This is a genomic window from Roseateles rivi (assembly GCF_043555845.1).
GTDB classification, from domain to species: Bacteria; Pseudomonadota; Gammaproteobacteria; order Burkholderiales; family Burkholderiaceae_C; genus Roseateles; species Roseateles rivi.
Genome location: NZ_JBIGHZ010000006.1, coordinates 57672 through 115012, shown reverse-complemented (window position 1 = coordinate 115012; position 57341 = coordinate 57672). Strand labels below are relative to the sequence as shown.

Sequence of the window (57341 nt, the reverse complement as noted above, 5' to 3'; positions counted from 1 at the left end):
TCCACGCGCGTGGGCCGCAAGATGCTGGAGTACGCGGGCCAATCCAATCTCAAGCGCGTCTACAACGAACTCGGTGGCAAGAGCGCTTTTGTCGTCTTCCCCGACTTCAAAGACCTGGGGCTGGCCGCGCGCACCGTGGCCGCCAGCATGTTCTTCAATCAGGGCCAGAGCTGCAATGCCCCCTCGCGCGTGCTGGTGCACGAGAGCATTGCCGAAGACTTCGCCCGCGCCGTGGCCGCTGAGGCGCCCAAATACCCCTGTGCCGACCCGCTGCACCCCAGCACCGTGATGGGGGCCGTGGTGGACCAGCAGCAGCTCAGCACCGTGCTGCGCTACATCGATGCAGGCAAAAGTGACGGCGCGCAGCTGCTGTGCGGCGGGGCACAGGCCCGCGCAGACAGCGGCGGCTGCTATGTCGAGCCCACGGTGTTTGCTGGCGTCAGCAACGGCATGCGCATTGCGCGCGAAGAAATCTTCGGCCCCGTGCTCTCGCTGCTGCGCTTCGAGGACGAAGCCCAAGCCCTGCAAATCGCCAACGACAGCAGCTATGGCCTGGCCGCCAGCGTCTGGAGCTCAGACCTGGACCGCGCCCACCGTGTGGCGCGCCAGCTGCGCGCGGGCACCGTGCATGTGAACCAGTACGACGAGGACGACATCACCGTGCCCTTTGGCGGCTTCAAGCAATCGGGCAACGGGCGCGACAAATCCCTGCACGCGCTGGATAAATACAGCGAGCTCAAAACCACCTGGATCAAGATCCGCCCGAACTGAGGCGCGCCCCGCACCCGTCGTCAACCCGCACCAAGCCCGGCTGCAGCCTCGTGCCCACAGCCGGGCACTGCAGCGGCTGCGACAATGCGCGGCTATGTTCAAGAACCTCATCGTCTACCGCATTGCGCCCACGTGGCAGCCCGACCCCAAAGCCCTTGAAGAAGCCCTGCTGGCCGAGTGTTTCGTGCCCTGCAGCGCCACGCAGGAAAGTGCCTTGGGCTGGGTGGCTCCGCGCGGCGAAGACGGCGCCCCGCTGCTGGAACAAGTCGACCACCACTGGCTGCTGTGCCTGCGCCACGAGCGCCGCGTGCTGCCCGGCGCCGTGCTGCGCCGCCATGTCGAAGACATGGCCCAGCGCATCGAGCAAGAAAGCGGCCGCAAACCCGGCAAAAAACAGCTGCGCGACCTCAAAGAGCAAGCCCAGCACGAGCTGCTGCCACGCTGCTTCACCACTCAAGGCCACCAACGCGTGTGGATTGCCCCGCGCCTGGGCCTGCTGATGGTGGATGCGGGCTCGATTTCCAAGGCCGACGGCGTCATCTCGCTCTTGACCAAGGCCGACAGCACCCTGCAGCTGCACCTGGTGCAGTCCGCCGAGTCACCCGCCAGCTGCATGGCCGCGTGGCTGATGGACGGCGTGCCGCCCGAGCACTTCACCATCGACCGCGAATGCGAACTCAAGGCCAGCGACGAGATGAAGGCCACGGTGCGCTACGCCCGCCACAACCTGGACATCGACGAAGTCCGCACCCATCTCACCAGCGGCAAGCTGCCCACCCGCTTGGCGCTGACCTGGCGCGAACGCGTCAGCCTCACGCTCACGGACACGCTGCAGATCAAAAAAATCAGCTTCCTGGACGTGGTCTTCGAGGGTCGTGACAAGCCCGCCAAAGACGAGGCCTTCGACGTTGACGCCGCCCTGGCTACCGGAGAGCTGGCCCGCCTCATCCCCGACCTCATCCAAGGTCTGGGCGGCGAGCTGGACTTTGCCCAAGCTGCCCTGGAAGGCACCCACCCCGCCCTGCCCCAGGCGACACCACCGGCAGCGACAACGGCAAGCACTGCCAGCGCTGCGGCAGGCAACGAGCCCCCGCCCTGGGAGTGAGCTGTTGCGCTCAGCCCGGTGGCAACTGGGCTTGGCGCCGGGCGTCGGTTTCCTGCTGGCGCCGCACCTGCTCCAGCCGCGCCGCCAGGGCCTGCTGGGCCACCTCAGCCGGAGGTAGTGTTTTGAGCTGGTGGTCGCTCCACACCTGGCGCCACCGGCGCGCACCGGGCAAGCCGTTGTAGAGCCCCAGCGCATGGCGCATGGCCTGCGGCCAGCTGTGGCCCGCCGCACAGTGGCGCTCCAGATAGGCCAGCCACTGGGCCTCCAGAGCCTCGCGGCTGACAGCAGGACCCACCTGGCCGAAAAAGCGCTCGTCCCACAGCGCCATTTGCCAAGGCTCGTGGTAGGCCTGACGACCCACCATCACACCGTCCACGTGTTGCAGCTGCTCGGCAATCTGCTCATCGGTCTGAATGCCGCCGTTGATGACGATGGTCAGCTGCGGGAATTCGCGCTTGAGCCGGTGCACCAGCTCGTAGCGCAGCGGCGGGATGTCGCGGTTTTCTTTCGGGCTCAAGCCCTGCAACCAGGCGTTGCGGGCATGCACGATAAAGACCTCGCAGCCGGCCTCAGCCACCCGTCCGACAAAATCGCGCACAAAGTCGTAGCTCTCGATTTTGTCGATGCCAATGCGGTGCTTGACGGTCACGTCGATGTCCACCGCATCACGCATGGCTTTCACGCCATCGGCCACCAGCTGCGGCTCAGCCATCAGGCAAGCGCCAAAAGCGCCGCGCTGCACACGCTCGCTCGGGCAGCCGCAGTTGAGGTTCACCTCGTCGTAGCCCCAGCGCTGAGCCAGGCGTGCGCAGGCAGCCAGGTCTGCGGGCTCGCTGCCGCCGAGCTGCAGCGCCACGGGGTGCTCTTCGGGGTTGAAGTCAAGGTGCCGGGCTTGGTCGCCATGCAAGAGCGCACCGGTGGTCACCATCTCGGTGTAGAGCCGTGTGTGGCGCGTCAGCAGACGGTGGAAATAGCGGCAGTGCCGATCCGTCCAGTCCAGCATGGGCGCCACAGACAGGCGCCAAGGGTTGGCGGGCTGGGCACTGGCGTGCTGCACCGCGCTGTGTTCAACATCCATTCAAAGCGCTCGTTGCCACTGCAGCGGCCAGCGCCCCTGGCGCCAGCGGTCCAGCCACAGCAGGCCAATCAGGGTCTTGGCGTCGGTGAGTTCGCCGCGCTGGGCCATGTCGTTGAGCTCAGGCTCGCTGTGCTCGACCAACTCCAAAAACTCACCCTCGTCCAGTTGTTGCCGCCCACGCGTGAGGCCACGGGCGAAGAAGATGTGAATGCCTTCGTCCGAGTAGGCAATGGCGTTGTGCAGCACACCGGCATAGGCCCACTCTGCAGCGCTGTAGCCGGTCTCTTCGAGCAGCTCGCGCTGAGCGCAGCTCAGCGGGCTTTCATGGGGGTCAAGCTTGCCGGCCGGAAACTCCAGCATGACGCGGTCCATGGGGTAGCGGAACTGGCGTTCCATCACCAAACGGCCGTCGTCCAGCATGGGCAGCACCATCACGGCGCCGGGGTGGCGTACAAACTCGCGCGTGGCGGTCTTGCCGTCGGGCAGGCGCACTGTGTCGCGGTCTACCTTCAGAAAGTGGCCGCCAAACACCCGCTCGCTTTGCAGCTGGGTCTCACGCAAGTGGGCGTCTTCGTGCTGGGGATTGTTCATCTCAGTGCTTCTTGGTCTCACCACTTGGGCTGGACCGCGCGGGTTCCCCAAATCCCAGCCCAGCTTCTCAAACGCCTTCGGCTTGTTGATCCGGACCGGATGCACCACGGCGCAGATAGCGCCACACAAAGCCGGGGAAGCCCAAGGTCAGAAAGAGACAAAGAGCCGCGACGTAAAACTCCCAACCCTGCTCATGGCGCTGCCCCTGGGAGGCTTCCAAGACCCAGCCCAAGACCAGAGTCGCCAGGGCCAGCAGCAGCAGCTCAGCCACCACCACCCAGCCTGACTTGGGGCTGCGACGCGGCCCCACGAGAAAGAGGCGAGAACTCAGGTAAGGCGCATTCGCCGCAGCCAGCGCGAGCGCCAGCACCAACCAAACCGACAGTTCCACGCCTCGTCCCTCTTCAGTTACGCAGCAAGGTTTGCATCACGGCCTGCTTGCACAAGTCGAGCAAACCACCGGGCAGCAAGCCCAGAGCCACGACCGCGATACCGTTGATCGACATCACCACCTTGGCGTCCAGCGCAATGACTGGGGCGTTGCTGTCAGTCGCATCGTCAAAGAACATCACCTTGACCACGCGCAGGTAGTAGAAAGCGCCCACCAGGGACAGCAGGACGGCCACCACCGCCAAGCCAATGTAGAAGGACGAACCCGTACCCACCATGGCTTGCAGAATGGCCAGCTTGCCGTAGAAACCCACCGTCGGCGGAATACCTGCCAGCGAGAACATGAACATGGCCATCACCAGCGCAAACCAGGGGCTGCGCTTGAACAGGCCGGACAGATCGCTGATTTGCTCAGACTCGAAGCCTTGGCGCGCCAGCAGCATGATCAGGCCGAAGGTACCCAGCGTCGTGAGCACATAGGTCACGGCGTAGAACATGGCCGAGCTGTAGGCGTTCAGCGCAGGGGCAGTGCTGTTGTTGATCACGCCAGAGGCCAGACCCAGCAACATGAAACCCATTTGCGCAATGGCCGAGTAAGCCAGCATGCGCTTCAGATTGGTCTGCGCAATCGCCGCCACGTTGCCCACCACCAGCGAGGCCACGGCCAGCACGATCAGCATCTGCTGCCAATCCACCGCCAAGCCCAGCATGCCTTCCACCAGCAGGCGAATGGTCATGCCAAAAGCTGCGAGCTTAGGCGCACCGCCGATGAGCAGGGTCGCCGCCGTAGGCGCGCCGTGGTAGACGTCTGGCACCCACATATGAAATGGCGCCGCGCCTAGCTTGAACGCCAGCCCCGCCACCACAAACACCGTGCCCAGAATCAGCACGCCCTTGTTGGCTTGGCCCTGCATGACCACTTCAAAGACCTGTGCGATATCCAAGGAGCCCGTGGCGCCATACATCATGGACAAGCCATAGAGCAGGAAGCCGCTGGCCAAGGCGCCCAGCACAAAGTACTTCATGGCCGCCTCGGTGGCCAACGCATGGTCCCGGCGCAGTGCCACGAGGGCGTACAGCGACAGGCTCATCAGCTCCAGGCCGAGGTAAATCATGAGGAAGTTGGCCGACGCGATCATCACCGCCACGCCCAGCAGCATGAAGAGGCTCAGCGTGAACAACTCGCCCTTGAGCAGGTCACGCGTGCCCGCATAAGGGCGCGCATAGACCAGCGTCACTGCCAGTGCGATGGCCGCGAAGGCCACCAGCAGGTGCCCCATGGGGTCTGACACCAGCATGCCTTGCATGGTGAGTTCAACTTTGCCCTCACCAAAGGCACAGAAGTGCATGGCGGCAAAAACACCCAGCGTCAGCTGCGTCAACCAATAGGTTGGCGTGCGGCGAGGATCAGTCACAAACAGATCGACCAGCGCGATCACGCAGGCCATGCCCAACAGGAAGATTTCTGGCAGGACCGCGACCCAGTTCATCTCATTCATGGCATCGAGCCCTTATTGAATCTGCGGAATCTTGGTAACAGCAATGTGCTGCAACAACTCGGTGACGGACTGGTGCATCACGTCGGTAAACGGCTTGGGATAGAGGCCCATCCACAACACGGCCACAGCCATGACACCCAACATGAGGAACTCACGCGTGTTCAGGTCGGCCAGCTCACGCACGTTGTCATTGGCCGGTGCGCCGAAGTAGACACGCTTGACCATCCAGAGGCTGTAGGCCGCGCCGAAGATCAGCGAAGTGGCTGCCAAGGCGCCCACCCAGAAGTCGAACTTGACGGCGCCCAGGATGACCATCCACTCGCCAACAAAACCTGCCGTGGCCGGCAAGCCGCAGTTGGCCATGGCGAACAACACCGCAAAAGCTGCAAACTTGGGCATGGTGTTGACCACCCCACCATATGCCGCAATCTCGCGTGAATGCACGCGGTCGTAGAGCACACCAATGCACAGGAACATGGCGCCCGAGACAAAGCCGTGGGCAATCATCTGCACCAGACCGCCGGACACGCCCAACTCATTGAAGAGGAAGAAGCCCAGCGTCACAAAGCCCATGTGCGCCACCGACGAGTAGGCCACCAGCTTTTTCATGTCGTTCTGAACCAGCGCCACCACACCGATGTAGAGCACCGCGATCAGCGACAGCACGATGATGAACCATGCGTACTCACGCGCCGCATCGGGAGCGATGGGCATGGAAAAACGCAGGAAGCCATAGGCACCGAGCTTCAGCATGATGGCCGCCAGCACCACCGAGCCTCCCGTAGGGGCCTCCACGTGTGCATCGGGCAACCACGTGTGCACCGGCCACATCGGCACCTTCACCGCAAACGCTGCGAAGAAGGCAAAGAACAGCAGGGTCTGCGGGTTCAAAGCCAGCGGCAGGTGGTGCCAGGTTTGGATGTCAAAGCTGCCACCGGACTTCACGTACAGGTACAGCAGTGCAATCAGCATCAACAGCGAGCCTGCCAGCGTGTATAGGAAGAACTTGAAGGCCGCATACACGCGACGGGGTCCGCCCCAGACGCCGATGATGATGTACATCGGGATCAGCGTGGCCTCGAAGAACACATAGAACAGCATGCCGTCCAGCGCCGAGAACACGCCAATCATCATGCCCGACAAGATCAGGAACGCACCCATGTACTGGTGCACGCGGTTCTCAATCACCTCCCAGGCGGACACCACCACGATGATGGTGATGAAGGCCGTGAGGGGCACAAACCACATCGAAATCCCATCCACGCCCAGGTGGTAGTGGATGTTGAAGCGTTCGATCCAGACCAGCTTCTCCACGAACTGCATGGCTGCAGTCGCGGTATTGAACTCGGTGATCAGTGGCAGCGTGACCAACAACCCGAGCACAGCCCCCAGCAGGGCGAACCAGCGCGCCATGCGCGCGTTGTCGTCGCGTCCAAACGCCAGGAGCAAACCGCCCCAGACGATGGGCAACCAAATGGCAAGACTAAGCAACATTCTTGTTCTCCGCCCCCGTGATCAGCCCAGCAGGGCTTGGAATTGAGGGCCCAGGTAAGGCCACAGCTGCCAGGTCATCAGACCCACGACGCCCAAAATCATGGCCAGCGCATACCAGTAGAGGTGACCGGTTTGCACGCGTCGGATCAGTCCGGCAAAGCTACCGATGGCCTGTGCCGACCCGTTGATCATCACGCCATCAATAATCGCCTGATCACCCACTTTCCAGAAGCCGCGGCCCAATGCACGGGCGCCAGCGGCCAGGACGTGTTCGTTGAACCAGTCCATGAAGTACTTGTTCTCCAGCACCACCACCAGCGGGCGCAGCACGCGAGCCAGCGTCGCGGGAATTTGCGGAGCCACCATGTAGAACACATAGGCCGTGGCCACGCCGGCCACCGCCAGCCAGAACGGCAGGGTCACGAAGGCATGCATGCCCATGGCCACAGCACCGTGATGCACATGCTCCAGCACGTTGTCGATGCCAGCGTGCAAGGCCGTGTTGATATGGATGGCGTCCTTGAAGAAGTCACCCGCCAGCATGGGATAAAGAGACAGGCCGCCGATCACAACCGAGGGAATCGCCAACAAAAGCAGCGGCACCGTCACCACAGCCGGAGACTCATGCGGCACATGCACGTGGTCATGGTCGTCGTGATGGTCGTGCTCACCCGGGAAAGGTTTGTGGCGGAAGTTTTCCTTGCCGTGAAAGACCAGGAAATACATGCGGAAGCTGTAGAACGCCGTCACAAACACACCCGCCACCACCGCAGCGTAGGCGAACGAGGCGCCCGGCAGCTGGCTGGCTTGCACGGCCAGGATGATGGAATCCTTGGAGTAGAAGCCGGAGAAGAACGGTGTACCGATCAAGGCCAAAGAACCCAGCAAGGACGTGATCCAGGTGATGCGCATGTACTTGCGCAGACCACCCATGTTTCGGATGTCCTGGTCATGGTGCATGCCGATGATCACCGAGCCGGCCGCCAAGAACAGCAGCGCCTTGAAGAAGGCATGTGTCATCAGGTGGAACACAGCCACCGAGTAGGCCGAAGCACCCAGCGCCACGGTCATATAACCCAGCTGCGACAGCGTCGAGTAGGCCACCACGCGCTTGATGTCGTTTTGGATGATGCCCAAAAAGCCCATGAACAGCGCCGTGATCGCGCCGATGACGAGCACGAAGTTCAGTGCCGTGTCGCTCAACTCGAACAGGGGGCTGAAGCGCGCGACCATGAAAATGCCTGCCGTCACCATGGTGGCGGCGTGGATCAGCGCGGAAATTGGCGTCGGACCTTCCATGGAGTCAGGCAACCACACATGCAGTGGGAACTGCGCAGACTTGCCCATGGCGCCAATGAACAGGCAAATGCAGGCCACGGTCAGCATCATCCAGTCGCCGCCCCACAGCGGGGTTGGGAACTTGATCTGAGCCAGTTCGCCAGCCTTGGCAAAGGTCTCGGTGTAGTTGAGCGAACCGCCGTAGGCCACCAGCAAACCGATGCCCAGAATGAAGCCGAAGTCACCCACGCGGTTGACCAAGAAGGCTTTCATATTGGCGAAGATGGCCGTGGGCTTTGTGTACCAGAAGCCGATCAGCAAATACGACACCAAGCCCACCGCTTCCCAGCCAAAGAACAGCTGCAGCATGTTGTTGCTCATCACAAGCATCAACATGGAGAAGGTGAACAGCGAGATGTAGCTGAAGAAGCGCTGATAGCCAGGGTCCTCTTCCATGTAGCCGATGGTGTAGATGTGCACCATCAGGGACACAAAAGTCACCACGACCATCATCATGGCCGACAGGCCGTCGACCAGGAAGCCGACCTCCATCTTCAGGCCGCCCAACACCATCCATTCGTAGATGGTCTGGTTGAACCGGGCGCCCTCCATCGCCACGCTGTAGAGCGTGATGGCGGACAAGATAAAGGACACCAGCACGCCCAAGATGGTCACGGTATGAGCACCGCGCCGCCCCACTTGTTTTCCAAACAGGCCAGCCACCACGGCGCCCACCAGCGGGGCCAGAGGCACCGCCAGCAGCATGTTCTGAGAGAGTTGTGCAGACATTATGGGTACTCGCCTCTCATCAGCCCTTCAAGGCATCCAGTTCTTGCACGTCAATGCTGCTGCGATTACGGAACAGCACCACCAATATGGCCAAGCCGATTGCGGATTCAGCGGCTGCCACCGTCAAGATGAAAAACACAAACACCTGACCAGCCATATCACCCAAATAGTGGGAGAAGGCCACGAAATTCAGGTTGACCGCCAAGAGCATCAACTCGATCGCCATCAGGAGCACGATCAAATTTTTGCGATTCATAAAAATGCCGACCACCGACATCGCAAACAGAATGGCCCCGAGAGTCAGGAAATGGCCGAGTGTCAGGCTCGTATTCAACGCTTCCATCAGACAGCTCCTTGATTCTTATCGTCTGCGGCCGCTGGCGCTGCTTCTTCAACGCTGGGAGCCATCTTGACAATACGCAGCCGGTCGGCTTTCTTGACCTTCACCTGCTCGCCCGGGTCTTGCGAGCGCGAGTCTTTGCGCTGACGCAGCGTCAATGCAATGGCCGCGATGATGGCCACCAGCAGGAGCACCGCCGCGATTTGCAAGGGGAAGAGGTAATCGGTGTAAATGGCAATACCAAGCATCTTGGCGTTGCCCAGCTTGGCGTCAGCTTCGCTGAGTGCCGGCGCATCCGCCACACGGAAGCCACCCAGCAACACAGCAGCCATTTCAAGCGCGATAAAGGCGCCCACCAGGCCAGCCAGCGGCATGTGCTTCCAAAACCCTTGTCGAACACTGTCGGTATTGAAATCCAACATCATCACGACAAAGAGGAACAACACCATCACAGCGCCGATATACACCAGCACCAAGGTGATCGCCAGGAACTCCGCCTTCAGAAGCATCCAAATGCAAGACGCGTTGAAGAAGGCCAAGATAAGGAAGAGCGCCGAATGCACAGTAGAGCGCGCCGTGATGACACGAAACGCTGAACCCAGCAAAACCAGCGAGAACAAAAAGAAAAGCGCGGTAGTGATTTCCATGCGACGTCCTTGCAAGCTTGCCGAAGCAGTTGAATTGCAGGGCCTCAACGGCCCTGCCCTGCCTCAGCGGTACTTGGCATCGGCCTCCTTGCAAGCGGCGATTTCCGTCTCGTAGCGATCGCCAACAGCCAAGAGCATGTCCTTGGTGAAGTACAGATCACCACGCTTCTCGCCGTGGTATTCAAAAATATTGGTCTCAACAATGGAGTCCACCGGGCAGCTTTCCTCACAAAAGCCGCAAAAAATGCACTTGGTCAGATCGATGTCATAGCGCGTGGTCCGGCGGCTGCCATCGGCACGCACATCTGACTCAATCGTGATCGCCATTGCCGGGCAAACCGCTTCACACAGCTTGCAGGCAATGCAGCGCTCTTCACCGTTTTCATAACGGCGCAGCGCATGCAAACCACGGAATCGCGGCGACAGCGGCGTTCTTTCCTCAGGGAATTGAACCGTGATATTGCGCGACAAAAAATGCCGACCTGTCAGGGCCAAGCCCTTGAACAGTTCGATGAGCATGAAGCTCTTGAGTAGGTCCTTGATGGAGCTCACAGCGATCACCTCGGATTACTTCCAGATATTGAATGGCGACTGAATCCACAGACCCACAACCACCAGCCACACCAGTGTGACGGGGATGAAGATCTTCCAACCCAGACGCATGATCTGGTCATAGCGGTAGCGGGGGAACGACGCACGAACCCACAAGAACATCGTCACCACCACAAAGGTTTTGGCAAACAACCAGAACCAATTCCAGAACGGCATGGTGTTCTTGAAAAACTCTGGCGTCTCCATGCCAAACAGATGGAAGGAAACAGGTGCAGCCCATCCGCCGAGGAACATCACCACGGTGAGTGCCGACACCAAAATCATGTTGGCGTATTCAGCCAAGAAGAACATGGCGAAGGACATGCCAGAGTACTCGATCATGTGCCCGGCAACAATTTCCGATTCACCTTCAACCACGTCAAAGGGGTGACGGTTTGTCTCTGCCAAGCCTGCAATGAAGTACACGACAAAGATAGGCAGCAGGGGCAACCAGTTCCAGGAGAGGAAATTCAAACCGAAATCGGCAAACATCCCCTTGGTCTGGCCCAGAACGATGTCCGTCATGTACATCGAACCGGTCACCATCAGCACGATCACCAGGGCAAAGCCCATCGCGATCTCGTAAGAGACCATTTGCGCCGAAGCGCGCAGCGCGCCCAAGAACGCGTACTTCGAATTGGAGGCCCAGCCCGCGATGATGACGCCATAGACCTCCATCGAGGTGATGGCCATCAAAAGCAGAAGACCCGCGTTGACGTTAGCAACGGCCGCATCCGGCCCAAAGGGAATGACAGCCCATGCGGCCAAGGCCGGCATGATGGTCATGATCGGCCCCAGGAAGAACAGCCCTTTGTTGGCGGCCGATGGCGTGATGATTTCCTTGAAAATCAGCTTCACCGCATCGGCAATCGGGGTCAGCAGGCCCAAGGGACCCACCCGATTGGGGCCGGGTCGAATTTGCGACCAACCGATCGCCTTACGTTCCCACAAAGTGAGATAGGCGACGCACAGCAGCAAGGGGAGCACGACTGCAACAATCTTCAGCAGGCTCCAGATGACAGGCCAAATCAATGGCGAAATGCCATTGAACAGCTCAGCACCAGCGTTGTAGAAGTTATCCATGGTGTTGTCTCTTACGCCTTGGCAACGTTGATGGCACCAAACATCGGGCCCAGCGCCGAGGTCTCAGGCAGGGCTGCATTGACTCGCACCACATTGGCCGCCAGCGTGGTGTCCAAACGCGCGCTCAGCACCACTTCCCCGGCGCCCTCTTGGCTCACGCGAACCATGCCACCCTCGCCCAAGCCCAACTGGTTCCACACGGCCGGGGGCAGTTGCACATGTGCAGCCTCGCGGCCGTCTCGGGTTTGCTGCAGCGCAGCCGAGCGGCGCACCAGAGCATCTGCGGCATAGATGGGCACAGCGGCCAAGCGCTCCAAACCTTGCACCGACCACTCTTGCGCTGCAACGGCCTGGGCAGGTGCATTGCTCAAACGGGGTGCCAGGTCTTCGTGGCCCAAAGCTGCGGCACGAACTTGGTCAGAGCTGTCAAAGGCAAAACCGTCGAGCTCCAACAAATTGCCCAACACGCGAAGCACCTTCCAGCCGGGACGCGTTTCACCCAAAGCCTTGGCAACACCCACAAAGCTCTGCAGGCGCCCTTCGGCATTGATGAAACTGCCAGAGCCTTCCGTGAAGGGGGCTATGGGCAGCAGCACGTCGGCGTAGTCCAGCCCGCTCTTGAAGGGGCTCATCACCACGACCAACTCTGCAGCGTGCAGCGCGCGGCTTGCGGCCGCCGCGTTGGCGCTATCGAGCACGGGGTCGCAGTTCAACAGCAGCAGCGCCTTGGCGCTGTCAGAACTCAGCACCTGGGCAGCGCTTTGCCCCTTGGCACCAGGACGCGCCTGAACCAACTGGGCGCCAACGCTGTTCGCAGCTTCACCAAAGAAGCCCACCGTGGCACCCGTGTGCTCGGCAATCCAAGCTGCCAGCGCATGCAAAGCTGCGGCTTGAGGGTGATGCAGCACAGCGTTACCGAGCAGCACAGCCTTTTGTTCGCCACCCAGCAAAGCCTCTGCCAGAGCCTGTGCGGCCTCGGTAGCCTCGCCAGCAGCGGGGGCTTGAACGCCCGTGCGCTGCGCCACAGCAGCTGCCACATTGGCGAGTTGTTGCCACCACTGCGAGGGCACAGCCGTGATGCGGGCACTGACAGGCATCAGCCAATCTTCTTCCACCGCATGCAGGCCCACAATTTGCGCGCCACGGCGAGCGGCCTGGCGCAAACGCTGGGCCAGCAGTGGGTGATCCTTGCGCAGGAAGGAGCCGACGATGAAGGCGCTGTCGAGCTGCGACAGGGACGCGATGCTGCGGCCCAGCCAATGCGCCTTGCCTTCAGCAGCGCGCAAGCCGGAGTCGGTCTGACGCAGTGCGGTGTCGATGTTCTCGCTGCCAATGCCTCGGGCCAGCTTGGCCAGCAAGTGCAGCTCTTCCACAGTGCTGTGCTCGGACGCCAGTGCTGCGATGCTGGACGCGCCATGCGCACCCTTGATCTGCTTGAGCCCGCTGGCCACATAGTCCAGCGCCGTGGCCCAGTCCACCGTCTTCCAGCCGCCACCTTGCTTGATCATGGGCGAGGTCAGGCGGTCCTCGCTGTTGAGCGCCTCGTAGGAGAAGCGATCACGGTCAGCAATCCAGCACTCGTTGACGTCTTCGTTCTCCAACGGCACGACACGCAAGACCTTGCCGTTCTTGACCTGAACAATCAGGTTCGCACCCGTGGAGTCATGCGGGCTCACGCTCTTGCGTCGAGCCAGCTCCCACGTCCGCGCGCTGTAGCGGAAGGGTTTGCTGGTCAGGGCGCCCACGGGGCAGATGTCGATCATGTTGCCCGAGAGCTCCGAATCGACCGAGCGACCCACGAAAGTTTGAATTTCGCTGTGCTCACCGCGGTGCGCCATGCCCAGTTCCATCTGGCCGGCAATTTCCTGGCCAAAGCGCACGCACCGGGTGCAGTGGATGCAGCGGCTCATTTCCTCCATGGAAATCAGCGGCCCCACGTTCTTATGGAACACAACTCGCTTCTCTTCCGAGTAGCGCGATGAGGTAGCGCCGTAGCCCACAGCCAAATCTTGCAGCTGGCACTCACCACCCTGGTCACAAATGGGGCAGTCCAGAGGGTGATTGATGAGCAAAAACTCCATCACGCCTTGCTGCGCCTTGAGTGCGCGTTCGCTCTTGGTGCGAACGACCATGCCTTGCGTCACTGGGGTGGCGCAAGCAGGCAGAGGCTTGGGTGCCTTTTCCACCTCAACCAAGCACATCCGGCAGTTGGCCGCGATGGAGAGCTTTTTGTGATAGCAGAAGTGCGGAATGTAGGTGCCGGCCTTTTCAGCTGCATGCATGACCATGCTGCCTTCAGCGACTTCGACCTTTTTGCCATCGAGATCAATTTCTACCATAGCTTGTCCTCACCAACCTACGCGTCAAGCGATGGCCGATTTCTGAGCCTCTTGAGTCTGCTGCGCTTGTTCGATCATGGCGATGAACTCGTGCTTGAAATGCTTCAGCATCGCGCGCACAGGCATGGCTGCGGCGTCGCCCAGCGCACAAATGGTGCGCCCTTGGATGTTGTCGGCCACCGAGTTCAGCAACTCGATGTCTTCCATACGCCCTTGCCCATTGGCAATGCGCTCGATCACGCGGTGCATCCAGCCCGTACCTTCACGGCAAGGCGTGCATTGGCCGCAGGACTCGTGAGCGTAGAAGTAGGACAGACGCAAGAGGCTGCGCACCATGCAGCGGCTGTCATCCATCACGATCACCGCGCCAGAGCCGAGCATGGAACCTGCCTTGGCGATCGAGTCGTAATCCATGGTGCAGGCCATCATGACGTCTGCCGGCAAGACAGGCGACGAAGAGCCACCAGGAATCACCGCCTTGAGCTTGCGACCCGTGCGAACGCCACCTGCGAGTTCCAGCAACTTCTCGAACGAAGTACCTAGCGGAACCTCGAAATTCCCGGGCTGATTCACATCGCCAGACACCGAGAAAATCTTGGTGCCACCGTTATTCGGCTTACCAATTTCCAGGTAGGGCTGGCCACCGTTGCGGATGATCCAGGGAACGGCCGCAAAGGTTTCGGTGTTGTTGATGGTTGTCGGCCGTCCGTACAGACCAAAGCTTGCCGGGAAGGGAGGCTTGAACCGGGGTTGGCCCTTCTTGCCTTCCAGAGACTCCAGCAGCGCAGTTTCCTCGCCGCAGATGTAGGCGCCAAAACCATGGTGGGCGTGCAGCTGGAAGCTGAAGCCCGAACCCATGATGTTGTCACCCAGATAGCCAGCAGCGCGCGCCTCTTCGAGCGCGGCCTCAAACCGCTCGTAAACCTCAAAGATTTCGCCGTGGATGTAGTTGTAGCCCACACCAATGCCCATGGCATAAGCAGCGATGGCCATACCCTCAATCACGATATGAGGGTTGAACATCAAGATATCGCGGTCTTTGCAGGTACCTGGCTCGCCTTCATCCGAATTGCAAACCAAATACTTTTGGCCAGGGAATTGGCGCGGCATGAAGCTCCACTTCAAGCCAGTCGGAAAGCCCGCACCACCACGACCACGCAAACCAGACGCCTTGACCTCGGCGATCACCTGATCCTGCGTCAGGCCTTCGCCGCCATCCTTGCCCAGAATTTTGCGCAAAGCAGCGTAACCGCCACGGGCCTCATAGTCCTTGATCGACCAATTCTTGCCATTCAAGTCGGCGTAGATTTGCGCGCCGATATGCCGGTCGTGAAAACAGGTTTCTGCGCCGGTGCTTTGAAACTTAGAGAGATCCAGCATGCTTACCCTCAGTTCTTTGCCTCGACCGTGCCCGCGTTTTCACGCAGCACAGTGACCAGCTCGTCAAGCCGGTCATGGCTCATGAAACTGCACATTTGCCTGTCGTTGACCAACATCACAGGCGCATCTGCGCAAGCACCCAGGCATTCGCACTTTTGAACCGTGAAAAGGCCGTCAGGCGTCGTGCCGCCCTCTTCAACGCCCAGCTTTTGCAGCAAATGGTCCAAGGCGCCTTGCCCATTGCGCAACAGGCAGGGCAAATTGGTGCAGACGTTCAGCTTGAACTTCCCCACCGGGCGCTGGTTGTACATGTTGTAGAAGGTCGTCACCTCATACACAGCAATCGCCGGCATGCCCAGGTATTGAGCAATCGCGTCTTCAGCAGCGCGGGACACATGCCCCTCTTCCTGCTGAACAATGGACAAACAGGCCATCACCGCAGATTGCTTCTGCTGTGCTGGGTACTTCGCCACTTCACGGGCAAAACGGGCGCGAGTGGCTTCGCTCAAAACATATTCAGTGCTGCTCATAGCCTTCACTCACCGGTCAATTTCACCGAACACGATATCCATCGTGCCAATCACGGCTACTGCATCGGCAATCATGTGGCCGCGCGACATTTCGTCCAAAGCCGCAAGATGCGCAAAACCTGGAGCGCGAATCTTCAGCCGGTAGGGCTTGTTCGCACCGTCGCTGACGATGTAAATCCCGAACTCGCCCTTGGGATGCTCCACCGCTGCATAGGCCTCACCTTCCGGCACTCGGAAACCTTCCGAGAACAGCTTGAAGTGGTGGATCAGTTCTTCCATGGAGGATTTCATGGCGACCCGTGAAGGAGGCGCAACCTTGTGGTTGTCCGTGATCACGGGGCCAGGATTCTTACGCAGCCAGTCCACACACTGCTTGATGATGCGGTTGGATTGGCGCATTTCCTCAACGCGCACCAAATAGCGATCGTAGGTATCGCCATTGGTCCCAACGGGAACATCAAAGTCCATGTCGGCGTAGACGTCGTAAGGCTGGGTCTTGCGCAAATCCCATGCAATACCAGAGCCACGCAGCATCGCGCCGGTCAACCCCAGATTCAGAGCTCGCTCAGGCGTGACCACACCGATACCGACCGTGCGCTGCTTCCAGATGCGGTTGTCCGTCAGCAGGGTTTCGTAGTCGTCGACGTTTTTCGGGAATCGATTGCAGAAGTCCTCAATGAAATCCAGCAAGCTGCCTTGCCGATTTTCGTTGAGCTGCGCCATGGCTTTGGCGTTGCGGATCTTGCTGAACTTGTATTGGGGCATGCTGTCGGGCAGATCCCGATACACGCCACCAGGACGGAAATACGCCGCGTGCATCCGAGCACCGGACACGGCTTCGTACATATCAAACAGGTCTTCGCGCTCACGGAAGCAATAAATACAGATATTCATTGCACCGCAATCGAGCCCGTGACAGCCCAACCACAGCAGGTGGTTCAGCAGACGGGTGATTTCCGCAAACATCACACGGATGTATTGGGCGCGAATGGGCACATCAATGCCCAACATCTTTTCAATGGCCAAGCAATAGGCGTGCTCATTGGCCATCATGGACACGTAATCCAACCGATCCATATAGGGGAGCGATTGAATGTATGTCTTGCTTTCAGCCAGCTTTTCCGTGGCGCGGTGCAGCAAGCCGATGTGAGGGTCAGCGCGCTGGATGACCTCGCCGTCAAGCTCCAGCACCAAACGCAAAACGCCGTGCGCTGCCGGGTGTTGAGGACCGAAATTGAGCGTGTAGTTCTTGATTTCAGCTGCCATCACAGACCACCGTAGTTTTCTTCACGGATCACACGCGGAGTGATCTCACGCGGCTCAATGGTCACGGGCTGATAGACGACTCGCTTTTGCTCGGCGTCGTAACGCATTTCTACGTGACCGGAAAGCGGGAAGTCTTTGCGCATGGGGTGACCGATAAATCCGTAGTCGGTCAAGATACGGCGCAAATCCTCATGCCCATTGAAAAGGATGCCGTACATATCGAAGGTTTCGCGCTCGTACCAGTTGGCAGCACTCCACAGCGCTGTCACCGAAGCGACCTGAGGAAGCTCGTCATCCGGGCAAAACACCTTCAAGCGCAGACGCCAGTTCTTGTTGACCGACAGCAAGTGAGACACAACGGCAAAACGCGGACCGTCCTGCCCTATGTCTTTGTAGGCACTGTAGTCCACGCCGCTCAAATCGATGAGCTGCTCAAAACGCAAGGCCGAATGGTCGCGCAAGAGTTTTGCAACCTTGATGTAGTCCTGATGGCCCACCGTCAGGGTGAGCTCATCAAACTGGTTGCGAATCTCAACAACGGCGTCGCCCAGCACAGACTCCAAGGCCGCCTTCAGGGTATCGAGTTTACTCATGGCTTAACGTGCGATGGTGTTTTCGCGGCGGATCTTGGCCTGCAGCTGCATAACCCCGTAGAGCAACGCCTCAGCTGTGGGAGGACAGCCGGGGACGTAAACATCAACGGGCACGATGCGATCGCAGCCACGCACCACCGAATAGCTGTAGTGGTAGTAGCCGCCGCCGTTGGCACAGGAACCCATAGACATGACCCAACGCGGCTCGGCCATTTGGTCGTACACCTTGCGCAGGGCGGGCGCCATCTTGTTGCACAGCGTTCCGGCCACGATCATCAAGTCAGACTGGCGGGGGCTGGGGCGAAACAGCATGCCGAAGCGGTCGATGTCATAGCGTGCTGCGCCAGCGTGGATCATCTCCACCGCACAACAAGCCAGGCCAAAAGTCATTGGCCACAGCGACCCGGTCTTGGACCAGTTGATCAGCTTGTCAACAGACGTCGTGACAAAGCCTTCTTTCAATACGCCTTCGATTCCCATACCGAGCTTCCATTCTTGTGAGGTCTGAGGCGGAGCACTGATCAGCACCCACTACGCCCGCAACCAGAGCTCCAGCACCCCGCCAAGCGGCGAGGCCACGCCATCATTCCCAATCCAGGGCGCCCTTTTTCCATTCGTAGACAAAGCCCACGACCAGAATGCCCAAAAAGACCATCATTGCCCAAAAACCGACAGGCCCAATCTCATTGAGCGAGACAGCCCAAGGGAAGAGGAATGCAATTTCGAGGTCAAAGAGAATGAACAGAATGGCCACGAGGTAGTAGCGCACGTCAAATTTCATGCGCGCGTCATCAAAGGCCTCGAAGCCACATTCGTATGGGGAGTTTTTGGCGGCGTCAGGACGACGCGGCCCGAGCAAAAAGCCCAAAACCTGGGGCGCGACACCAACCGCGACGCCGACCAGAATAAAGAGGATCACGGGGAGGTATTGTTCCAGGCTCACAATGTGCTCTTCATGTTTGGCTAGCCACCCGAAGGCGCTGGCGATTCGAAAAAGCAACGGGCGCGTCGATGGCGATTTTCATCGCACACGGACCGCGCCCGTCTTGACCCTTCTGCTCAGAACCCACCGAGGCTCATTCACTTCAGGGCGCCTGCCCCACCGAACCCCACTGAGCATTCAGCAGGATCGACAGTGCTATTTATTTTTGGTGCCGACGGCGAGACTCGAACTCGCACAGCTTTCGCCACTACCCCCTCAAGATAGCGTGTCTACCAATTTCACCACGTCGGCTTTTTTGCTTGACGTCTAGCGCGCTAGACAGCCTCGAATTCTATACTGGTTTTTGAGCCCTCCGAAGAAATCAAGCGACTTTCTTGACAGGAAGGGCTCAAAATTTCTGTCACTTCGAAGCAGCTGCGGACGCAGGCGTTGCAATTGGCGCAACACCCGGCACTGCAGCAGCGCCAGAAGCCGCAGGAGCAGGCGCCACAGCACGCTCCAACAACTGCTCACCGGCCGAAGTGCCGGAGGTATTGTTCACCTTGTGGTTGGCCATATAGGCCAGCGCCAGTGTGCACACAAAAAAGATCGTTGCGCATACCGCCGTGGAACGCGACATGAAGTTTGCACTTCCTGTGGCACCAAACAAGGAACCCGAAGCGCCGCTGCCAAAGGACGCACCCATATCGGCACCCTTGCCATGCTGAACCAGAACGAGACCGATCATGGTGATGGCTGCCAACAGCTGAACCACCAGCACAAGATTCATCAAAACTTGCATTTGCCAATTCTCCAAAAATTTTTCAGTACCAGCGGCTGGCGCTGGTCAACGACACAACTCTTGCGACTTCAGGAGGCTGCGCGGCAGATTGCCGCGAAGTCAGCCGCTTTCAATGCCGCACCACCCACCAGCCCGCCGTCGATATCAGGCTGCTGGAACAACACTGCGGCGTTATCGGGTTTGACGCTGCCGCCATAGAGGATCTGCATGGCATCAGCCTTGTGTGTCGCGGCGCGCAGTTGCTGGCGCAGCAGCGCGTGGACAGCCTGTGCCTGCTCAGGCGTGGCGGTTTTGCCCGTGCCGATGGCCCACACGGGCTCATAAGCCACCACGATCTCGCCGATGCAATGCGACAGGGTGTGAATCACGGCCGCCAACTGACGCTTGACCACTTCTTCCGTACGCCCCTCCTCCCGCTCTTGCAGGGTTTCGCCCACGCAAACAATGGGCGTCACGCCGTGCGCCAAGGCGGCCTTGGCCTTGTCTGCAACGAGTTGGTCAGATTCGTGGTGGTAAGCACGGCGCTCGGAGTGACCCACGATGGCGTAGCGGCAGCCCAGGTCAGCCAGCATGGCTGAGGACACCTCGCCCGTGTAAGCCCCCTGCTCGTGCGCCGAGCAGTCTTGTGCGCCATAGGCCACAGCAGTGCCCGTGACGGCGAGTGCTGTTTCTGTGATGTAGGGGAACGGCACACACACGGCAACTTGCGCGTTCCAGGGGCCCAGTTCCTTGAGTCCTGCAAGCAACACGGCATTGGCTGCACGCGTGCCGTGCATTTTCCAGTTACCAACTACCAGCTTCTTGCGCATGTCATGCACTCCATTCATTGAATATTCCAAGTCAGCACAATCTTGCCGATGTGTTCACCGGCTTCCATCAGAGCATGAGCATCGGCCGCCTGCTCAGCGGGGAATTCACAAAAGACCACAGGGCGAATGCGCCGCTGCGCCAGCAAGGGCCAGACACGCGACCGCAAAGCCGCGGCCACAGACGCCTTGAAAGCGTGATTGCGAGGGCGCAGGGTTGAACCCGTGATGGTGAGTCGCCTGCGCAAGACCTGACCGGCGTCAATCTGCGCCTGCACGCCGCCCTGCACGGCGATGATGACCAGACGTCCATCATCAGCCAAACATTGCAGATTGCGTGCCACGTAGGGTCCAGCCACCATGTCCAGCACCACATCGACGCCGCGTCCGGAAGTTGCTGAGAGCACAGCCTCCACAAAATCCTGGGCTTTGTAGTTGATGGCCAGGTCGGCACCCAAATCCAGGCAGGCCTGAGCTTTGGCGTCCGAGCCCACCGTCACCAGCACGCGCGAGCCAAAGGCCTTGGCCAGCTGAATGGCTGTCACACCGATGCCGCTGGAACCACCGTGCACCAACAAGGTCTGGCCGGGCATCAGCGCGGCGCGCTCAAAGACATTGCTCCAGACTGTGAAGAAGGTCTCAGGCAAGCCAGCGGCGTCGACAAAGCTCCAGCCCTCAGGCACAGGCAGGCAATGAGCCACAGCCGCCACGCAGTACTGCGCATAGCCGCCGCCAGGCACCAAAGCACACACGGCGTCACCCAAGGCCAAGCCAGCCTCGGCCAGAGCGGCCGCATCACCCGCCACCACACGGCCCGCGACCTCTAAACCCGGCAGAGGACTAGCCCCCGCCGGCGCCGGATACACGCCCTTGCGCTGCAACACATCGGGGCGATTGACACCCGCGGCGTGCACCTCGATCAAGCACTCACCCACTGAATACTCAGGCGTGGGCAGCTCGACAAGTTGCAGCACCTCGGGGGCGCCTGGCGCCTTGATGGCAATCGCTTTCATGGTTGGGGCACAAGGGCAGCCTAGGCTTTACTCGCCTGCGGGCTCAGCCGCGTGTTGAGGAGCTTGATCGCGGTCGATCAGTGCCTTCATCGACAGCTTGATGCGGCCCTTCTCGTCGGTTTCCAAGACCTTGACCTTGACCACTTGGCCTTCTTGCAGGAAGTCGGTGACCTTCTCCACGCGCTGGTGGGCGATCTGGCTGATGTGCAGCAGACCATCCTTGCCAGGCAGGATGTTGACCAGAGCACCGAAGTCCAGGATCTTGGTGATCGGGCCTTCGTAGACCTTGCCCACTTCCGCTTCAGCGGTGATTTCCTCAATGCGCTTCTTGGCCAGTTCGGCCTTGGCGCCTTCGGTGGAGGCGATGGTGATGGTGCCGTCTTCGCCGATGTCGATCTGTGTGCCCGTCTCTTCGGTCAGCGCACGGATGGTGGCGCCGCCCTTGCCGATCACGTCACGGATCTTCTCCGGATTGATCTTCATGGTGTAGAGACGAGGCGCAAACTCAGAGATGTCGGTCTTGGCGCCGCCCATGGCTTGGACCATCTTGTCCAGGATGTGCAGACGCGCTTCCTTGGCCTGAGCCAGTGCCACCTGCATGATTTCCTTGGTGATGCCTTGGATCTTGATGTCCATCTGCAGCGCCGTCACGCCCGTGGTCGTGCCAGCCACCTTGAAGTCCATGTCGCCCAGGTGATCTTCGTCGCCCAGGATGTCAGTCAACACGGCAAAACGGTTGGCGTCCTTGATCAGGCCCATGGCGATGCCAGCCACGTGCGCCTTCAGGGGCACGCCAGCGTCCATCATGGACAGGCAGCCGCCGCACACCGAAGCCATGGACGAAGAACCATTGGACTCGGTGATTTCAGACACCACGCGGATGGAGTACGGGAACTCTTCCTTGGTGGGCAACACAGCCACCAAAGCGCGCTTGGCCAGACGGCCGTGACCGATTTCGCGGCGCTTGGGGCTGCCCACGCGACCGGTTTCGCCCGTGGCGAAGGGAGGCATGTTGTAGTGCAGCATGAAGCGCTCGCTGTACTCGCCAGCCAGTGCGTCGATGACTTGGGCGTCGCGGTCCGTGCCCAGCGTAGCAGCCACCAGGGCTTGGGTTTCACCACGGGTGAACAGGGCCGAGCCGTGAACACGCGGCAGCACGCTGTTGCGGATTTCGATGGGGCGAACGGTGCGGGTGTCGCGGCCGTCGATGCGAGGCTCGCCAGCCAGGATCTGGCTGCGCACGATGCGCGCTTCGATCTCGAACAGCAAACCGTCGACTTCCACGCTGTCCACCGTGCTGCCGTCGGCAACCAGGGCTTCCTTGACCTTGGCGTAGGCATCGCGGCAAGCGTGGGTGCGGTCTTGCTTGGAGCGGATTTGGTAGGCAGCGCGCAGCAGCGGCTCGGCCAGCTCGTTGACCTTGGCAATGAAGGGCTCGTTCTTGGCGGGGGCAACCCAGTTCCAGGACGGCTTGCCGGCTTCACGCACCAGCTCGTTGATGGCGGCAATCGCCACCTTGCCTTGCTCGTGGCCATAAACCACAGCGCCGAGCATGACGTCTTCGCTGAGCTGGTCGGCTTCAGACTCCACCATCAGCACAGCAGCTTCAGTACCAGCAACGACCAAGTCCATCTTGGATTCAGTCAGCTGCGTCTTGCCGGGGTTGAGCACGTATTCGCCGTTGACATAGCCCACGCGAGCCGCACCGATGGGGCCGTTGAAGGGAATGCCAGAGATGGACAGCGCTGCGCTGGTGGCAATCAGGGCGGCGATATCGGCTTGAACTTCGGGGTTCAGGCTCAGGGTGTGCACCACCACCTGAACTTCGTTGAAGAAGCCTTCAGGGAACAGCGGGCGAATGGGGCGGTCGATCAGGCGGCTGGTCAGTGTTTCGAGTTCGCTGGGGCGGCCTTCGCGCTTGAAGAAGCTGCCGGGGATCTTGCCTGCAGCGTAGGTCTTCTCGATGTAATCGACCGTCAGCGGGAAGAAGTCTTGACCCGCTTTGGCTTCGGTGCGCGCCACCACGGTGGCCAGCACCACGGTGTCGTCGATATTCACCAGCACGGAGCCCGTGGCTTGACGGGCGATTTCACCCGTCTCCATGGTCACGGTGTGTTGGCCCCATTGGAAGGTCTTGACCACTTTTTTGAACATGCTCATGTTCTGATTTCCTCGGTTTGATGTGGCGCATGCGGAGCGCCTTGGGCCGGGAGTGGACTGGGTTTGGCACGATGCCATTCCAGCTGGGCTGCACCAGGGCCGCACAGTTGGAATGACACATCTGCCACGTCAGCTCAACTCCGAATGACGAAGGACCGCGTGAGCCACAGCTCACAAGTCCGGATGGACAAAGAGCCTGTGCTGGTTGTCATGTCCAGACAGGCTCTTCGTCACGATACCACCGTGCTTACTTGCGCAGACCCAGCTTTTGAATCAGGGCGGTGTAGCGGGCAGCGTCCTTGCGCTTGAGGTAAGCCAGCAGGCTCTTGCGCTGGTTGACCATCTTCAGCAGACCGCGACGGCCGTGGTGATCCTTGGCGTGCAGCTTGAAGTGGGGGGTCAGTTCGTTGATGCGAGCCGTCAGCAGGGCCACTTGCACCTCAGGGGAGCCAGTGTCGTTGGCGCTGCGGGCATTGGACTTGACGATTTCGGCGGTATTCAGATCGGCGACTGCCATGGGAGTTCCTAGGTATTCGGATCCCGCAGACGCTGTGTGCAGCTGCGCCAAGTGGCGAGACTGAGCCAAAGCATGCGGTTTCCGGGTTGATAACTTGCGGACACAGGTGAAACCGACCCGTGCCGTGCTGGTACTTCTTTGCCAACCACAAAGCTGTGGCCAACAAAAGCTGGCGAGTATAGCGGAGTTCAGGCGGCGGCCAAATCCCAGCGCGGGCGCACAGCAAAACTGCCCTGCAGCGTGGGCTGGGCCAAGCCTGCTTGCAGGCGCATGGCCGCAGCCAGGGCAATCATGGCGCCGTTGTCAGTGCACAAATGCAGCTCGGGGTAGTGCACGCGCACCTTGCGCCGTGCGCAGGCAGCATCGAGCTGCGCGCGCAATTGCTTGTTGGCCCCAACGCCACCGGCCACAACAAGCCGCTTCAAGCCCGTGTCCTGCAGCGCCAGCAGGCTTTTTTTCACCAGCACCTCGACAATGGCGGCCTGAGTGGAGGCTGCCACATCGCAGCGCTGCTGCTCACACAGGAGTCCGTCAGCATTGGCCTGCTGCAAACGGCGAATCTGTGTCAGCACCGCCGTTTTGAGGCCAGCAAAGCTGAAGTCTGGCTGGCCGCTGTGCAAGAGCGGACGGGGCAGCCGGTAGGCCTGGGCGTCACCGCGCAGCGCCAGTTCGGCCAAATGGGGCCCGCCTGGATAGGGCAAATCGAGCAGCTTGGCGCTTTTGTCAAAGGCCTCGCCCGCTGCGTCGTCAATGGTCTCGCCCAGCAACTCATAGCTGCCCACGGCATCCACCCGCATCAGCTGCGTGTGCCCACCCGAAACCAGCAGCGCCACAAAGGGGAACTGCGGCGGGTCCACCGAGAGAAAGGGCGACAGCAAATGCCCTTCCAGGTGGTGAACGCCCAAGGTTGGCCGATCAAGCGCTGCGCCCAAAGCCACGGCCACACCGGCACCCACAAGCAAGGCGCCCGCCAAGCCAGGCCCCTGGGTGTAAGCCACCACGTCGACATCGCTCAGCACCCGACCGCTGCCCGAGAGCACTTCCTGAGTCAGCGGCAGCACGCGGCGGATGTGGTCGCGCGAGGCCAGCTCCGGCACCACGCCGCCGTAGGCCTGGTGCATGGAAATTTGGCTGTGCAGCGCGTGTGACAACAGCCGCGGCACGCCAGAACCCGACGCATCCACCAGCGCCACGCCAGTTTCATCGCAAGACGACTCTATGCCCAGTACCAACATCTCACATCACCCTCAGCGGCCTCACAGCCTTGCCTCTCAGTGGTTTTCTTTGGCGTGGTTGATCGAGTACTTCGGGATCTCAACCGTCACGTCAACGCCAGCCAGGATGGCTTGGCAGGACAGGCGCGAGTTGGGCTCCAGGCCCCAAGCGCGGTCCAGCATGTCCTCTTCGTTCTCTTCCATTTCGGACAAGGACGCAAAACCCTCGCGCACGATGACATGGCAGGTGGTGCAAGCGCAGACCTGATCGCACGCGTGCTCGATGGCCACACCGTGATCGAGCAAGGCCTCGCAGATCGACGTCCCCGCGGGCGCTTGCAGGGTTGCGCCATCGGGACAGTATTCCGGATGGGGCAGGATTTTGATGGTTGGCATGGTGTGCTCTCTTGCGCGATCAGATCTGATCGATATTTCGTCCGGTCAGGGCTTTTTGAATACCCCGGTTCATGCGCGCTGCGGCAAAGCCTTCGGTGCCATCGGCCAGCGCTTTGACGGCAGCATCAATGCCATCGGCATCGCTGGTACCCAGCGACTGCCCCACCAGGGTGAGCAAGGTGTCAATGTACTGGCGCTCTTGCGGGGCAAGCAAATCGCCATCGGCCTGCAAGGCCGCCGTGGTGGCCAGCACCAGCCGCTCTGCCTCAACCCGGGCTTCGCGCAGCTTGCGTGCATGCATGTCTTCTTGCGCGTTGGCAAAGCCGTCTTTGAGCATGGTGGTGATTTGCTCATCGCTCAAGCCGTAGCTGGGCTTGACCTCAACCACAGCCTCTACGCCCGAGCTTTGCTCGCGTGCAGAAACACTCAACAAACCATCCGCATCAACCTGGAAGGTCACCCGAATGCGCGCGCCACCTGCTGGCATGGGCGGAATGCCATGCAGCTCAAACCGAGCCAGCGATCGGCACTGCCCCGCCAACTCGCGCTCACCCTGCACCACGTGCAGGGCCAATGCGGTTTGCCCGTCTTTGAAGGTGGTGAACTCCTGTGCCTGGGCCACAGGAATGGTGGCATTGCGCTCCACGATGCGCTCCACCAGGCCGCCCATGGTCTCGATGCCCAAGGACAGCGGGATGACGTCCAGCAGCAGCAGCTCGCCATCGCGGCCATTGCCCGCGAGCTGGTCGGCCTGAATTGCGGCACCCAAGGCCACCACCTCGTCGGGGTTGGTGTTGATCAACACCTCTTTGCCAAACAGGGCCGAAACGGCCTGGCGCACGCAAGGCATGCGGGTGGAGCCACCCACCATCACCGTGCCATCCACCTGGGCCGGCTCGACGCGCGCGTCGCGCAGCACGCGGCGCACGGCACGCAGCGTGCGCTCCAGCAGGGGTTGAACCAGTGCATCGAACTGCGCGCGGCTGAGCTTGAGTTCGACCTCACCCGAGTCAAGCACCGCGCGGAACACGGTTTCTTGCTGATCGCTCAAAGCCTCTTTGGCGGCGCGTGCGGCCACCAGCATGCGACGCTTGTCGCCAGGGCTGTCAATGCTCACACCAGCTTGCTTGGCCGCCCATTCGGCCACGAGGTGGTCGAAGTCGTCACCACCCAGTGCGGCATCACCACCTGTGGCCAGCACTTCAAAGACCCCACGGGTCAGGCGCAGCAAAGAAATGTCGAAGGTGCCGCCGCCCAGGTCATAAACCGCAAACAGCCCTTCCCCGCCCTGATCCAAACCGTAGGCAATGGCGGCAGCCGTGGGTTCGTTGATGAGGCGCAGCACATTCAGGCCGGCCATCTGCGCGGCGTCCTTGGTGGCTTGGCGCTGGGCATCGTCAAAGTATGCGGGTACGGTGATGACGGCACCAAACAGTTCGGCATCAAAACTGTCTTCAGCGCGCTGGCGCAGCGTGGCCAAAATCTCGGCCGAAATTTCCACCGGTGATTTGGGCCCCTCGCGCGTGAGCACGCTGAGCATGCCCGGCGTGTCTTCAAATCGATAGGGCAAGCGCTCGTGGTTCTCGATGTCCGCGAGGCGCCGCCCCATAAAGCGCTTGACCGAAACCACGGTGTTTTGCGGGTCTTGCGCCTGCACAGCCAAGGCCTCATAGCCATAGGCACGGCGGCCTTGCTCGGCAATATGCACCGCCGAGGGCAAGATCACACGACCTTGGGCGTCCGGCAAGCACTCAGCCACACCATGGCGCATGGCGGCCACCAGAGAATGCGTGGTGCCCAAATCAATGCCCACGGCGATGCGCCGCTGGTGCGGGTCAGGTGAAGCACCGGGCTCGGATATCTGCAACAAGGCCATGTTTGTGTCTACTGCTCTAGCGCATCCATGCGCCGATCTAACTCAGTTCGGAACCGCGAGATGAACATGAGGGCTCGCACGGTCTGGGCCGCGGCGGGCGCATCGTTCAACTCGTCCAATTGCTGCTGCAGCTGTTGGTGCAACTGCTGCTCGCTTTGACGCACCTCATGGTCCAGCACTTGTACGCTGGATGTATCGGTCGCCTCTTCCAGCGCCTCACGCCACTGCATTTGCGTGATCAAAAAGCTGCTGGGCATGCTGGTGTTGTCATGCGCGCGAATGGGCGCGCCCCGCAGCTCGCAGAGGTAAGCGGCGCGCTTGAGCGGGTCGCGCAGGCGCTGGTGCGCCTCATTCACACGCAGCGCCCATTGCATGGCCATGCGCTGCGCGGCTGCACCTTCGGTCACAAAGCGGTCGGGGTGCACGCGCGCGGCCAGCTGCTTCCAGCGCTGCTCGACCTCAGCAGCAGGCTGGGCAAACTGTTGGGGCAACCCAAACAGGCTGAAGTCGTCGTCCTCTAGCTTCATGTCTCGCACCCGCCAGCCCAAACGGCCAAAAACGAAGCGCGCCAGAGTTGGCGCGCTGCGCAGTCACCCACCGAAAGCTCAGACACGGAAGGACTCGCCACAGCCGCAGCGGTCTTTCTCGCGCGGGTTTCTGAACTTGAACCCTTCGTTCAGCCCTTCGCGCACGAAATCCAGTTCCGTGCCGTCCAGATAGGGCAGGCTTTTGGGGTCCACCAAGACCTTGACGCCATGCCCTTCGAAGATCACATCTTCCTCAGCCACTTCGTCTGCGTATTCCAGCTTGTAGGCCAGACCCGAGCACCCGGTCGTCTTGACCCCCAGCCTCACACCGACGCCGCGACCGCGCCTTGCAATATAGCGAGCGACGTGCCGCGCGGCGGCTTCTGTCAAGGTGACGGCCATGGGTCCTTTTCCTGTGGTTGCGGTGAGATGGGTGAGCGAAGTCGAGAGTTCAGCGCAAAACGGGGCTCTGGGCCCTCACTGCGTGTGTTTGTGTTTGGCGCGGTAGTCGTCGACAGCGGCCTTGATGGCATCCTCAGCCAAGATCGAGCAGTGGATTTTCACGGGCGGCAGCGCCAACTCTTGCGCAATCTGCGTGTTCTTGATGGACAGCGCTTCATCCAGGGTTTTGCCCTTGACCCACTCCGTCACCAGGGAGCTCGAGGCAATGGCCGAGCCGCAGCCGTAGGTCTTGAATTTCGCGTCTTCAATCATCCCGGTGGCCGGGTTGACTTTGATTTGCAGCTTCATCACATCGCCGCAAGCCGGAGCGCCCACCATGCCCGTGCCCACGGAATCGTCGCCCTTGTCAAACGCGCCCACGTTGCGCGGGTTCTCGTAGTGGTCAATGACCTTGTCGCTGTATGCCATGTCGGTTCTCCTTGAATCTCAGTGAGCGGCCCATTGGATGGTGCTCAGATCGACCCCATCTTTGTACATATCCCAAAGCGGCGAGAGCTCGCGCAGTTTGACCACGTTGTGCTTGATGGTGCTCACGGCGAAGTCGATCTCTTCCTCGGTCGTGAAGCGGCCAATGGTCATGCGCAGCGAGCTGTGGGCCAACTCGTCGCTGCGGCCCAGGGCGCGCAGCACATAGCTGGGCTCCAGACTGGCCGACGTACAAGCCGAGCCCGAAGACACCGCCAAACCCTTGATGCCCATGATGAGCGACTCGCCTTCAACGTAGTTGAAGGAGGCGTTCACGTTGTGCGGCACACGGTGCGTGAGGTCGCCGTTGATAAAGACTTGCTCGATATCCGACAAACCATCCAGCAAGCGCCGCTGCAGCGCCTGGATGCGCGGCAGCTCGGTGGCCATCTCTTCACGCGCAATGCGAAACGCTTCGCCCATACCCACGATTTGATGCGTGGGCAAGGTGCCGGAGCGCATGCCCCGCTCGTGCCCGCCACCGTGCATTTGTGCCTCCAGGCGCACGCGCGGCTTGCGGCGCACATAGAGCGCGCCAATGCCCTTGGGGCCATAGGTTTTGTGCGAGGCCAAGCTCATCAGGTCGACAGGGAGCGTGGCCAAGTCGATGGCCACCTTGCCCGTGGCTTGCGCCGCATCGACGTGAAACACAATGCCCTTTTCCCGGCAGATGCGACCGATGGTGGGGATGTCCTGGATCACGCCGGTCTCGTTGTTCACAAACATGACCGACACCAGGATGGTGTCCGCACGCAGCGCCGCCTCAAAAGCGGCGAGATCCAGCAGACCGTTTTCCTGCACATCCAGGTAGGTCACCTCAAAGCCCTGGCGCTCCAGCTCACGCGTGGTGTCCAGCACAGCCTTGTGTTCGGTCTTGACCGTGACCACGTGCTTGCCGCGGGTCTTGTAGAAATGCGCCGCCCCCTTGATGGCGAGATTGTTGGACTCGGTCGCGCCGCTGGTCCAGACGATTTCGCGCGGGTCAGCCCCGATCAGCGCGGCCACCTCGGTACGTGCCTTTTCCACCGCCGCCTCGGCCTCCCAGCCCCAGGCGTGGCTGCGCGATGCGGGGTTGCCAAAGTGCTCACGCAACCAGGGAATCATGGCGTCGACGACGCGCGGGTCCACCGGCGTGGTTGCGCCGTAGTCCAGGTAAATCGGGAAGTGCGGGGTCATGTCCATGGGGTTGGCCTAGGGCAAGCTAAGGCTGCTGCAGTGTTCAAAAACAGGGTTACTTGCTCAGCGAATTGCCAAGCGCAAAAACAGAATTCGGGGCTGTCACACGGATGGGTTTGAGCACCGGGGCAGCGGAAATGGCGCGTTTGAGCGGCACTTCTTCAATCGCCACACCTTTGGCGAGCTGGTCATCGACCAGTTTGCGCAAAGTGACGGAATCCAGGTACTCGATCATCTTGGTGTTGAGCGAAGTCCAGAGGTCATGCGTGATGCAACGACCCGAGTCGCCACCCATGCAGTTGCCTTTGCCGCCACAGCCCGTGGCGTCAATAGGCTCATCCACTGCCAAAATGATGTCAGCCACCGTGATTTCATCGGAGCGACGGCCCAAAGAGTAGCCACCACCTGGCCCTCTTGTGCTCTCCACCAATTGGTGGCGTCGCAATTTGCCAAACAGCTGCTCCAGGTAGGAGAGCGAGATTTGCTGACGCTGACTGATGGCGGCCAAGGCCACAGGCCCAGCGTTTTCACGCAGGGCCAGATCAATCATCGCTGTCACGGCAAAACGACCTTTGGTGGTGAGACGCATCGCATCGCTCCTCGGCACTACGGCCAAATGTCCTACGGAAAGCCGATAGCTTGCCGCCATTACCAGGGTTTCCCCTCGGTAAGTCCGACCATTTTACTCAATTAAAAGACCCTGGTGGATGTAGGCCTCTTGACCCCAAAGTCGCGCGCTTAGGCCTCAGAGTCCAGACCGCCCCGACGCCCCAAAAGCCTGCTCCCGCAGCTGTGCAAGTTGGTCGCGCAGACGCGCCGCCTTCTCGAATTCCAAGTTGCGCGCGTGCTCCAGCATGAGCTTTTCGAGCTGCGCCATGCGCTTGCCAAGGTCTTTTTCGCCCAGCAATTCGACGTCAACGGATTCGCGCAAACGCGACTCATCCCGCCCCGCCTTGTCACTGTAAACACCGTCAATCAATTCCTTCACACGTTTCACCACGCCACGCGGGGTGATGCCGTGTTCCAGGTTGTGGGCAATTTGCTTGGTGCGGCGGCGCTCGGTTTCGTCCATGGCTCGACGCATGGAGTCGGTCACGCGGTCGGCATACAGAATCGCCTTGCCCCGCAAGTTTCGAGCAGCCCGCCCTATGGTTTGAATGAGGCTGCGCTCCGAGCGCAAAAAGCCCTCTTTGTCGGCATCCAAAATGGCAACCAGCGACACCTCGGGAATGTCCAGGCCCTCGCGCAGCAGGTTGATGCCCACCAGCACGTCAAACGTGCCCAGGCGCAGGTCGCGCAGGATCTCGACCCGCTCCACGGTGTCGATGTCCGAGTGCATATAGCGCACACGCACGCCGTTGTCGCTGAGGTATTCGGTGAGCTGCTCGGCCATGCGCTTGGTCAGCGTGGTGATGAAGACGCGGTCGCCTTGCTCGGTGCGCTCGCGAATCTCTTGCAGCACATCGTCCACCTGGTGCGTGGCTGGGCGCACCTCCACTTCGGGGTCCACCAGACCCGTGGGGCGCACCACCTGCTCCACCACCTGCCCGGCATGCTGACGCTCGTAGTCTGAGGGCGTGGCTGAGACGAACACCACCTGGCGCATCTTCTTTTCGAACTCCGCAAACTTCAGCGGTCGATTGTCCAGGGCTGAGGGCAGCCGAAAACCATATTCCACCAGCGTCGTCTTGCGCGCGCGGTCGCCGTTGTACATGCCGCCGAACTGACCCAGCGTGACATGGCTTTCGTCAACAAACATGAGTGCGTCAGCAGGGAGATAGTCCACCAGCGTGGGCGGTGGCTCGCCAGGCGCTGCGCCAGAGAGATGGCGGCTGTAGTTCTCAATGCCCTTGCAGTGACCCACCTCCTGCAGCATCTCCAGGTCAAAGCGCGTGCGCTGCTCCAGGCGCTGGGCTTCGACCAGCTTGCCGTCTTGCACAAACTGCGCCAGGCGCTCGCGCAGCTCTTGCTTGATGGTTTCCATGGCCGCCAGCACGCGCTCGCGCGGCGTGACGTAGTGGCTGGAGGGGTAGACCGTGAAGCGGGCGAGCTTTTGCGCCATCTGGCCGGTGAGTGGATCAAACAGGCTCAGCGCCTCGATCTCGTCGTCGAAGAGCTCAATGCGCAAGGCCATTTCAGAATGTTCGGCCGGGAACACATCGATGGTGTCGCCGCGCACGCGGAAATGCCCGCGCGTGAACTCCACGTCGTTGCGCGTGTATTGCATGCGCGTGAGCTGCATGATGATGTCGCGCTGACCCAGGGTGTCCCCCACGCGCAGCGTCATCACCATCTGGTGGTAGTCACTGGGGTTGCCAATACCGTAAATGGCTGAGACCGAGGCCACGATGACCACATCGCGCCGCTCCAGCAGGCTTTTGGTGCAGGACAGGCGCAGCTGCTCAATTTGCTCATTGATGGCGCTGTCTTTTTCAATGAACAAGTCCCGCTGCGGCACATAGGCCTCGGGCTGGTAGTAGTCGTAATAGCTGACGAAGTACTCCACGGCGTTGTGCGGAAAGAACTCCCGCATCTCGCTGTAGAGCTGAGCGGCCAGCGTCTTGTTGTGCGCAAACACGATGGCGGGCCGCCCCAGGCGGGCGATCACATTGGCCATGGTGTAGGTCTTGCCCGAGCCCGTCACGCCCAGCAGCGTTTGGTAAGTCAGCCCGTCTTGCACGCCCTCCACCAACTGCGCGATGGCCGTGGGCTGGTCGCCCGCGGGCGGAAATGGCTGAAACAACTCAAAGGGTGAGTCTGGGAAAGTCACGAATTCGCCGCTGGGCGCTTGAGCGGCCGGCGCGCTGAGTTGTTCTGAAGACATGCGAAATGGGCAATGGGCACGTGACGGGGGCTCGAAGCGTAGCGCATGCGCGCAGCCCGCCACGGCGGCTGGGGCATTCCCCCCGCAAAAACCAAGGCCGCAGCGCTGCTTCGGCGAGCGGGAAAAATTCGCACCCTACCCGCTCATTTGGGTGTCGCTAGGGACATGCCTGAGTTTCTCGGCCCTATTCGGCCATTGATCATGCAGGGAAAGCCGTAAAATTGCTGCACTGCACAATGAAGTGAGGTTCCCATGCTGTATCAGCTCTACGAAACCCAGCGAGCCATGCTCAGCCCCTTTGCTGAGTTCGCCAGCGCCGCTGCCAAGCTATACAGCCACCCGCTGTCGCCCTTCACCCACCTGCCGATGTCTCAAAAGATGTCTGCGGGCTTGGATTTGATGCACCGCCTTGCCAAGGATTACGAGAAACCCGAGTTCGACATCCGCAGCATCAATGTCGATGGCACTGAAGTGGCCGTGCAAGAACTGGTTGTGCAGACCAAGCCGTTTTGCCGCCTGCTGCGATTCAAGCGCTACACGGACGACTCCAAAATCCTGTCGCAGATGAAGACCCAGCCCACGGTGCTGGTGGTCGCCCCCTTGTCCGGGCACCACAGCACCTTGCTGCGCGACACCGTGCGCCAGCTGCTCAAAGACCACAAGGTCTTTATCACCGACTGGACTGACGCGCGCATGGTGTCGCTGGAGCACGGTCCATTCCACCTCAATGACTACGTGCAATACGTGCAGGACTTCATCCGCCACATCGGCGCTGAATGCCATGTCATCTCGGTATGCCAGCCCACCGTGCCAGTGCTGGCCGCCATCTCGCTCATGGCCAGCCGCGGCGAAGCCACGCCGCGCAGCATGACCATGATGGGCGGCCCCATCGACGCGCGGCGCAGCCCCACGGCGGTGAACAACCTGGCCATGAACAAGAGCCACAGCTGGTTCCAGAACAACGTCATCTACCGCATCCCCAGCAACTACCCCGGAGCCGGCCGCGCCGTCTACCCCGGCTTTTTGCAGCACACCGGGTTTGTGGCCATGAATCCGGACCGCCACCTCACCTCGCACTACGACTATTTCCTGGACCTGGTGCGCGGTGACGACGACAGCGCCGAATCGCACCGCCAGTTCTACGACGAGTACAACGCCGTGCTCGACCTGCCCGCCGAGTACTACCTGGACACCATCAAAACCGTGTTCCAAGAATTTGCGCTGGTCAACGGCACGTGGAAGGTGGGTGAGGAATGGGTGCGCCCACAGGACATCCGCCACACCGCCTTGCTGACGGTGGAAGGCGAGCTGGACGACATCTCCGGCGCAGGCCAGACACGCGCGGCGCATGAGCTGTGCAGCGGCATCACCACCGAGCACCAGCAGCACTACGACGCCAAAGGCGCAGGCCACTACGGCATTTTCTCGGGCCGCCGCTGGCGTGAGATGGTCTATCCGCAGGTGCAGCGCTTTATTGCGCGCTACGATTCGCAGCCCCTGAACACCCGCCAGACGACGCCCAACAGCGCCCAGCGCCGGCGTCGCCCCAGCCCTGCGTGAACTCTGCTGACCTGCCCACACTGATTCAACAACTGGATGCCGCACTGCCTCAAACCCAGTGCACACGCTGCGCGTATCCAGACTGCCACTCCTACGCCAGTGCCATTGCACTGGGCGAAGCCGCCATCAACCAATGCCCACCTGGTGGAGACACCGGCGTGGCGCGCCTAGCTGCCTTGGTGGGTGGCACCCCAACAGCGCTGAACCCCGCACACGGCACGCAGGCCGAGCGCGGCGTGGCCGTGATTGACGAAACCTGGTGCATTGGCTGCACGCTTTGCATCAAAGCCTGTCCAGTGGACGCCATCGTGGGCGCCAACAAACACATGCACACCGTGCTTGAGCCCGAATGCACCGGCTGCGAGCTGTGCATTCCCGCCTGCCCGGTGGACTGCATCAGCATGGTTAGCGTCACACCGGGGCGCAGTGGCTGGGACGCCTGGAGCCCTGATCTCGCCAGCCAAGCGCGACAACGCTATCAAGAACGCCAGCTCAGACTGGAGCGCGAAACGCGTCAACAACAGGAACGCCTGGAGGCCAAAGCGGCATACAAGCTGGCCCACTTGGCACAAGAGTCCCGCATCACAGACCCGCAACAGTTGGACAAAAAGCGCGCTGTCATCGAAGCCGCGCTGGCACGCGCGCGCGCCAAACGCGAGTCCTCAGCCTCATGAGCCCACAACAGGTTCAGACGTTTTTCAGCACGCTGCGCGCCGCCAACCCCAGGCCCCAGACCGAGCTGGAGTACAGCAGCGTCTTTGAATGCTTGGCTGCCGTGCTGCTTTCAGCCCAAGCCACCGACGTAGGCGTGAACAAGGCCACACGCGGCTTGTTTGCCCTCGCCAACACGCCCGCAGCCATCCTGGCGCTGGGCGAAGAAGGTCTGGCGCATGAGATACGCACCGTCGGCTTGTACCGCACCAAGGCCAAAAATCTCATCGCCACCTGCCGCATCCTGCTAGAGCAGCACGGGGGCGAGGTGCCGCGCAGTCAAGAAGCCCTGGAGGCCCTGCCCGGTGTGGGCCGCAAGACCGCCAATGTCGTGCTCAACGTCGCGTTTGGCGAACCCACCATGGCTGTAGACACGCATATATTTCGCGTCTCCAACCGGACGGGCCTCGCGCCGGGTAAAACACCGCTGGCGGTTGAGCAAGCCTTGCTCAAGCGCGTACCCAACGAATTCCTGGTGGACGCGCACCACTGGCTCATTCTTCATGGCCGCTACGTCTGCCAGGCTCGCAAGCCCCAGTGCGAGCGCTGCGCCGTGCACCACTGCTGTGATCGCAAGCTAGAGACTTGAGCTCAAACGCGGCAGAAGCGCCACGGCTCCCCCATACAATCTGTGCCCAGTTCCCAAATCCCCAGTCATGTCGAGCTTTCAAGACCTTTTTGAGCGCGTAGAGCGCCTGCTGCAGCGCCATGAAGATTTGCGCAGCACCAATGCGCAACTACAGCAACAGGTCCTGACCCTCACACGCGAGCGCGATAGCCTTCGCTCGCGACTGTCAGCAGCGCGTGCAAGGGTCGATGCCCTCCTCGATCGCATCCCCACGGAACCCACAACAGAAGCTCAGACCAGCAGCAAGGATCACCCATGAAGCAAATCGAAGTCACCATCATGGGTCAGAGCTACTTGCTGGGCTGCCCCCCCGGCGGCGAGAGTGCACTGGCACGTGCCGTCGCACGCGTAGACAAGGAGATGTGCAGCATTCGCGACTCTGGCCGCATCAAGGCCCGTGAACGCATTGCGGTACTGGCGGCGCTGAATTTGGCCTTTTCCGGCTCTGACGAAACCCACAGCACCTCCAGCGAAACAGGTAACGAAGCACCAGCAGACCTGGGTTCGCTGATCCGCCGACTGGACGAAGCACTGGAATTCCCCTCCGACACGCCTTCAGGCGGTTAAACTGCAGCGGTCTGCTGCGTTCGCGTAGGTTCTATATTTCCTTGAACCGATGCTCTCGCGAGCCAGGGCTTGGAACATCGTCGGGCTGGTGTGATCGTCTCGCGTCAGATGAACCCGAAGCCCCTCTGACCTCGCCCACCTGAATCCCCTGGGTTCAGGAATGCGGCCTACGGTTCGCGGTAGACACCCCCCTCTTGCACCCGCCAGGCCATGAACTACTGGTTGATGAAGTCTGAGCCTCACGAGTGCTCGATCGACGACCTCGCTGCCGCACCCGACCAGCGCCTCCCCTGGACCGGCGTGCGCAACTACCAGGCACGCAACTTCATGCGCGACCTGATGCAAATCGGCGATGGCGTGCTCTTCTACCACTCCTCCTGCCCCATACCCGGCATTGCAGGTCTGGCCCGAGTGGCATCGGCTGCGCAACCCGACAGCACCCAGTTCGACCCAAGCAGCCCCTACTACGACCCGAAGTCCACCTCGAGCAAGCCGCGCTGGCTCCAGGTGGAGGTGAGCTTGCTGAAGAAAACGCGTTTTTTGAGTCTGGCTGAAATGCGCTCCGACAGCGCGCTCCAAACCATGCGCGTGCTGCAGCCCGGCAACCGTCTCTCAGTCACTCCCGTGACACCCAAAGAGTGGGCCGATGTCTTGAGCAGGCTGGACCGCTGAAGCGCAGCCATATTGCCAACAACTGCGAGTTCAGGCTGAAACTTCAGCCTTCTGCGCCCGAGCCACTATCGCGCCAGCGGCCGGGCTCAAACGCGATGGGTGCCAGCACAACGTGACTGCCGCCGCGGCGCTGGGCCTCAGCCAAGGCTGCATCACTGGCTGCCAGCAGGGTCGCACGGTCTGATGTGGTGTGGGGGAAGCTGGCCACACCAATCGCCAAATCTGCGCGCAACTCTTTACCCTCATGCACCACCAGCAATTGCTCGAACTGGCGTCGAAGTTGCTCCATACGTGCATGAGCCGTGGCCAACCCCACGCCTGAGAACAGCACGGCGAAGTGGCGCTCGCCGACGCGACAGGCCAAATCCATGGCTCGGGTGTTGGTTCGTAGCGTTCTGCCCAAGGCCTCCATCAGGCACTCCACCGCGCCGGGACTGCTCTGGGCACCCACACCAAGGGAGAGCAGCACAAGAGCAAACTCACGGTGCTCGCGCTGGGAGAGGTCGATCTCGCGCAGCAGTTGGTCTTCAAAATGCGGGCGCAAATACAGGCCGGTGAGTGCATCGCGGCCCGTACCCACCTGAGCATCCCGCCGCATTTCCTCCAGCTGCCTGTGTTGAGCCTCCACCTGCTGAAGCGCCCGCTGCAGCGTATCCTCGCGACGGCGCGATTCTGTGAGCTCCAACCACAGCGACAGGACACGATCGCTGCCGCAAGGCACCCGCCATACCTGCCATTCGCGACGGCGTCCGCGCCAATCCATTCGGTGCTCATTGCTGGTGCGGCCGCCGCGCGCCAAACAGGTCTGCTCAGCACGGCGCAGCATCAGGGCATCGTCGGCGGAAAAGATGTGAACATCATCCAAACCGATGGCAGCGCCGTCGATTTCAAACATCTGGCACCAGTGGCGGCTCGCAAATTCGTAGCGACCGTCGGCCAGGGATTTGAGCGAAACAGCCGCGCCAGACGCCTCCAGCAAGCTCGCCAGAGCCACCGCCGCTGCCGGCTGACCAGCCCCTAGGGATGTCAGCCAATCGTCGACTCCTGTCACAAGCGAGTCCAGCACGGAGTCCATATGCACGATGCCATTGAGGGAGCCACCTTCAGTCCATGGCACGCTTGGACCGAGGAAGAAGTCACCTCCGCCATGATGTTGCGAAAGCGGAGGCAAGTAGAGGAAACAATACTAACGGCACACGCACAAACCTGCAGCAACTGCCACCCATTTGAACCACCCCACCCGAGCACTTGTCATTTGCCAAGATGACACCAGTGCCCGCTTGCATCAGGAACCTGCTCTTGGCGGTATTTGACCGAATGCCAGCGCCAAAAGTCGAGTGAGCATTGGTTGCATCCAAAAAATGGGCTAGAATTCCGGACTTTGCTGGCAAACCCCAAGCGCGTCGATTCGGAAGCGGAATCCGGATACACCCGCTTCGAGGCTGTGGTTGCATTGTGTGCGGGGGACTTGGTCTGCCCAAAGGCATGCGGCTCAAGCCTCCAAAGCGAACACCGAGCGCCATTTGAAGGAACCCCTGTTTCATGACCACCATTCGCGTCAAAGAAAACGAACCGTTCGACGTGGCCCTGCGCCGCTTCAAGCGCACCATTGAAAAGCTGGGCCTGCTCACCGAGCTGCGTGCTCGTGAGTTCTACGAGAAGCCCACTGCAGAGCGTAAGCGCAAGAAGGCTGCGGCCGTGAAGCGCCACTACAAGCGTGTGCGCAGCATGCAGCTGCCCAAGAAGCTGTACTGATTTCTTTTTGAAGTTCAGCGTGAGCCCACTCCTGTGGGCTCTACATGCTAGCCCGCGCAGGACGCTGTTGCGGGCTTTTGTCCGTTCGGACCTGCCTTTGCACTTTGGCAAGCCAACCCCCAACCCAGCGCCCGGACCCACATCCATGAGCCTCAAAGCACAGATCACTGAAGACATGAAAACTGCCATGCGGGCCAAGGACAGCGAACGTCTGTCCACCATCCGCATGCTGTTGGCCGCCATCAAGCAAAAAGAGGTGGATGAGCGCATTGAGCTGGACGATGCCGCCGTGGTGGGCATCGTGGACAAGCTGATCAAGCAGCGCAAAGACGCCATCAGCCAGTTCTCCGCCGCCGGGCGGCAGGATTTGGCCGACAAGGAAGCCAGCGAAGTGCTGGTGCTTCAAACCTACCTGCCCCAGCGCCTGAGCGAAGCCGAAGTGGACGCTTTTGTGCAAACCCTGGTGACCGAGATCGGTGCCAAGGGCGCAGGTGATATGGGCAAGGTGATGGGCCAAGCCAAGGCCGCTTTGGCCGGCAAGGCCGACATGGCCCACGTCGCCGCGGCTGTGAAAAAAGCGCTCGCCGCCTGAGCAAGCCACAGACCTCAGGCGCGCCAGCGCCCGAGGGATTACACCGCTAGGACTTCCCCTAGCGCAGGGCAAGTATTCAGCCCCCCGTCAGTCCTGGGCTCTTACATTGAAGCCACTGCCCACTCGGCCCTGCCGAGTCGGGCTTTGCACTTTGTAATCTCAGGGAGGGTGGATGAACTTTTTGCTCCGTATCTCGCGGTTTATCGATACGCTCAGCAGCGTCATCGGCCGCAGCGTGATTTGGCTGATCTTTGCCTCCACGCTCATCAGCGGCATCAACGCCGTCATCCGCAAGGTCTTCAACTACAGCTCCAACGCCTTTTTGGAGGTGCAGTGGTATTTGTTCGCCGCCGCGTTTTTGCTGGCCGCGGGCTACACGCTGTTGAACAACGAGCACGTGCGCATTGACGTGGTGGTGGGACGTTTCTCCCGCCGCGTGCAGGCCTGGGTGGACGTGTTCGGGCTTTTGGTCTTCCTGCTGCCGCTGTGCGCCGTGGTGCTGTACCTGGGCGTGCCCTTCTTCCTGCAAGCCTGGCACTCCAAGGAAATGTCTTCCAACGCCGGTGGCCTGGTGCTGTGGCCGGTGTATGCCCTCATCCCGTTGGGATTTTTCCTGCTGCTGCTGCAGGGCTTGAGCGAGCTGATCAAGCGCCTGGCCTTTTTGCAGGGCCTGATTCCCGACCCCATCACCAAGACGGCACAAAAAAGTGCTGAGGAAGAGCTGGCTGAGGTCATTCGCCAGCAAGCCGAAGCCAAAAAACGCGCCGAGGGAGCAGCCTGAGCATGGAATTCATTGCACACAATCTTGCCCCCATCATGTTTGCGGGGCTCGTCGTCTTCTTGCTCATGGGCTTTCCTGTGGCGTTCAGCCTGGGTGCCTGCGGGCTGTTCTTTGGTCTGGTGGGGATTGAGCTGGGCGTCGTGCCCGCTTCGCTGATGCAGGCGCTGCCACTGCGCATCTTCGGCATCATGAAGAACGACACCTTGCTGGCCATACCGTTCTTCACGCTCATGGGTTTGATCCTGGAGCGCTCGGGCATGGCCGAGGATTTGCTCGACACCATCGGCCAGCTCTTTGGCCCGGTGCGCGGCGGCCTGGCGTTTGCGGTGATCTTTGTGGGCGCCTTGCTGGCGGCAACCACTGGCGTGGTGGCCGCGTCGGTCATCTCCATGGGCTTGATCTCGCTGCCCATCATGCTGCGCTACGGCTACGACCGGCGCATTGCCAGCGGGGTGATCGCCGCTTCGGGCACGCTGGCGCAGATCATTCCGCCCTCGCTGGTGCTGATCATCCTGGCCGACCAGCTCGGCAAGAGCGTGGGCGATATGTACAAGGGCGCCTTCATCCCCGGCTTTGTGCTGACGGCCATGTACGTGCTGTTCATCGTTCTGGTGGCGGTGTTCCGTCCCAAATGGGTGCCTGCCCTGCCGCTGGAAGCACGCTCCATTCGCGAAGATGACGGCCGCAGCGGCCTGACCTCGCTGGCCGTGTTGACTGTCATTTGCACGAGCATTGCTGTGCTCTTTGGCGAAAACTACGCCCAGGTGCTGAGCGCGCTCAAAGGCCATGAAGTGGCTTCGGTGGCCACCGATGAAACCATCGTCGTGTCCATGTCTTTGGGCGTGGGCCTGGCTTTTGTGGTGGCCGTGATCAACAAAGTGCTGCGGCTGAACCTGCTGTCGCGCATTGCAGAGCGCGTGACCTTTGTGCTGATCCCGCCGCTGGGCCTGATTTTCCTGGTGCTGGGCACCATCTTCCTGGGCATTGCCACGCCCACCGAAGGCGGCGCCATGGGCGCGCTGGGGGCCTTTGCCATGGCCTGGGCGCGTGGGCGCATCAGCATGACGCTGCTCAAGCAGGCGCTGACCTCCACCACCAAGCTCTCCTGCTTTGTGGTGTTCATCCTGATCGGCTCCACGGTGTTCAGCCTCACCTTCCAGGGTGTGGACGGCCCGGTGTGGGTGGAGCACCTGCTCACGGGCCTGCCCGGTGGGCAGATCGGCTTCCTGATCTTCGTGAACCTGCTGATCTTTGTTCTGGCCTTCTTCCTGGACTTCTTTGAGCTGTCCTTCATCGTCGTGCCCCTGCTGGCGCCGGTGGCGGAAAAGCTGGGCATTGACCTGATCTGGTTTGGCGTGCTGCTGGGGGTGAATATGCAAACCTCCTTCATGCACCCGCCGTTTGGCTTCGCCCTCTTCTACCTGCGCAGCGTGGCGCCGCTGACGGAGTACATCGACAAGCTCACCGGCAAGCGCATTGCCCCCGTGACGACCGGGCAGATCTACTGGGGTGCCGTGCCCTTTGTGATCATCCAGATCATCATGGTGGCCCTCATCATTGCCTTCCCGGGCTTGGTGTCGGGCGGCCTGGACAAAGCTCCGGTGCAGGACTACAAAAACATCCAGATCGAAGCTGCACCCACCGAGGAGGCCGCGGACATCAACACCCAGGAGCTGTTTGGTACACCCCCGGCATCGAGCGCCAGCGCCGCCTCCGGGCCCGTGCCGAGCGACCCGCTCGAAGCCGCGGCCCAGCAGCAAAACTGAGGGCTTGTGCCCCAACGCAAAAGCGCCCCAAGCGGGGCGCTTTTTTCATGCGGCAAGAAAAGCTGGGAGCTCAGCCCAAAGCCGCCACCACCTCGGGTGGAGCCTGCACCAGCTCGATGAGCACGCCCTCCCCGCCAATGGGGAACTCCGCACTGCTCTTGGGGTGGATGAAGCAAATGTCAAAACCCGCTGCGCCTTTGCGAATGCCACCCGGCGCGAAGCGCACGCCGTTGGCACTCATCCACGCCACCGCCGCGGGCAAGTCGTCCACCCACAAACCCACGTGGTTGAGCGGCGTGGCGTGCACGGCCGGCTTCTTCTCGGGGTCCAGCGGCTGCATCAAGTCCACCTCCACCCGGTGCGGCCCGCTGCCAATGGTGCAAATGTCCTCGTCCACGTTCTCGCGCTCGGACACAAACTGCCCCGTCACCGTCAGGCCCAGCACATCCACCCACAGCTTGCGCAGCGCGGCTTTGTCCGGCCCCCCGATGGCAATTTGCTGAATGCCGAGGATTTTGTAAGGCTTGGTCTCACTCATGCCAGATCTCACTCGAAACTCAAAATCGGTTGGTCCACGGCCAGGCTTTCGCCGGCTTGGGCCAGGAGGGCTTTGACGGTGCCGTCTTGGGTGGCGGTGAGGATGTTTTCCATCTTCATGGCTTCGATGACGGCCAGGCGTTCACCGGCTTGCACGGTTTGGCCGGGGCGCACAGCCAGTTGCACCAGCAGGCCCGGCATGGGGGACAGCAGCAGCTTGCTGGTGTCGGGCGGGGCTTTGTAGGGCATGAGGGTGTGCAGCTCGGCGGCGCGGGGCGAGAGCACGTTGACTTCCACCGCGCGGCCGTGGTGCTGGATGCGGTAGGCCAGCGGGTTTTTGGCGGTGCCGCGCTCGGCCTGGGCGGTGAAGGGTTGGCCGTTGACGGTGCCGCTCAGCCGCACGTCGTTGAGGCGCGAGCGGCAGACGATGCGGTAGCTGTGGCTGCCGATTTGCACCAGGGCCTCGCCCTCTTGGCCGCGGAATTCAGAGATTTGCATGGCGGTGCGGCTGTAGCGGCCCTCGCCTTCGTGCACCACGGCAACGTAGTCGTGCTCGATGCGCACTTCGTGGCCGGGCAGCTGGCCGCTGATGCCGGCTTCGCGCTCGCGGGCTTTGCGGCGGATGAAGCCGGCCAGGGCGAGCAGGAAGTGGGGGTCGTCGTGCGGCACTTCGTCCTGGCGCAGCCCGCGCGGGTAGTGCTGGGCGATGAAGCCGGTGTTGAACTGGCCGGTGGCGAAGTCCGGGTGGCCCAGCAAGGCGCTTTGGAAGGGGATGTTGCTGGCAATGCCGCGGATGACAAAGCCGTTGAGCGCCTGGCGCATGCGGGCGATAGCGTCAGCCCGGTCGCGCCCGTGCACGATGAGCTTGGCGATCATGGAGTCGTAGTACATGGGGATCTCGCCCCCTTCGTACACGCCGGTGTCCACACGCACGCCGCCGAAGGCTTCGCCCTCGTAGGCGCTGCCTTGCAGCGTGCATTGCCCTTGCTGCAGCACGGCGGCCGGGGGCTGGTAGCGCACCAGGCGGCCGGTGGAGGGCAGGAAGTTGCGCGTGGGGTCCTCGGCGTTGATGCGGCACTCGATGGCCCAGCCCTCGCGACGGATATCGGCCTGGGTGAAGCCCAGCGCTTGTCCAGCGGCGACGCGGATCATCTGCTCCACCAAGTCCAGCCCGGTGATGCACTCGGTGACGGGGTGCTCCACCTGCAGCCGCGTGTTCATTTCCAGGAAGTAGAAGCTCTGGTCTTTGCCGACCACAAACTCCACCGTGCCCGCGCTTTGGTAGTTCACGGCCTTGGCCAGGGCCACAGCCTGGGCGCCCATGGCTTGGCGTGTGGCCTCGCTGATGAAGGGCGACGGCGCTTCTTCAATGACTTTTTGGTGGCGGCGCTGAATGGAGCACTCGCGCTCCCAGAGGTAGACCACATGGCCGTGGGCGTCGCCCAGCACCTGGATTTCGATGTGGCGCGGCTCTTCGATGAATTTCTCCATGAAGACGCGGTCGTCGCCAAAGCTGGAGCGGGCTTCGTTGCGGCAGGAGCTGAAGCCGTCGAAGCACTCTTTGTCGTTGAAGGCCACGCGCAGGCCCTTGCCACCGCCGCCCGCGCTGGCTTTGATCATCACCGGGTAGCCGATGCGCTGGGCGATTTGCACCGCCTCTTCGGGCGATTGGATGGGCTCGTTGTGGCCGGGAATGGTGGACACACCGGCTTGCTGGGCCAAGCGCTTGGAGGCGATTTTGTCGCCCATGGCAGCGATGGCGCCGTGCTTGGGGCCGATGAAGACGATGCCCTCTTCTTCGCAGCGGCGTGCGAAGTCTTCGTTTTCCGACAAAAAGCCGTAGCCCGGATGCAGGGCTTGAGCGCCGGTGGCTTTGCACGCGGCGATAAGTTTGTCGGCCACCAGATAGCTCTCGCGGCTGGGTGCGGGGCCCAGCAGCACGGCCTCGTCGGCCAGCTCGACGTGGCGGGCATCGCGGTCGGCCTCGGAGTAAACGGCCACGGTGGCCAGGCCCATGCGGCGCGCGGTGGTGATGACGCGGCAGGCGATCTCGCCGCGGTTGGCAATCAGAATTTTGGTGAACATGGTCGATCTCCTGGCCGGTGGCTCACCGGCGCTGTTCTGAAATGGTCGTGGCGGGGGCGCTCTGGCGCAGGCACTGGGCGGTCCAGTCGCTCAGGCGCTCGTGCAGCCAGCTGTGTTCTTGACCGGGGCGCGGGCCGCTGCCTTGGTAGGCAAAGTCCAGCATGCGGCGCGTGCGCTGGCGGGTGTCGGCGTCCTCGCCCTGGTTTTCGGGGCGTTGCAAATCGGCCTGGGCCTCGCGTTTGGGCAGGCGTTCGGCGCGGTAGAGCAGCACGACGGGCAGCGCGTACAGATCGCCCTCGCAGCGCTCCAGCACGGCGTCGGCCAGCTGGGGTTCGCGCTGGCGCAGGCACTGGGCGAAGAGTTCGCGCGCCAGCTGCTTGGTGGCGTCGTCGGTCAGCTCGGGGTCGGCCAGTTGCGCGGCTTGCGCGGCCACGCTTTGGCGCAGCTGCGCCAGCTCGGGCTCGCGCACGCCCAGCGCCTGGGCCTGGGCTTGCAGGGCCTGCTGGCTGTCGGTTGCAGCCGTGTCTTGCGCGGTCAGCAGCAGCGCACGGTGCTGGGCCAGCAGGGCATGCTGCCCCACGCAGGACACAAGCACTGCGCGCGGCTGCGCCAAGGCGGGCGTGCCCCACGCGGTGAGGGCAGCCAGTGCCGCCCAGGCGGTGACGGAGGCCAGACGGTGCATCACAGCGGGATGTTGCCGTGCTTGCGCCAGGGGTTGTCCAGCTGCTTGTCGCGCAGCATGACCAGCGAGCGGCAGATGCGTTTGCGGGTTTCGTGGGGCTGGATCACGTCGTCGATATAGCCGCGTGCGCCCGCCACAAAGGGGTTGGCAAAACGCGCCTTGTACTCGGCCTCTTTGGCGGCGAGTTTTTCGGGGTCGCCCTTGTCTTCGCGGAAGATGATTTCCACCGCGCCCTTGGCCCCCATCACGGCAATCTCGGCATTGGGCCAGGCGAAGTTGACGTCGCCGCGCAGGTGCTTGGAGGCCATCACGTCGTAGGCGCCGCCGTAGGCCTTGCGCGTGATGACGGTGACTTTGGGCACGGTGGCCTCGGCGTAGGCATAGAGCAGCTTGGCGCCGTGTTTGATGATGCCGCCGTACTCCTGCGCGGTGCCGGGCATGAAGCCGGGCACGTCGACGAAGGTGATCACAGGGATGTGGAAGGCATCGCAAAAGCGCACAAAGCGCGCGGCTTTGATGGAGCTCTTGATGTCCAGGCAGCCCGCCAGCACCAGGGGCTGGTTGGCCACAATGCCCACGGTCTGCCCATCCATGCGGGCAAAGCCGGTGATGATGTTTTGCGCGTAGTCGGGCTGCAGCTCGAAGAAGTCGCCATCGTCGACCACTTTGAGAATCAGCTCCTTCATGTCGTAGGGCTTGTTGGGGTTGTCCGGCACCAGGGTGTCGAGCGAGTGGTCCAGGCGCTGCGAGGGGTCGCCGCTGGGACGGGTGGGCGCTTTTTCGCGGTTGGACAGCGGCAGGTAGTTGAAGAAGCGCCGCAGCATGAGGATGGCTTCAACATCGTTGTCAAAGGCCAGATCGGCCACGCCGCTCTTGCTGGTGTGGGTGGAGGCGCCCCCCAGCTCCTCGGCGCTGACTTCCTCGTGCGTGACGGTCTTCACCACCTCGGGGCCGGTGACGAACATATAGCTGCTGTCCTTGACCATGAAGATGAAGTCCGTCATGGCTGGGCTGTAGACAGCGCCGCCCGCGCAGGGGCCCATGATGAGGCTGATTTGCGGAATCACGCCCGAGGCCAGCACGTTCTTCTGGAACACATCGGCATAGCCGCCCAGCGAGGCCACGCCTTCTTGGATGCGCGCGCCGCCCGAGTCGTTGAGGCCAATCACGGGCGCGCCCACCTTCATGGCCTGGTCCATGACCTTGCAGATTTTCTCGGCATGGGCCTCAGACAGCGCGCCGCCAAACACCGTGAAGTCCTGGCTGAAGGCAAAGGCCAGGCGGCCGTTGATGAGCCCATAGCCGGTGACCACGCCGTCGCCAGGAATCTTGTTGTCGGCCATGCCGAAGTCCACGCAGCGGTGCTCCACAAACATGTCCCACTCCTCGAAGCTGCCTTCGTCAAACAGCAGCTCCAGGCGTTCGCGCGCGGTCAGCTTGCCCTTGGCGTGTTGAGCCGCGATGCGCTTTTCACCACCGCCCAGGCGCGCCTTGGCACGCTTTTCTTCGAGCATTTGTTGAATGTCATGCATGACTTGGGTCTCCTAGGAATCGGGTCAGCAGCTCGCGGGCCGCTGTGGATGGTGCGAGCTGGCCTTGCAGCACGCGCTCAGTGGTTTCACTCAGCACCGCCTGCACGGCCGGGGCGTGCTGGAAGCGGTGCTCAAGGTCGGCCCGGATGCGCTCCCACATCCAGGCCAGGGACTGCTGGCGGCGTTTCTCGGCAAAGCGGCCACGGGCCTCTTGGCTGGCCTTGAAGCTGGACACCGCCGCCCAAAAGCGCTCAATGCCCTCGCCCTTCAAGGCGCTCAGCGGCAGCACCTGCGCCTGCCACTGCGCAGGGTCGTGCGCCACGTGATCGGGCCGGTGGTGCAGACCCAAGAGGCGCAGCGACGAGGTGATTTGCGCTTGCGCACGCGTGGCGGCGGCAGGGTCGATGTCGGCTTTGTTGATGAGCACCAAGTCGGCCAGCTCCATCACGCCTTTTTTGATGGCCTGCAAGTCGTCGCCCGCATTGGGCAGCTGCAGCAGGCAGTACATGTCCGTCATGCCCGCCACGGCGGTCTCGCTCTGGCCCACGCCCACGGTCTCGACAATCACCACGTCATAGCCCGCCGCCTCGCACACCAGCAAGGCCTCGCGGGTTTTCTCAGCCACACCGCCCAGCGTGCCGCTGCTGGGGCTGGGGCGGATGTAGGCGCGCTCATCCATGGAGAGCCGCTCCATGCGCGTTTTGTCGCCCAGGATGGAGCCACCCGAGACCGTGCTGCTGGGGTCCACCGCCAGCACCGCCACGCGGTGGCCGCGCTCGATCAAGAAAAGCCCCAGCGCCTCAATGAAGGTGCTCTTGCCCACCCCGGGCACGCCGGAAATGCCCAGCCGCAGCGAGCGGCCGGTGTGCGGCAGCAGCGTCGTCAACAGCGCATCGGCCTGGGCGCGGTGGTCCGCCCGGGTGGATTCCAGCAGGGTGATGGCCTTGGCCAGGGCGCGGCGCCGGGCCGGACCGGCACCTTGGAGGATGGCCGGCACCAGCTGCATCAGGCGACCGCCTTGCGGATTTGCTCCAGCACATCCTTGGCGCTGGCCGGGATGGGGGTGCCGGGGCCGTAGATGCCTTTGACACCAGCTTCGTAGAGGTAGTCGTAGTCTTGCGCCGGGATCACGCCGCCGACGAAGACGATGATGTCCTCGGCGCCTTGCTTTTTGAGCTCGGCAATGATGGCGGGCACCAGGGTTTTGTGGCCCGCGGCCAGGGTCGAGACGCCCACGGCGTGCACATCGTTCTCGATGGCTTGGCGCGCGCATTCCTCTGGTGTTTGAAAGAGCGGGCCCATGTCCACATCAAAGCCCAGGTCGGCGTAGGCGGTGGCCACCACTTTGGCGCCACGGTCGTGGCCGTCTTGACCGAGCTTGGCAATCATCACGCGGGGGCGGCGGCCTTGCTCCTGGGCGAAGGCTTTGATTTCCTCCTGCAGCTTGGCCCAGCCTTGGGCGGAGTCGTAAGCAGCGGCATACACACCGGTCACCTTTTGCGTGTCGGCGCGGTGGCGGCCGTAGACCTTTTCCAGCGCGTCGGAGATTTCACCCACCGTGGCGCGCAGGCGCACGGCCTTGATGCTCAAGTCCAGCAGATTGCCCTGCCCGCTTTGGGCAGCATCGGTGAGTGCCTGCAGCGCGGCTTGCACGGCGGCGCTGTCGCGGCTGGCCTTGATGGCTTGCAGGCGGGCGATCTGGCTGTGGCGCACCTTGACGTTGTCCACATCGAGGATGTCGATGGGGTCTTCCTTGGCGAGCTTGTATTTGTTCACGCCCACGATGACGTCTTTGCCGGAGTCGATGCGCGCTTGCTTCTCAGCCGCGCTGGCCTCGATCTTGAGCTTGGCCCAGCCGGAATCGACAGCGCGGGTCATGCCACCCATGGCGTCGACCTCTTCGATGATGGCCCAGGCTTTGTCGGCCATGTCCTGGGTGAGCTTTTCCATCATGTAGCTGCCCGCCCAGGGGTCCACCACGCTGGTGATGTGGGTCTCTTCCTGGATGATGAGCTGGGTGTTGCGCGCAATGCGGGCGCTGAACTCGGTGGGCAGGGCAATGGCCTCGTCCAGCGAGTTGGTGTGCAGGCTTTGCGTGCCGCCAAACACGGCGGCCATGGCCTCGATGGTGGTGCGCACCACGTTGTTGTACGGGTCTTGCTCGGTGAGGCTCCAGCCTGAGGTCTGGCTGTGCGTGCGCAGCATCAGGCTCTTGGGGTTTTTGGCGTCAAAGCCCTTCATGATGCGGCACCACAGCAGGCGCGCGGCACGCATCTTGGCAATCTCCAGATAGAAATTCATGCCCACGGCCCAGAAGAAGCTGAGCCGCCCGGCGAAATCGTCCACATCCATGCCCTTGGCCAGGGCGGTTTTCACATACTCCTTGCCGTCAGCCAGGGTGAAGGCCAGCTCCAGCGCCTGGTTGGCCCCGGCTTCTTGCATGTGATAGCCCGAGATGGAGATCGAGTTGAACTTGGGCATGTGCTGCGCCGTGTACTCGATGATGTCCCCGATGATCTTCATCGAGGGCTCGGGCGGGTAGATATAGGTGTTGCGGACCATGAACTCCTTGAGGATGTCGTTCTGGATGGTGCCGCTCAGTTTGTCCTGGCTCACGCCCTGCTCTTCGGCGGCCACCACATAGCCCGCCAGCACCGGCAGCACGGCGCCGTTCATGGTCATGGAGACCGAGACCTTATCGAGGGGAATCTCGTTGAAGAGGATCTTCATGTCCTCCACCGAGTCAATGGCCACGCCGGCCTTGCCCACATCGCCCGTCACGCGCGGGTGGTCGCTGTCGTAGCCACGGTGGGTGGCCAGGTCAAAGGCCACAGACACGCCCTGCCCGCCCGCCGCCAGGGCCTTGCGGTAGAAGGCGTTGGATTCCTCGGCGGTGGAAAAACCCGCGTACTGGCGGATGGTCCAGGGCCGCACGGCATACATGGTGGGCTGGGGGCCGCGCACAAAGGGCTCAAAACCCGGCAGCGTGTTGGTGTGCGGCAAGCCCTGCACGTCTTCAGCCGTGTAGAGCGGCTTGACGGTCAAGCCCTCGGGCGTGAGCCAGTTGAGGCGCTCAATCTCGCCCCCGGGTGCCTGACGGGCGGCAGCCTGCGCCCACTGCTCCAGGGTGGCAGTGCGGAACTCGGGACTTTCGAGTTGGCGTTCGGGCTTGTTGGCGGCGTCAGACATGGCGGGGCTCTCCGGTGGTCGTGCCATCATAGCGGCACACGCAATTCATAATTATGAATTCAAAATGCGTGACTCTGACTAGAATCTGCCCATGCGCGGTTCGCTGCGCACACACCGTCGAGCCATAGCGCCGCGCCCTGCTTTTTTGCCCCTATGCCGCACGCCACGTCCAGCTCCAACATGCTCCGCCAACGCCCACTCTATGAAGAAGTGGCGGAACAGCTGCGCCAGCGCATTCTGGGCCGGCAGCTGGAGCCCGGCAGCTGGATTGACGAGCAGGCCTTGTGCGCGCAGCTGGGCATCAGCCGCACGCCGCTGCGCGAAGCGCTCAAGGTGCTGGCCTCAGAGGGGCTGGTGACCATGAAGCCGCGCCGCGGCGCCTATGTGACTGAAATGTCCGAGCGCGACGTGCGCGAGGCCTACCAGCTGCTGGGCCTGCTGGAGGCCGATGCGGCAGCGCAAATGGCCGCCAAGGCCAGCGACAGCCAGCTGCAGGAGCTGAGCGCATTGCACGCCGAGCTGGCGGTACAAGCTCACGACCGCGACCGTTTTTTTGCCGCCAACGAGCGCTTTCACCTGCGCTTGGTGGAGCTGGAAGGCAACCGCTGGCGCCAGCAATTCATCACCGAGCTGCGCCGCGTGATGACGCTCAACCGCCACCACTCGCTGTTTCTGCAAGGCCGCTTGGCGGAGTCGCTGCGCGAGCACGAGGCCCTGATGGTCGCCCTGCAGGCCCGCGATGCCAAAGCCTGCCATTTACTCATGCGCGCCCACTTTGAAAATGGCCTAAATGCCGCCACAGCGGCAATTGATTGACATTTTCATCACATCTGGCACATCACCACTGCAACAGGCAGAAGCGTGAACTGAAGCCGGAGCGCGGTGTTTTTGCGCGCATCAGTCCATCCCCTCCAACCCTATATTGCAGGCAGAGTGTCGGCAAGTTTGTCGATTTAGGGGCTATGGACGACAGCATTTCCGGCTTGAGCGGGCTTGGTTGAGTCGCCTGCTCAAGTTTCTGTCTCCCGGGTCGAAATCCGACACATGGCGAACCCTGGTGGGGGCTCGCATGCCACCGTGCCAGTGCACGGCAGCTTGCGGGATCTCTTCAGGGCTCGCCGCCACACCGAATCACCAGCGCTTGAAAAGAGCGGGAGCAGAGCATGGCATCACTGATTTCGAACCTGACGACAGAACAGATCGCCGCACTGTCGACGAGCACTCTGGCTCGACTGACCAGCGAGGATTGGGCCGCGTTCACGTCAGAGCAATTTCAGGCGTTGACCACCACGCAATTCGCGTCGCTCAGCACCCGTGCGGCGTCCTTCTTCACCACCACGGCGCTGGCAGCCATAGAGACCGACGATTTGCGCGCCCTGAGCACCGCAGCACTGCGCACGCTCACCAGCACGCAGCTCAACGCGCTGGGCACCGAGCAGTTCTCGGCCATGGCCACACAGCAGGTCAGCGCGCTGAGCACCACACAGATTCGCGGCCTGGAGTCCGATGACCTCAACGCCCTGGACAGCGCCCAGATTCGCGCGCTGAGCTCGACCCAGCTCTCGGCCCTGACCACCGCGCTGGTGAGCGCCATGGCCTCGGACGACGTGCAGGCCCTTCGCACCGAGCAGGTGCGAGGGTTGTCCTCGGCTCAGGTGGGTGCACTGTCCTCTGAATCGATCAGCGCGCTTGGCACCGGGCAAGCCGCTGCACTGACCTCCTCCCAAACCGCGGCGCTGAACACCGAACAGGCCGCGGCGCTGACCACGGACGCCGTAGCCGCCATATCGACCAGCGCCTTGCGCGGGCTGGGCACGGCTCAAATCGGCGCTCTGAGCACCGACCATGTGGCCGCGATGGACTCGCGCCAGATTGGCGCCCTGACCACCGGGCAGTTGCACGCCCTCTCCAGCGACGCCATCTCCGCGCTGGACACCGTGCAGCTGCGGGCGCTGACCACGGCCCAAGTCGCGGCACTGACCACCGAACAGCTGCAGGGCCTGAGCTCTGACGATGTGGCCGCCCTGAGCTCCATGCAGGTGCGTGCCTTGAACTCCTTGCAGCTGGGCTCGCTGAGCACAGACGCCATCGCGGCGATGAGTTCCGCGCAAATTGCCGTGCTCAACTCCAACCAAGTGGCAGGCCTGAGCACCGAACACATTGCCGCCATCAGCTCCGAGGACATGCGCGCCCTGTCCTCCGTGGCGCTGCGCAGCCTCAGCACCGCGCAGTTCGAAGCCCTGGGCTCCGAACAAATTGCCGCGCTGAGCTCGCAACAGATCAGCGCCATCACCAGCGGTCAAGCCGCGGTGCTGTCCACCGACGAAATCAACGCCTTGAGCAGCGCGCAGATCCGTGCCCTCAACGCCGGGCACATTGGCGCACTGAGTACCGAACAATTTGCCGGCCTGAGCTCCGACAGCGCACAGGCGCTGAGCACCGCTCAAATCGGCGCCGTCAGCTCCGTCCAGCTGGGTGCGCTGAGCACTGCGGCCGTGGAGGCCATGACCTCGGCACAGTTCGCCGCCCTCACCTCGCGCCAAGCTGCGGGCCTGAGCACCGAGCAGGCCGCGGCCATCGAAACCCAGGACCTGCGCGCCATCAACTCGGCCGTGCTGCGCTCGCTCAGCACCGCCATGATCGACGCCTTGAGCACTGACCAGCTCCAAGCGCTCACCACCGGCCAGGTGCAGGGTCTGAGCACCGCGCAAGTGAGCGCGCTCAGCAGCGGCGACCTCAACGCGCTGAGCAGCGGCCAGTTCCGTGCGCTGACCTCGGCCCAAGTGGCCGGCCTGACCACCGAGCAAGTCAACAGCCTGGAGTCCGACGACTTGCAGGCCCTCACCAGCGCCCAGCTGCTGGCCCTGAGTTCGGCACAGGCCGCCGCGCTGTCCACCGGCTCCGTCGAGGCGCTCAGCAGTGCTCAGATCGGTGCCCTGGGCACCCGCCAATTCGCGGGCATGAGTTCTGAGCAGATCGCTGCCATCCAAACCGACGATGTGCGCGCCATCAACATGACGGCGCTGCGCAACTTCAGCACCGACCAAATCGCCGCCTTGAGTTCCGACCAAATGGCCGCCATGACCACCACACAGGTGGCTGGCTTGAGCACGGCGCAAATTCAAGCCATCGACTCGGCAGACCTGCCCGCATGGTCCAGCACCCAGTACCGCGCACTCACCACGGCGCAGCTGGCAGCGCTGACGACTGACCAGGTCAGCGCCTTGTCCAGCGACGACGTGCAAGCCCTGAGCACGCTGCAAATCCGCGCACTGAGCTCCGCACAGCTGGCCGTGCTGGACACGGCCAACATTGCCGCACTCACCAGCACGCAGGTGGGCAGCCTCACATCGACGCAGATACTGGGCCTCAGCAGCACCCAGGTGCAGGCGCTGGAGTCGGGCGACATCCGCTCGCTGTCCACGGCGGCACTGCGCGCGCTGGGCACAGAGCATCTCAATGCGCTGAGTACGGACCAATTCGCACAACTCAGCTCGCAGCAAGTGGCTGCGCTGAGCAGTGCGCAGCTGGCAGGGCTCTCCAGCGAGAACCTCAACGCCCTGGAAAGCCAGCAAATCCGTGCCCTGACCACGGCGCAAATCGCCGCGCTGAGCACCGACCAAATCAGCACCATGCAAAGCGAGGACGTGCAGGCGCTTACCACCGCACAAGTCCGTGCGTTGAGTTCGGCACAAGTGGGCGCGCTGACTTCCGATGCGCTGCAGGCCATGACCTCGGTTCAGTACGCTGCCTTGGGCACCACGCAAATCAGCGGGTTGGGCACCAATCAGATCAACGCCATTGAATCGCTGGACGTTCGCTCGCTGTCTACCGCAGCCCTGCGCGCCATGAGCACCGAGCAGTTCGCGCAGCTGGACTCTGACCAAGTGGCCGCGCTCAACACAGTGCAAATTGCCGCTTTGAGCACGGCCCAGGTGGCTGCGCTGGACACGCAGGACCTCAACGCCTTCTCCAGCACACAAATCAAGGCCCTCTCCACTGCCCACATTGCGGCGCTCACCACCGAGCAAGTGGCCGCCATGGAGAGCGAAGACGTGCAGGCGCTCACCACCGCGCAAGTGCGTGCCCTGAGCTCGGCCCAGATGGCCGCGCTGGACACCGCCAACATCGCCGCCATGAGCTCCGCACAGGTCTCGCAGTTCAGCACCGCGCAAATTGGCGGGCTCAGCAGCGATCAAGTCCACGCCATTGATTCGCAAGACCTGCGAACCCTGACAACGGCGGCCGTGCGCGCGCTCAACAGCGACCAAATTGCGGCGCTGGACAGCGACCAGATCGCGGCCTTCACCACCGCGCAAGTGCAAGCCTTGAGCACCTCGCAGCTGGTGAACATCGGCTCTGAGGAATTCAGCGCCTTCACCAGCAACCAACTGCGTGCGCTCAGCAGCGCGCAGGTCGCAGCACTGACCACGCAACAGATCTCGGAACTGGCCAGCCACAGCGTGCAAGCCTTCGGCACCGCGCAAGTGCGGGCCCTGAGCTCGGCACAGCTGGGCGCGCTCAGCAGCGAAAACGTCGGCGCGCTCAACTCCTCGCAAGTGGCGCAGCTGAGCTCGGCGCAAGTCGCTGGCCTCAGCAGCGAGCAGTTCGCGGCCATCGGCACCAGCGAGCTGCGCGCTCTGGGCACCGCTGCGCTGCGCGTGCTGGCCACCGACGTGCTCAATGCACTGAGCACCGAGCAAGTGGGGCAACTCACCACCTCGCAAGTGGCGGCCTTGAGCACCCAGCAAGTGGCGGGCCTGGCCACCGACGACCTCAACGCCCTGGGCAGCACACAGCTGCGCGCCTTCAGCGCCACGCAAATGGCTGCACTGACCACCAGCCAGCTCTCCGACCTGGCCAGCAGCAGCGCCCAAGCCCTGAACACGGCGCAGCTGCGGGCTCTGGATTCGGCACAAATCAACGCCCTGAGCTCTGACGCTGTAGGGGCCTTGAGCTCCACGCAAATTGCCTCGCTGACATCGGCCCAAGTTCTGGGGCTGAGCACTCAGCAAATGGTGGCGCTGGACACTGTGGATGTGCGCGCACTCACCACGGGGACGCTGCGTGCGCTGGACTCCGCCCAGCTCGAGGCGCTGAACTCCGACCAAATTGCCGCACTGAGCACCCAGCAAGTGGGCGCATTGACCACGCTGCAAGTCAGCCAGCTCACCAGCGAAGACCTGAATGCACTGACCAGCCAACAGGTCCGGGCACTGACCGCTGCGCAGGTGGCTGCGCTGACCACAGCACAGCTGGCCGACCTCTCCAGCGACGACGCCCAGGCCCTCACCAGCACGCAGCTGCGGGCCATGAGTTCGGCACAAATGGCAGCCCTCTCCACCGAGGCTGTGGCCGCCATGGGCTCGACACAGTTTGCCGCCCTCACCAGCACCCAGGCACAGGGCCTGACCACGAGCCAGATGGCTGCCATCGACTCGGGTGACCTGCGCGCACTCAACACCGCATCGCTGCGCGCCTTGGATTCGAGCCAGCTCGATGCGCTGGACTCCAACCAGATCGGCGCCCTGAGCACACAGCAAGTGGCGGCGCTGAGCACCCTGCAAGTCAGCCAGCTCGCCAGCGAGGACCTGAACGCCCTCACCAGCGCCCAAGTGCGCGCGCTGACCACGGCACAAATCGCAGGCCTGGGCACTGAACAGATGGCGAACTTGGAGAGCGAGGATGTGGCCGCGCTCTCCACCGCCCAAATCAAAGCATTGAGCTCCGCACAAGTCGGCGCACTCTCTACCGATGCCATCATCGCTTTGGGATCTGCACAAGTGGCAGCCATGGGTTCGGCACAAGCCACAGGGCTGACCACCGAGCAGCTGGCGGCCATGGAGACGACCGATCTGCGCTCGCTCACCACCGCCACGCTGCGGACACTGGACTCGGCCCAGCTTGGTGCGCTGAACTCCGACCAAATGGCCGCACTGACCACGCAGCAAGTGGCCTCCTTGTCCACGCAGCAAGTGGCCCAGCTCGCCAGCGAGAACTTGAACGCGCTGACCAGCGGTCAGGTGCGCGCCTTGACCACCGCACAGCTGGCGGCCTTGACCACCGCGCAACTCGCGGCCATGGACACCGACGATGTGGCGGCCTTGAGCACGGTGCAAATCGCCGCACTGAGCTCCACCCAACTGGGTGCGCTCAGCACCGACGGTGTTGCAGCCCTGACCTCTGCGCAAGTGGCGCGCCTGAGTGCCGCACAAGTGGCAGGCTTGAGCACCGAGCAGATTCAGGCCTTGGAATCGGGGGACGTGCGCTACATCAGCAGCCTTGCGCTGCAAGCCTTGAGCACCAGCCAGCTCGAGGCCCTGACCTCAGCTCAGATCGCCGGATTGAGCACCCAACAAGTGGCCGCACTGACCACCACGCAAGTGGCCAATTTGGCGACGGACGACCTGGCCGCACTGGAAACCGCGCAAGTCCGCGCGCTCAGCGCCAACCAACTGCGTGCTCTGGGCAGCGCACAGCTTGAGGCGCTGGACTCCAACCAGATCGCATCACTGAGCTCTGCGCAAGTGGCAGCCTTGTCCACGCTGCAAGTCAGCGAACTCACCAGCGAGGACTTGAACGCCCTGACCAGCGCGCAAATCCGCGCTCTGACCACGCAGCAAGTGGCGGCCCTGACCACGGCGCAAATCAACGCCATGGACAGCGATGACGTGCAGGCGCTCACCAGCACGCAGCTGCAAGCCCTGAGCTCAACGCAAGCGGGGGCGTTCTCCACCGAGCAAATTGTGGCCCTGGGCACAGCGCAATTCGCAGCCCTGGGCAGCCGTCAGCTCAGCGGACTGAGCACTGAGCAAATCGCCGCGCTGGAAACAGCGGACGTGCGCGCCCTCAACTCGGCGGCCATCCGCGTCTTGAGCTCCGATCAGCTCGAAGCCCTGGGCTCCGACCAGATCCAGGCCTTGGGCACGGCGCAGCTCGCCTCTCTCACGACGGGGCAGATCAACACCCTCAGCAGCGACGACCTCAACGCGCTGACCAGCACACAGCTGCGGTCTTTGGGCACGGCGCAAATCGCCGCACTCAGCAGCGCCAACCTCAACGCCCTGGTCTCGGACAGCATTGAGGCCCTGAGCTCTGCGCAAATCCGCGCCCTGAGCTCTGCGCAAGTGGGTGCCCTGTCCACCGAAGGCGTGGCGGCACTGACCTCCATGCAAGTCGGCGCCCTGGCCTCAAGCCAAGTGGCGGGCTTGACCACCGACCAAATGGCGGCCCTGGAGAGTGGCGACCTTCGCTACCTCAACAACCTGGCGCTGCAGGCGCTGACAACGGCCCAGCTGGATGCGCTGAACTCTGACCAAATCGCCGCCTTGAGCTCTGCGCAAGTGGCGGCGCTGACCAC

Annotated in this window: 52 protein-coding genes, 1 tRNA gene and 1 other RNA gene (2 of these 54 cut by a window edge); 15 read left to right on the top strand and 39 right to left on the bottom strand. The window is 62.1% G+C overall.

Annotation, left to right across the window (positions count from 1 at the left end):
* Positions 1-771, top strand: the 3' portion of a protein-coding gene (locus tag ACG0Z6_RS15610; protein WP_394463075.1) for an aldehyde dehydrogenase. 735 nt of this gene lie to the left of the window's left edge; only the last 771 of its 1506 coding nucleotides appear in the window; its start codon lies beyond the left edge, outside the window; it ends in the stop codon at positions 769-771.
* 94 nt (positions 772-865) lie between these two features.
* Positions 866-1876: a recombination-associated protein RdgC gene (locus ACG0Z6_RS15605; protein ID WP_394463073.1), complete on the top strand. Its 1011-nt coding sequence runs from the start codon at positions 866-868 to the stop codon at positions 1874-1876.
* Between the two features lie 10 nt (positions 1877-1886).
* On the opposite strand, the gene dusA is transcribed toward ACG0Z6_RS15605, so the two are convergent.
* From dusA to uvrB, 32 genes are all read right to left on the bottom strand, one after another.
* A complete protein-coding gene (gene dusA / locus ACG0Z6_RS15600) occupies positions 1887-2954 on the bottom strand; it encodes a tRNA dihydrouridine(20/20a) synthase DusA (RefSeq protein WP_394463071.1) in 1068 nt (355 codons plus the stop codon).
* The gene (locus ACG0Z6_RS15595) at positions 2955-3545 is read right to left on the bottom strand and encodes an NUDIX domain-containing protein (RefSeq protein ID WP_394463069.1); all 591 of its coding nucleotides are present in this window, start codon (positions 3543-3545) and stop codon (positions 2955-2957) included.
* Positions 3546-3612: 67 nt separating this feature from the next.
* Complete coding sequence (locus tag ACG0Z6_RS15590; RefSeq protein ID WP_394463067.1) at positions 3613-3936, bottom strand: DUF2818 family protein; 324 nt, start codon at positions 3934-3936, stop codon at positions 3613-3615.
* A 13-nt stretch (positions 3937-3949) separates the two neighbouring features.
* On the bottom strand, positions 3950-5434 hold the full coding sequence (gene nuoN, locus ACG0Z6_RS15585; protein WP_394463065.1) for an NADH-quinone oxidoreductase subunit NuoN: 1485 nt from the start codon (positions 5432-5434) through the stop codon (positions 3950-3952).
* A 12-nt stretch (positions 5435-5446) separates the two neighbouring features.
* The gene (locus ACG0Z6_RS15580; protein ID WP_394463063.1) at positions 5447-6928 is read right to left on the bottom strand and encodes an NADH-quinone oxidoreductase subunit M; all 1482 of its coding nucleotides are present in this window, start codon (positions 6926-6928) and stop codon (positions 5447-5449) included.
* A 21-nt stretch (positions 6929-6949) separates the two neighbouring features.
* A complete protein-coding gene (gene nuoL / locus ACG0Z6_RS15575) occupies positions 6950-8995 on the bottom strand; it encodes an NADH-quinone oxidoreductase subunit L (protein WP_394463061.1) in 2046 nt (681 codons plus the stop codon).
* A gap of 19 nt (positions 8996-9014) precedes the next feature.
* Positions 9015-9338, bottom strand: coding sequence for an NADH-quinone oxidoreductase subunit NuoK (gene nuoK, locus ACG0Z6_RS15570; RefSeq protein ID WP_394463059.1), 324 nt, complete (start codon positions 9336-9338; stop codon positions 9015-9017).
* Positions 9338-9982 carry an NADH-quinone oxidoreductase subunit J gene (locus ACG0Z6_RS15565; protein ID WP_394463057.1) on the bottom strand — a complete coding sequence of 215 codons (645 nt, stop codon included), beginning with the start codon at positions 9980-9982 and terminating at the stop codon, positions 9338-9340. The genes nuoK and ACG0Z6_RS15565 overlap by 1 nt, the downstream gene beginning before the upstream one ends.
* A 63-nt stretch (positions 9983-10045) precedes the next feature.
* Positions 10046-10543: an NADH-quinone oxidoreductase subunit NuoI gene (gene nuoI / locus ACG0Z6_RS15560; protein ID WP_394463055.1), complete on the bottom strand. Its 498-nt coding sequence runs from the start codon at positions 10541-10543 to the stop codon at positions 10046-10048.
* A 6-nt stretch (positions 10544-10549) separates the two neighbouring features.
* Complete coding sequence (gene nuoH, locus ACG0Z6_RS15555; protein ID WP_394463053.1) at positions 10550-11656, bottom strand: NADH-quinone oxidoreductase subunit NuoH; 1107 nt, start codon at positions 11654-11656, stop codon at positions 10550-10552.
* Positions 11657-11667: 11 nt separating this feature from the next.
* Entirely contained in the window at positions 11668-13995 is a 2328-nt protein-coding gene (gene nuoG, locus ACG0Z6_RS15550) for an NADH-quinone oxidoreductase subunit NuoG (RefSeq protein WP_394463051.1), read from the bottom strand.
* Positions 13996-14019: 24 nt separating this feature from the next.
* The gene (gene nuoF / locus ACG0Z6_RS15545; protein WP_394463049.1) at positions 14020-15375 is read right to left on the bottom strand and encodes an NADH-quinone oxidoreductase subunit NuoF; all 1356 of its coding nucleotides are present in this window, start codon (positions 15373-15375) and stop codon (positions 14020-14022) included.
* Between the two features lie 8 nt (positions 15376-15383).
* Positions 15384-15905: an NADH-quinone oxidoreductase subunit NuoE family protein gene (locus tag ACG0Z6_RS15540; RefSeq protein ID WP_394463393.1), complete on the bottom strand. Its 522-nt coding sequence runs from the start codon at positions 15903-15905 to the stop codon at positions 15384-15386.
* A gap of 9 nt (positions 15906-15914) precedes the next feature.
* Positions 15915-17171, bottom strand: a complete 1257-nt coding sequence (locus tag ACG0Z6_RS15535) for an NADH-quinone oxidoreductase subunit D (RefSeq protein ID WP_394463047.1) — start codon at positions 17169-17171, stop codon at positions 15915-15917.
* On the bottom strand, positions 17171-17764 hold the full coding sequence (locus ACG0Z6_RS15530; protein ID WP_394463045.1) for an NADH-quinone oxidoreductase subunit C: 594 nt from the start codon (positions 17762-17764) through the stop codon (positions 17171-17173). Before ACG0Z6_RS15530 ends, ACG0Z6_RS15535 begins: the two co-directional genes overlap by 1 nt.
* Before the next feature lie 3 nt (positions 17765-17767).
* Entirely contained in the window at positions 17768-18244 is a 477-nt protein-coding gene (locus tag ACG0Z6_RS15525; protein WP_394463043.1) for a NuoB/complex I 20 kDa subunit family protein, read from the bottom strand.
* Positions 18245-18347: 103 nt separating this feature from the next.
* Positions 18348-18707, bottom strand: a complete 360-nt coding sequence (locus ACG0Z6_RS15520; RefSeq protein WP_394463041.1) for an NADH-quinone oxidoreductase subunit A — start codon at positions 18705-18707, stop codon at positions 18348-18350.
* 206 nt (positions 18708-18913) lie between these two features.
* A tRNA-Leu gene (locus ACG0Z6_RS15515) sits at positions 18914-18998 on the bottom strand.
* Positions 18999-19107: 109 nt separating this feature from the next.
* Positions 19108-19488, bottom strand: coding sequence for a preprotein translocase subunit SecG (secG, locus tag ACG0Z6_RS15510; protein WP_394463039.1), 381 nt, complete (start codon positions 19486-19488; stop codon positions 19108-19110).
* A gap of 68 nt (positions 19489-19556) precedes the next feature.
* Positions 19557-20297, bottom strand: coding sequence for a triose-phosphate isomerase (gene tpiA / locus ACG0Z6_RS15505; RefSeq protein ID WP_394463037.1), 741 nt, complete (start codon positions 20295-20297; stop codon positions 19557-19559).
* A gap of 14 nt (positions 20298-20311) precedes the next feature.
* Complete coding sequence (locus ACG0Z6_RS15500) at positions 20312-21307, bottom strand: NAD(P)H-quinone oxidoreductase (RefSeq protein WP_394463035.1); 996 nt, start codon at positions 21305-21307, stop codon at positions 20312-20314.
* Between the two features lie 27 nt (positions 21308-21334).
* Entirely contained in the window at positions 21335-23467 is a 2133-nt protein-coding gene (pnp, locus tag ACG0Z6_RS15495) for a polyribonucleotide nucleotidyltransferase (RefSeq protein WP_394463033.1), read from the bottom strand.
* 247 nt (positions 23468-23714) lie between these two features.
* Entirely contained in the window at positions 23715-23984 is a 270-nt protein-coding gene (gene rpsO, locus ACG0Z6_RS15490; protein WP_394463031.1) for a 30S ribosomal protein S15, read from the bottom strand.
* A gap of 188 nt (positions 23985-24172) precedes the next feature.
* A complete protein-coding gene (tsaD, locus tag ACG0Z6_RS15485; protein WP_394463028.1) occupies positions 24173-25219 on the bottom strand; it encodes a tRNA (adenosine(37)-N6)-threonylcarbamoyltransferase complex transferase subunit TsaD in 1047 nt (348 codons plus the stop codon).
* A gap of 36 nt (positions 25220-25255) precedes the next feature.
* Positions 25256-25594: an ISC system 2Fe-2S type ferredoxin gene (gene fdx / locus ACG0Z6_RS15480; protein ID WP_394463025.1), complete on the bottom strand. Its 339-nt coding sequence runs from the start codon at positions 25592-25594 to the stop codon at positions 25256-25258.
* 19 nt (positions 25595-25613) lie between these two features.
* Positions 25614-27470 (bottom strand): Fe-S protein assembly chaperone HscA, encoded by a 1857-nt coding sequence (gene hscA, locus ACG0Z6_RS15475; protein WP_394463023.1) that lies wholly within the window; start codon positions 27468-27470, stop codon positions 25614-25616.
* 8 nt (positions 27471-27478) lie between these two features.
* On the bottom strand, positions 27479-27997 hold the full coding sequence (hscB, locus tag ACG0Z6_RS15470) for a Fe-S protein assembly co-chaperone HscB (protein ID WP_394463021.1): 519 nt from the start codon (positions 27995-27997) through the stop codon (positions 27479-27481).
* Between the two features lie 78 nt (positions 27998-28075).
* The gene (gene iscA, locus ACG0Z6_RS15465) at positions 28076-28399 is read right to left on the bottom strand and encodes an iron-sulfur cluster assembly protein IscA (protein ID WP_394463019.1); all 324 of its coding nucleotides are present in this window, start codon (positions 28397-28399) and stop codon (positions 28076-28078) included.
* A gap of 75 nt (positions 28400-28474) precedes the next feature.
* Complete coding sequence (gene iscU, locus ACG0Z6_RS15460; RefSeq protein ID WP_394463017.1) at positions 28475-28867, bottom strand: Fe-S cluster assembly scaffold IscU; 393 nt, start codon at positions 28865-28867, stop codon at positions 28475-28477.
* 18 nt (positions 28868-28885) lie between these two features.
* Complete coding sequence (locus tag ACG0Z6_RS15455) at positions 28886-30106, bottom strand: IscS subfamily cysteine desulfurase (RefSeq protein ID WP_394463015.1); 1221 nt, start codon at positions 30104-30106, stop codon at positions 28886-28888.
* Positions 30107-30155: 49 nt separating this feature from the next.
* The gene (locus tag ACG0Z6_RS15450) at positions 30156-30689 is read right to left on the bottom strand and encodes a Fe-S cluster assembly transcription factor (protein ID WP_394463391.1); all 534 of its coding nucleotides are present in this window, start codon (positions 30687-30689) and stop codon (positions 30156-30158) included.
* A gap of 156 nt (positions 30690-30845) precedes the next feature.
* Positions 30846-32924: an excinuclease ABC subunit UvrB gene (uvrB, locus tag ACG0Z6_RS15445; RefSeq protein ID WP_394463013.1), complete on the bottom strand. Its 2079-nt coding sequence runs from the start codon at positions 32922-32924 to the stop codon at positions 30846-30848.
* A gap of 252 nt (positions 32925-33176) precedes the next feature.
* Between uvrB and ACG0Z6_RS15440 the strand changes: the two genes are divergently transcribed.
* The 7 genes from ACG0Z6_RS15440 to ACG0Z6_RS15415 all read left to right on the top strand — a co-directional run bounded on the left by ACG0Z6_RS15440 (position 33177) and on the right by ACG0Z6_RS15415 (position 37062).
* Positions 33177-34484, top strand: a complete 1308-nt coding sequence (locus tag ACG0Z6_RS15440; protein WP_394463011.1) for a polyhydroxyalkanoate depolymerase — start codon at positions 33177-33179, stop codon at positions 34482-34484.
* Complete coding sequence (rsxB, locus tag ACG0Z6_RS15435) at positions 34481-35158, top strand: electron transport complex subunit RsxB (protein ID WP_394463009.1); 678 nt, start codon at positions 34481-34483, stop codon at positions 35156-35158. Before ACG0Z6_RS15440 ends, rsxB begins: the two co-directional genes overlap by 4 nt.
* Positions 35155-35784, top strand: a complete 630-nt coding sequence (gene nth, locus ACG0Z6_RS15430; RefSeq protein ID WP_394463007.1) for an endonuclease III — start codon at positions 35155-35157, stop codon at positions 35782-35784. Before rsxB ends, nth begins: the two co-directional genes overlap by 4 nt.
* A 67-nt stretch (positions 35785-35851) precedes the next feature.
* Positions 35852-36082 (top strand): DUF904 domain-containing protein, encoded by a 231-nt coding sequence (locus ACG0Z6_RS15425; RefSeq protein WP_394463005.1) that lies wholly within the window; start codon positions 35852-35854, stop codon positions 36080-36082.
* The gene (locus ACG0Z6_RS15420) at positions 36079-36390 is read left to right on the top strand and encodes a cell division protein ZapA (RefSeq protein ID WP_394463003.1); all 312 of its coding nucleotides are present in this window, start codon (positions 36079-36081) and stop codon (positions 36388-36390) included. The genes ACG0Z6_RS15425 and ACG0Z6_RS15420 overlap by 4 nt, the downstream gene beginning before the upstream one ends.
* A gap of 8 nt (positions 36391-36398) precedes the next feature.
* Positions 36399-36577: non-coding RNA, 6S RNA (gene ssrS, locus ACG0Z6_RS16715), on the top strand.
* A gap of 23 nt (positions 36578-36600) precedes the next feature.
* Positions 36601-37062, top strand: coding sequence for an EVE domain-containing protein (locus ACG0Z6_RS15415; protein ID WP_394463001.1), 462 nt, complete (start codon positions 36601-36603; stop codon positions 37060-37062).
* A gap of 43 nt (positions 37063-37105) precedes the next feature.
* Here the strand turns inward: ACG0Z6_RS15415 and ACG0Z6_RS15410 are convergent, their stop codons facing one another.
* Positions 37106-38179, bottom strand: coding sequence for a GGDEF domain-containing protein (locus ACG0Z6_RS15410; protein ID WP_394462999.1), 1074 nt, complete (start codon positions 38177-38179; stop codon positions 37106-37108).
* A gap of 425 nt (positions 38180-38604) precedes the next feature.
* Between ACG0Z6_RS15410 and rpsU the strand changes: the two genes are divergently transcribed.
* The 4 genes from rpsU to ACG0Z6_RS15390 all read left to right on the top strand — a co-directional run bounded on the left by rpsU (position 38605) and on the right by ACG0Z6_RS15390 (position 41956).
* Positions 38605-38817, top strand: a complete 213-nt coding sequence (gene rpsU, locus ACG0Z6_RS15405; protein ID WP_012346814.1) for a 30S ribosomal protein S21 — start codon at positions 38605-38607, stop codon at positions 38815-38817.
* A gap of 145 nt (positions 38818-38962) precedes the next feature.
* Positions 38963-39409, top strand: a complete 447-nt coding sequence (locus tag ACG0Z6_RS15400; protein ID WP_394462997.1) for a GatB/YqeY domain-containing protein — start codon at positions 38963-38965, stop codon at positions 39407-39409.
* A 172-nt stretch (positions 39410-39581) separates the two neighbouring features.
* Positions 39582-40190 (top strand): TRAP transporter small permease subunit, encoded by a 609-nt coding sequence (locus tag ACG0Z6_RS15395; protein WP_394462995.1) that lies wholly within the window; start codon positions 39582-39584, stop codon positions 40188-40190.
* A 2-nt stretch (positions 40191-40192) separates the two neighbouring features.
* Positions 40193-41956, top strand: a complete 1764-nt coding sequence (locus ACG0Z6_RS15390) for a TRAP transporter large permease (RefSeq protein ID WP_394462993.1) — start codon at positions 40193-40195, stop codon at positions 41954-41956.
* A gap of 70 nt (positions 41957-42026) precedes the next feature.
* On the opposite strand, the gene ACG0Z6_RS15385 is transcribed toward ACG0Z6_RS15390, so the two are convergent.
* From ACG0Z6_RS15385 to scpA, 6 genes are read right to left on the bottom strand one after another with little or no spacing between them, the layout of a single operon-like run.
* Positions 42027-42494 carry a VOC family protein gene (locus tag ACG0Z6_RS15385; protein ID WP_394462991.1) on the bottom strand — a complete coding sequence of 156 codons (468 nt, stop codon included), beginning with the start codon at positions 42492-42494 and terminating at the stop codon, positions 42027-42029.
* Positions 42495-42502: 8 nt separating this feature from the next.
* Positions 42503-44578: an acetyl-CoA carboxylase biotin carboxylase subunit gene (locus ACG0Z6_RS15380; RefSeq protein ID WP_394462989.1), complete on the bottom strand. Its 2076-nt coding sequence runs from the start codon at positions 44576-44578 to the stop codon at positions 42503-42505.
* A 22-nt stretch (positions 44579-44600) separates the two neighbouring features.
* The gene (locus tag ACG0Z6_RS15375; RefSeq protein WP_394462987.1) at positions 44601-45260 is read right to left on the bottom strand and encodes a hypothetical protein; all 660 of its coding nucleotides are present in this window, start codon (positions 45258-45260) and stop codon (positions 44601-44603) included.
* Complete coding sequence (locus tag ACG0Z6_RS15370) at positions 45260-46792, bottom strand: acyl-CoA carboxylase subunit beta (protein WP_394462985.1); 1533 nt, start codon at positions 46790-46792, stop codon at positions 45260-45262. The genes ACG0Z6_RS15375 and ACG0Z6_RS15370 overlap by 1 nt, the downstream gene beginning before the upstream one ends.
* Positions 46785-47798 carry a methylmalonyl Co-A mutase-associated GTPase MeaB gene (gene meaB, locus ACG0Z6_RS15365; protein ID WP_394462983.1) on the bottom strand — a complete coding sequence of 338 codons (1014 nt, stop codon included), beginning with the start codon at positions 47796-47798 and terminating at the stop codon, positions 46785-46787. The genes ACG0Z6_RS15370 and meaB overlap by 8 nt, the downstream gene beginning before the upstream one ends.
* The gene (scpA, locus tag ACG0Z6_RS15360; protein WP_394462981.1) at positions 47798-49981 is read right to left on the bottom strand and encodes a methylmalonyl-CoA mutase; all 2184 of its coding nucleotides are present in this window, start codon (positions 49979-49981) and stop codon (positions 47798-47800) included. Before scpA ends, meaB begins: the two co-directional genes overlap by 1 nt.
* 180 nt (positions 49982-50161) lie before the next feature.
* Between scpA and ACG0Z6_RS15355 the strand changes: the two genes are divergently transcribed.
* The gene (locus ACG0Z6_RS15355; protein ID WP_394462979.1) at positions 50162-50797 is read left to right on the top strand and encodes a GntR family transcriptional regulator; all 636 of its coding nucleotides are present in this window, start codon (positions 50162-50164) and stop codon (positions 50795-50797) included.
* A 347-nt stretch (positions 50798-51144) separates the two neighbouring features.
* Positions 51145-57341: the 5' portion of a hypothetical protein gene (locus tag ACG0Z6_RS15350; protein WP_394462977.1), read on the top strand. The gene runs 2821 nt beyond the window's last position; the window shows 6197 of its 9018 coding nt (coding positions 1-6197); the start codon lies at positions 51145-51147; its stop codon lies off the right edge, out of view.

Bases quoted from the DNA above. Each gene is read 5' to 3' on its own strand.
- hscA (WP_394463023.1), bottom strand. From the start codon at position 27,470: ATGGCCTTGTTGCAGATATCCGAGCCCGGTGCTTCACCTGACCCGCAC.
- ACG0Z6_RS15565 (WP_394463057.1), bottom strand. From the start codon at position 9,982: ATGGAAATCACTACCGCGCTTTTCTTTTTGTTCTCGCTGGTTTTGCTG.
- ACG0Z6_RS15595 (WP_394463069.1), bottom strand. From the start codon at position 3,545: ATGAACAATCCCCAGCACGAAGACGCCCACTTGCGTGAGACCCAGCTG.
- ACG0Z6_RS15355 (WP_394462979.1), top strand. From the start codon at position 50,162: ATGCTCCGCCAACGCCCACTCTATGAAGAAGTGGCGGAACAGCTGCGC.
- ACG0Z6_RS15385 (WP_394462991.1), bottom strand. From the start codon at position 42,494: ATGAGTGAGACCAAGCCTTACAAAATCCTCGGCATTCAGCAAATTGCC.
- hscB (WP_394463021.1), bottom strand. From the start codon at position 27,997: ATGAAGCTAGAGGACGACGACTTCAGCCTGTTTGGGTTGCCCCAACAG.
- pnp (WP_394463033.1), bottom strand. From the start codon at position 23,467: ATGAGCATGTTCAAAAAAGTGGTCAAGACCTTCCAATGGGGCCAACAC.
- nuoF (WP_394463049.1), bottom strand. From the start codon at position 15,375: ATGCTGGATCTCTCTAAGTTTCAAAGCACCGGCGCAGAAACCTGTTTT.
- ACG0Z6_RS15450 (WP_394463391.1), bottom strand. From the start codon at position 30,689: ATGCGTCTCACCACCAAAGGTCGTTTTGCCGTGACAGCGATGATTGAT.
- ACG0Z6_RS15500 (WP_394463035.1), bottom strand. From the start codon at position 21,307: ATGAAAGCGATTGCCATCAAGGCGCCAGGCGCCCCCGAGGTGCTGCAA.
- ACG0Z6_RS15420 (WP_394463003.1), top strand. From the start codon at position 36,079: ATGAAGCAAATCGAAGTCACCATCATGGGTCAGAGCTACTTGCTGGGC.
- dusA (WP_394463071.1), bottom strand. From the start codon at position 2,954: ATGGATGTTGAACACAGCGCGGTGCAGCACGCCAGTGCCCAGCCCGCC.
- secG (WP_394463039.1), bottom strand. From the start codon at position 19,488: ATGCAAGTTTTGATGAATCTTGTGCTGGTGGTTCAGCTGTTGGCAGCC.
- uvrB (WP_394463013.1), bottom strand. From the start codon at position 32,924: ATGTCTTCAGAACAACTCAGCGCGCCGGCCGCTCAAGCGCCCAGCGGC.
- scpA (WP_394462981.1), bottom strand. From the start codon at position 49,981: ATGTCTGACGCCGCCAACAAGCCCGAACGCCAACTCGAAAGTCCCGAG.
- ACG0Z6_RS15580 (WP_394463063.1), bottom strand. From the start codon at position 6,928: ATGTTGCTTAGTCTTGCCATTTGGTTGCCCATCGTCTGGGGCGGTTTG.
- tsaD (WP_394463028.1), bottom strand. From the start codon at position 25,219: ATGTTGGTACTGGGCATAGAGTCGTCTTGCGATGAAACTGGCGTGGCG.
- ACG0Z6_RS15415 (WP_394463001.1), top strand. From the start codon at position 36,601: ATGAACTACTGGTTGATGAAGTCTGAGCCTCACGAGTGCTCGATCGAC.
- ACG0Z6_RS15380 (WP_394462989.1), bottom strand. From the start codon at position 44,578: ATGTTCACCAAAATTCTGATTGCCAACCGCGGCGAGATCGCCTGCCGC.
- fdx (WP_394463025.1), bottom strand. From the start codon at position 25,594: ATGCCAACCATCAAAATCCTGCCCCATCCGGAATACTGTCCCGATGGC.
- ACG0Z6_RS15375 (WP_394462987.1), bottom strand. From the start codon at position 45,260: ATGCACCGTCTGGCCTCCGTCACCGCCTGGGCGGCACTGGCTGCCCTC.
- iscA (WP_394463019.1), bottom strand. From the start codon at position 28,399: ATGGCCGTCACCTTGACAGAAGCCGCCGCGCGGCACGTCGCTCGCTAT.
- nuoN (WP_394463065.1), bottom strand. From the start codon at position 5,434: ATGAATGAGATGAACTGGGTCGCGGTCCTGCCAGAAATCTTCCTGTTG.
- ACG0Z6_RS15400 (WP_394462997.1), top strand. From the start codon at position 38,963: ATGAGCCTCAAAGCACAGATCACTGAAGACATGAAAACTGCCATGCGG.
- iscU (WP_394463017.1), bottom strand. From the start codon at position 28,867: ATGGCATACAGCGACAAGGTCATTGACCACTACGAGAACCCGCGCAAC.
- ACG0Z6_RS15390 (WP_394462993.1), top strand. From the start codon at position 40,193: ATGGAATTCATTGCACACAATCTTGCCCCCATCATGTTTGCGGGGCTC.
- ACG0Z6_RS15395 (WP_394462995.1), top strand. From the start codon at position 39,582: ATGAACTTTTTGCTCCGTATCTCGCGGTTTATCGATACGCTCAGCAGC.
- nth (WP_394463007.1), top strand. From the start codon at position 35,155: ATGAGCCCACAACAGGTTCAGACGTTTTTCAGCACGCTGCGCGCCGCC.
- nuoL (WP_394463061.1), bottom strand. From the start codon at position 8,995: ATGTCTGCACAACTCTCTCAGAACATGCTGCTGGCGGTGCCTCTGGCC.
- nuoH (WP_394463053.1), bottom strand. From the start codon at position 11,656: ATGGATAACTTCTACAACGCTGGTGCTGAGCTGTTCAATGGCATTTCG.
- rpsU (WP_012346814.1), top strand. From the start codon at position 38,605: ATGACCACCATTCGCGTCAAAGAAAACGAACCGTTCGACGTGGCCCTG.
- ACG0Z6_RS15455 (WP_394463015.1), bottom strand. From the start codon at position 30,106: ATGGACATGACCCCGCACTTCCCGATTTACCTGGACTACGGCGCAACC.
- nuoK (WP_394463059.1), bottom strand. From the start codon at position 9,338: ATGGAAGCGTTGAATACGAGCCTGACACTCGGCCATTTCCTGACTCTC.
- ACG0Z6_RS15425 (WP_394463005.1), top strand. From the start codon at position 35,852: ATGTCGAGCTTTCAAGACCTTTTTGAGCGCGTAGAGCGCCTGCTGCAG.
- ACG0Z6_RS15530 (WP_394463045.1), bottom strand. From the start codon at position 17,764: ATGAGTAAACTCGATACCCTGAAGGCGGCCTTGGAGTCTGTGCTGGGC.
- ACG0Z6_RS15525 (WP_394463043.1), bottom strand. From the start codon at position 18,244: ATGGGAATCGAAGGCGTATTGAAAGAAGGCTTTGTCACGACGTCTGTT.
- ACG0Z6_RS15605 (WP_394463073.1), top strand. From the start codon at position 866: ATGTTCAAGAACCTCATCGTCTACCGCATTGCGCCCACGTGGCAGCCC.
- meaB (WP_394462983.1), bottom strand. From the start codon at position 47,798: ATGCAGCTGGTGCCGGCCATCCTCCAAGGTGCCGGTCCGGCCCGGCGC.
- ACG0Z6_RS15370 (WP_394462985.1), bottom strand. From the start codon at position 46,792: ATGCATGACATTCAACAAATGCTCGAAGAAAAGCGTGCCAAGGCGCGC.
- rpsO (WP_394463031.1), bottom strand. From the start codon at position 23,984: ATGGCAGTCGCCGATCTGAATACCGCCGAAATCGTCAAGTCCAATGCC.
- ACG0Z6_RS15535 (WP_394463047.1), bottom strand. From the start codon at position 17,171: ATGGCAGCTGAAATCAAGAACTACACGCTCAATTTCGGTCCTCAACAC.
- ACG0Z6_RS15540 (WP_394463393.1), bottom strand. From the start codon at position 15,905: ATGAGCAGCACTGAATATGTTTTGAGCGAAGCCACTCGCGCCCGTTTT.
- ACG0Z6_RS15440 (WP_394463011.1), top strand. From the start codon at position 33,177: ATGCTGTATCAGCTCTACGAAACCCAGCGAGCCATGCTCAGCCCCTTT.
- nuoG (WP_394463051.1), bottom strand. From the start codon at position 13,995: ATGGTAGAAATTGATCTCGATGGCAAAAAGGTCGAAGTCGCTGAAGGC.
- tpiA (WP_394463037.1), bottom strand. From the start codon at position 20,297: ATGCGCAAGAAGCTGGTAGTTGGTAACTGGAAAATGCACGGCACGCGT.